The sequence below is a fragment of the Methanoculleus sp. 10 genome (genome assembly GCF_913757945.1).
Lineage (GTDB): Archaea > Halobacteriota > Methanomicrobia > Methanomicrobiales > Methanoculleaceae > Methanoculleus.
This window is the reverse complement of sequence record NZ_CAJYDP010000008.1, coordinates 108,915-165,898: the sequence shown is the minus strand read 5'-3', so window position 1 is coordinate 165,898 and position 56,984 is coordinate 108,915. Positions and strand designations below refer to the sequence as shown.

General features: G+C 64.5%; 54 protein-coding genes (1 of these 54 only partly in view). 28 read left to right on the top strand and 26 right to left on the bottom strand.

Features of this window, described 5'->3' with window-relative positions:
* Positions 1-140: 140 nt before the first annotated feature.
* From QZ408_RS10900 to QZ408_RS10890, 3 genes are all read left to right on the top strand, one after another.
* On the top strand, positions 141-965 hold the full coding sequence (locus QZ408_RS10900; RefSeq protein WP_292491511.1) for an SDR family NAD(P)-dependent oxidoreductase: 825 nt from the start codon (positions 141-143) through the stop codon (positions 963-965).
* A gap of 81 nt (positions 966-1,046) precedes the next feature.
* Positions 1,047-1,220, top strand: coding sequence for a hypothetical protein (locus tag QZ408_RS10895; protein WP_292491510.1), 174 nt, complete (start codon positions 1,047-1,049; stop codon positions 1,218-1,220).
* Positions 1,221-1,335: 115 nt separating this feature from the next.
* Positions 1,336-3,258, top strand: coding sequence for a PAS domain S-box protein (locus QZ408_RS10890; RefSeq protein ID WP_292491508.1), 1,923 nt, complete (start codon positions 1,336-1,338; stop codon positions 3,256-3,258).
* A 751-nt stretch (positions 3,259-4,009) separates the two neighbouring features.
* Here the strand turns inward: QZ408_RS10890 and QZ408_RS10885 are convergent.
* Positions 4,010-8,236 carry a HEAT repeat domain-containing protein gene (locus tag QZ408_RS10885; protein ID WP_292491506.1) on the bottom strand — a complete coding sequence of 1,409 codons (4,227 nt, stop codon included), beginning with the start codon at positions 8,234-8,236 and terminating at the stop codon, positions 4,010-4,012.
* A gap of 188 nt (positions 8,237-8,424) precedes the next feature.
* Positions 8,425-9,027, bottom strand: coding sequence for a helix-turn-helix domain-containing protein (locus QZ408_RS10880; protein WP_292491504.1), 603 nt, complete (start codon positions 9,025-9,027; stop codon positions 8,425-8,427).
* A gap of 319 nt (positions 9,028-9,346) precedes the next feature.
* Here QZ408_RS10880 and QZ408_RS10875 point away from each other — a divergent pair, with 319 nt between their 5' ends.
* From QZ408_RS10875 to QZ408_RS10865, 3 genes are read left to right on the top strand one after another with little or no spacing between them, the layout of a single operon-like run.
* Positions 9,347-9,847, top strand: a complete 501-nt coding sequence (locus tag QZ408_RS10875; RefSeq protein ID WP_292491502.1) for a hypothetical protein — start codon at positions 9,347-9,349, stop codon at positions 9,845-9,847.
* Positions 9,844-10,851 (top strand): hypothetical protein, encoded by a 1,008-nt coding sequence (locus QZ408_RS10870; RefSeq protein ID WP_292491500.1) that lies wholly within the window; start codon positions 9,844-9,846, stop codon positions 10,849-10,851. The genes QZ408_RS10875 and QZ408_RS10870 overlap by 4 nt, the downstream gene beginning before the upstream one ends.
* Entirely contained in the window at positions 10,815-11,510 is a 696-nt protein-coding gene (locus tag QZ408_RS10865) for an HAD family hydrolase (protein ID WP_292491498.1), read from the top strand. Before QZ408_RS10870 ends, QZ408_RS10865 begins: the two co-directional genes overlap by 37 nt.
* Positions 11,511-11,514: 4 nt before the next feature.
* On the opposite strand, the gene QZ408_RS10860 is transcribed toward QZ408_RS10865, so the two are convergent.
* Complete coding sequence (locus QZ408_RS10860) at positions 11,515-12,372, bottom strand: methanogenesis marker 8 protein (RefSeq protein ID WP_292491496.1); 858 nt, start codon at positions 12,370-12,372, stop codon at positions 11,515-11,517.
* Between the two features lie 124 nt (positions 12,373-12,496).
* Between QZ408_RS10860 and QZ408_RS10855 the strand changes: the two genes are divergently transcribed.
* Both QZ408_RS10855 and QZ408_RS10850 read left to right on the top strand, forming a co-directional pair.
* The gene (locus QZ408_RS10855; protein ID WP_292491494.1) at positions 12,497-12,655 is read left to right on the top strand and encodes a hypothetical protein; all 159 of its coding nucleotides are present in this window, start codon (positions 12,497-12,499) and stop codon (positions 12,653-12,655) included.
* An 11-nt stretch (positions 12,656-12,666) separates the two neighbouring features.
* Positions 12,667-13,416, top strand: a complete 750-nt coding sequence (locus QZ408_RS10850) for a heparan-alpha-glucosaminide N-acetyltransferase (RefSeq protein WP_292491492.1) — start codon at positions 12,667-12,669, stop codon at positions 13,414-13,416.
* Positions 13,417-13,474: 58 nt separating this feature from the next.
* On the opposite strand, the gene ade is transcribed toward QZ408_RS10850, so the two are convergent.
* Positions 13,475-15,130 carry an adenine deaminase gene (gene ade / locus QZ408_RS10845; RefSeq protein ID WP_292491555.1) on the bottom strand — a complete coding sequence of 552 codons (1,656 nt, stop codon included), beginning with the start codon at positions 15,128-15,130 and terminating at the stop codon, positions 13,475-13,477.
* Positions 15,130-15,486, bottom strand: a complete 357-nt coding sequence (locus QZ408_RS10840) for a hypothetical protein (protein ID WP_292491490.1) — start codon at positions 15,484-15,486, stop codon at positions 15,130-15,132. The genes ade and QZ408_RS10840 overlap by 1 nt, the downstream gene beginning before the upstream one ends.
* Positions 15,487-15,851: 365 nt before the next feature.
* On the opposite strand from QZ408_RS10840, the gene QZ408_RS10835 reads away from it, so the two are divergent.
* From QZ408_RS10835 to QZ408_RS10815, 5 genes are all read left to right on the top strand, one after another.
* A complete protein-coding gene (locus QZ408_RS10835; protein ID WP_292491489.1) occupies positions 15,852-16,574 on the top strand; it encodes a M48 family metalloprotease in 723 nt (240 codons plus the stop codon).
* 163 nt (positions 16,575-16,737) lie between these two features.
* A complete protein-coding gene (locus tag QZ408_RS10830; RefSeq protein WP_292491487.1) occupies positions 16,738-17,619 on the top strand; it encodes an AAA family ATPase in 882 nt (293 codons plus the stop codon).
* Positions 17,619-20,849 carry a methyl-accepting chemotaxis protein gene (locus QZ408_RS10825; protein ID WP_292491485.1) on the top strand — a complete coding sequence of 1,077 codons (3,231 nt, stop codon included), beginning with the start codon at positions 17,619-17,621 and terminating at the stop codon, positions 20,847-20,849. Before QZ408_RS10830 ends, QZ408_RS10825 begins: the two co-directional genes overlap by 1 nt.
* 10 nt (positions 20,850-20,859) lie before the next feature.
* Complete coding sequence (locus tag QZ408_RS10820; protein WP_292491482.1) at positions 20,860-21,339, top strand: chemotaxis protein CheW; 480 nt, start codon at positions 20,860-20,862, stop codon at positions 21,337-21,339.
* Positions 21,340-21,367: 28 nt separating this feature from the next.
* Positions 21,368-22,162 carry a protein-glutamate O-methyltransferase CheR gene (locus QZ408_RS10815; RefSeq protein ID WP_292491481.1) on the top strand — a complete coding sequence of 265 codons (795 nt, stop codon included), beginning with the start codon at positions 21,368-21,370 and terminating at the stop codon, positions 22,160-22,162.
* A 239-nt stretch (positions 22,163-22,401) separates the two neighbouring features.
* On the opposite strand, the gene QZ408_RS10810 is transcribed toward QZ408_RS10815, so the two are convergent.
* Complete coding sequence (locus QZ408_RS10810; RefSeq protein WP_292491480.1) at positions 22,402-22,662, bottom strand: hypothetical protein; 261 nt, start codon at positions 22,660-22,662, stop codon at positions 22,402-22,404.
* Between the two features lie 528 nt (positions 22,663-23,190).
* On the opposite strand from QZ408_RS10810, the gene QZ408_RS10805 reads away from it, so the two are divergent.
* Positions 23,191-23,436, top strand: coding sequence for a hypothetical protein (locus QZ408_RS10805; RefSeq protein ID WP_292491479.1), 246 nt, complete (start codon positions 23,191-23,193; stop codon positions 23,434-23,436).
* A gap of 2 nt (positions 23,437-23,438) precedes the next feature.
* Here the strand turns inward: QZ408_RS10805 and QZ408_RS10800 are convergent, their stop codons facing one another.
* Positions 23,439-23,624, bottom strand: coding sequence for a hypothetical protein (locus QZ408_RS10800; protein ID WP_292491478.1), 186 nt, complete (start codon positions 23,622-23,624; stop codon positions 23,439-23,441).
* 29 nt (positions 23,625-23,653) lie between these two features.
* Positions 23,654-23,905 carry a hypothetical protein gene (locus QZ408_RS10795; protein WP_214077252.1) on the bottom strand — a complete coding sequence of 84 codons (252 nt, stop codon included), beginning with the start codon at positions 23,903-23,905 and terminating at the stop codon, positions 23,654-23,656.
* A 106-nt stretch (positions 23,906-24,011) separates the two neighbouring features.
* Here QZ408_RS10795 and QZ408_RS10790 point away from each other — a divergent pair, with 106 nt between their 5' ends.
* On the top strand, positions 24,012-24,251 hold the full coding sequence (locus tag QZ408_RS10790) for a hypothetical protein (RefSeq protein ID WP_292491477.1): 240 nt from the start codon (positions 24,012-24,014) through the stop codon (positions 24,249-24,251).
* Between the two features lie 22 nt (positions 24,252-24,273).
* Here the strand turns inward: QZ408_RS10790 and QZ408_RS10785 are convergent, their stop codons facing one another.
* The 8 genes from QZ408_RS10785 to QZ408_RS10750 all read right to left on the bottom strand — a co-directional run bounded on the left by QZ408_RS10785 (position 24,274) and on the right by QZ408_RS10750 (position 33,106).
* Positions 24,274-24,852, bottom strand: coding sequence for a hypothetical protein (locus QZ408_RS10785; protein WP_292491476.1), 579 nt, complete (start codon positions 24,850-24,852; stop codon positions 24,274-24,276).
* 831 nt (positions 24,853-25,683) lie between these two features.
* Positions 25,684-27,519 (bottom strand): DHH family phosphoesterase, encoded by a 1,836-nt coding sequence (locus tag QZ408_RS10780; protein WP_292491475.1) that lies wholly within the window; start codon positions 27,517-27,519, stop codon positions 25,684-25,686.
* Positions 27,520-27,533: 14 nt separating this feature from the next.
* The gene (locus QZ408_RS10775; RefSeq protein WP_292491473.1) at positions 27,534-28,736 is read right to left on the bottom strand and encodes a potassium channel family protein; all 1,203 of its coding nucleotides are present in this window, start codon (positions 28,734-28,736) and stop codon (positions 27,534-27,536) included.
* Between the two features lie 35 nt (positions 28,737-28,771).
* Complete coding sequence (locus QZ408_RS10770) at positions 28,772-29,974, bottom strand: magnesium transporter (RefSeq protein WP_292491471.1); 1,203 nt, start codon at positions 29,972-29,974, stop codon at positions 28,772-28,774.
* Positions 29,975-29,995: 21 nt separating this feature from the next.
* A complete protein-coding gene (gene rnz / locus QZ408_RS10765) occupies positions 29,996-30,949 on the bottom strand; it encodes a ribonuclease Z (protein ID WP_292491469.1) in 954 nt (317 codons plus the stop codon).
* Positions 30,937-31,710 (bottom strand): sugar phosphate isomerase/epimerase family protein, encoded by a 774-nt coding sequence (locus QZ408_RS10760; RefSeq protein ID WP_292491468.1) that lies wholly within the window; start codon positions 31,708-31,710, stop codon positions 30,937-30,939. Before QZ408_RS10760 ends, rnz begins: the two co-directional genes overlap by 13 nt.
* Positions 31,707-32,255 (bottom strand): dephospho-CoA kinase, encoded by a 549-nt coding sequence (locus tag QZ408_RS10755; RefSeq protein ID WP_292491467.1) that lies wholly within the window; start codon positions 32,253-32,255, stop codon positions 31,707-31,709. The genes QZ408_RS10760 and QZ408_RS10755 overlap by 4 nt, the downstream gene beginning before the upstream one ends.
* 140 nt (positions 32,256-32,395) lie before the next feature.
* Entirely contained in the window at positions 32,396-33,106 is a 711-nt protein-coding gene (locus tag QZ408_RS10750; protein ID WP_292491465.1) for an anaerobic ribonucleoside-triphosphate reductase activating protein, read from the bottom strand.
* Between the two features lie 177 nt (positions 33,107-33,283).
* On the opposite strand from QZ408_RS10750, the gene thiC reads away from it, so the two are divergent.
* From thiC to fbp, 6 genes are all read left to right on the top strand, one after another.
* Positions 33,284-34,558, top strand: coding sequence for a phosphomethylpyrimidine synthase ThiC (gene thiC, locus QZ408_RS10745; RefSeq protein ID WP_292491464.1), 1,275 nt, complete (start codon positions 33,284-33,286; stop codon positions 34,556-34,558).
* 322 nt (positions 34,559-34,880) lie between these two features.
* Complete coding sequence (locus QZ408_RS10740) at positions 34,881-35,297, top strand: carboxymuconolactone decarboxylase family protein (RefSeq protein ID WP_292491463.1); 417 nt, start codon at positions 34,881-34,883, stop codon at positions 35,295-35,297.
* A gap of 64 nt (positions 35,298-35,361) precedes the next feature.
* On the top strand, positions 35,362-35,952 hold the full coding sequence (locus QZ408_RS10735) for a 5-formyltetrahydrofolate cyclo-ligase (protein WP_292491462.1): 591 nt from the start codon (positions 35,362-35,364) through the stop codon (positions 35,950-35,952).
* A 47-nt stretch (positions 35,953-35,999) separates the two neighbouring features.
* Positions 36,000-38,423: a CDC48 family AAA ATPase gene (locus QZ408_RS10730; protein WP_292491461.1), complete on the top strand. Its 2,424-nt coding sequence runs from the start codon at positions 36,000-36,002 to the stop codon at positions 38,421-38,423.
* An 84-nt stretch (positions 38,424-38,507) separates the two neighbouring features.
* A complete protein-coding gene (locus QZ408_RS10725) occupies positions 38,508-38,960 on the top strand; it encodes an Hsp20/alpha crystallin family protein (RefSeq protein ID WP_292491460.1) in 453 nt (150 codons plus the stop codon).
* 387 nt (positions 38,961-39,347) lie between these two features.
* The gene (gene fbp, locus QZ408_RS10720) at positions 39,348-40,445 is read left to right on the top strand and encodes a fructose-1,6-bisphosphate aldolase/phosphatase (RefSeq protein WP_292491459.1); all 1,098 of its coding nucleotides are present in this window, start codon (positions 39,348-39,350) and stop codon (positions 40,443-40,445) included.
* Between the two features lie 310 nt (positions 40,446-40,755).
* Here fbp and QZ408_RS10715 read toward each other — a convergent pair whose 3' ends face one another.
* A complete protein-coding gene (locus tag QZ408_RS10715; protein ID WP_292491458.1) occupies positions 40,756-41,076 on the bottom strand; it encodes a hypothetical protein in 321 nt (106 codons plus the stop codon).
* Between the two features lie 100 nt (positions 41,077-41,176).
* Entirely contained in the window at positions 41,177-42,346 is a 1,170-nt protein-coding gene (locus QZ408_RS10710; protein WP_292491457.1) for a redox-regulated ATPase YchF, read from the bottom strand.
* A 248-nt stretch (positions 42,347-42,594) separates the two neighbouring features.
* Here QZ408_RS10710 and QZ408_RS10705 point away from each other — a divergent pair, with 248 nt between their 5' ends.
* Together QZ408_RS10705 and QZ408_RS10700 are read left to right on the top strand one after the other, a co-directional pair.
* A complete protein-coding gene (locus QZ408_RS10705) occupies positions 42,595-43,185 on the top strand; it encodes a pyruvate kinase alpha/beta domain-containing protein (RefSeq protein ID WP_292491455.1) in 591 nt (196 codons plus the stop codon).
* A 2-nt stretch (positions 43,186-43,187) separates the two neighbouring features.
* On the top strand, positions 43,188-44,015 hold the full coding sequence (locus QZ408_RS10700) for a hypothetical protein (protein WP_292491454.1): 828 nt from the start codon (positions 43,188-43,190) through the stop codon (positions 44,013-44,015).
* A gap of 126 nt (positions 44,016-44,141) precedes the next feature.
* Here QZ408_RS10700 and QZ408_RS10695 read toward each other — a convergent pair whose 3' ends face one another.
* Complete coding sequence (locus QZ408_RS10695; RefSeq protein WP_292491453.1) at positions 44,142-45,338, bottom strand: DUF92 domain-containing protein; 1,197 nt, start codon at positions 45,336-45,338, stop codon at positions 44,142-44,144.
* A 183-nt stretch (positions 45,339-45,521) separates the two neighbouring features.
* On the opposite strand from QZ408_RS10695, the gene QZ408_RS10690 reads away from it, so the two are divergent.
* Positions 45,522-48,113, top strand: a complete 2,592-nt coding sequence (locus QZ408_RS10690) for a valine--tRNA ligase (RefSeq protein ID WP_292491452.1) — start codon at positions 45,522-45,524, stop codon at positions 48,111-48,113.
* On the opposite strand, the gene tmk is transcribed toward QZ408_RS10690, so the two are convergent.
* Entirely contained in the window at positions 48,070-48,687 is a 618-nt protein-coding gene (gene tmk, locus QZ408_RS10685) for a dTMP kinase (RefSeq protein WP_292491451.1), read from the bottom strand. The genes QZ408_RS10690 and tmk overlap by 44 nt on opposite strands.
* Entirely contained in the window at positions 48,681-49,361 is a 681-nt protein-coding gene (locus QZ408_RS10680) for a HisA/HisF-related TIM barrel protein (RefSeq protein ID WP_292491449.1), read from the bottom strand. Before QZ408_RS10680 ends, tmk begins: the two co-directional genes overlap by 7 nt.
* A 44-nt stretch (positions 49,362-49,405) precedes the next feature.
* Here QZ408_RS10680 and QZ408_RS10675 point away from each other — a divergent pair, with 44 nt between their 5' ends.
* The 4 genes from QZ408_RS10675 to QZ408_RS10660 are packed head-to-tail and all read left to right on the top strand — an operon-like array spanning position 49,406 to position 52,633.
* Positions 49,406-50,095 carry a (5-formylfuran-3-yl)methyl phosphate synthase gene (locus tag QZ408_RS10675; protein ID WP_292491448.1) on the top strand — a complete coding sequence of 230 codons (690 nt, stop codon included), beginning with the start codon at positions 49,406-49,408 and terminating at the stop codon, positions 50,093-50,095.
* A gap of 3 nt (positions 50,096-50,098) precedes the next feature.
* On the top strand, positions 50,099-51,565 hold the full coding sequence (gene guaB / locus QZ408_RS10670) for an IMP dehydrogenase (RefSeq protein WP_292491446.1): 1,467 nt from the start codon (positions 50,099-50,101) through the stop codon (positions 51,563-51,565).
* A gap of 35 nt (positions 51,566-51,600) precedes the next feature.
* Complete coding sequence (locus tag QZ408_RS10665) at positions 51,601-52,224, top strand: ArsR family transcriptional regulator (protein ID WP_292491445.1); 624 nt, start codon at positions 51,601-51,603, stop codon at positions 52,222-52,224.
* Complete coding sequence (locus tag QZ408_RS10660) at positions 52,214-52,633, top strand: hypothetical protein (RefSeq protein ID WP_292491444.1); 420 nt, start codon at positions 52,214-52,216, stop codon at positions 52,631-52,633. Before QZ408_RS10665 ends, QZ408_RS10660 begins: the two co-directional genes overlap by 11 nt.
* 1,020 nt (positions 52,634-53,653) lie before the next feature.
* Here the strand turns inward: QZ408_RS10660 and QZ408_RS10655 are convergent.
* The 5 genes from QZ408_RS10655 to QZ408_RS10635 all read right to left on the bottom strand — a co-directional run.
* Positions 53,654-53,995, bottom strand: a complete 342-nt coding sequence (locus QZ408_RS10655; protein ID WP_292491443.1) for an Lrp/AsnC family transcriptional regulator — start codon at positions 53,993-53,995, stop codon at positions 53,654-53,656.
* A 5-nt stretch (positions 53,996-54,000) separates the two neighbouring features.
* Entirely contained in the window at positions 54,001-54,237 is a 237-nt protein-coding gene (locus QZ408_RS10650) for an LSM domain-containing protein (RefSeq protein WP_292491441.1), read from the bottom strand.
* A 119-nt stretch (positions 54,238-54,356) separates the two neighbouring features.
* Entirely contained in the window at positions 54,357-54,482 is a 126-nt protein-coding gene (locus QZ408_RS10645) for a hypothetical protein (RefSeq protein WP_292491438.1), read from the bottom strand.
* A 1,010-nt stretch (positions 54,483-55,492) separates the two neighbouring features.
* Complete coding sequence (locus QZ408_RS10640; protein WP_292491436.1) at positions 55,493-56,620, bottom strand: helix-turn-helix domain-containing protein; 1,128 nt, start codon at positions 56,618-56,620, stop codon at positions 55,493-55,495.
* Positions 56,604-56,984: the final stretch of a homoserine dehydrogenase gene (locus QZ408_RS10635; RefSeq protein WP_292491554.1), read on the bottom strand. 606 nt of this gene lie beyond the right edge of the window; 381 of the gene's 987 nt are visible here — the last part of the coding sequence; the start codon falls outside the window, past its right edge; its stop codon occupies positions 56,604-56,606. Before QZ408_RS10635 ends, QZ408_RS10640 begins: the two co-directional genes overlap by 17 nt.

Below are 56,984 nucleotides of genomic sequence, written 5' to 3'. Positions count from 1 at the left end.
CCTTCTATCCCGAAAAGAGGACGGTGGTGCAGGGCACAGGCCCCGTACCCGCCCACTGCCGTTTCCGGCGTGGATGGTGCACCGGCTCGCCGCCCCGGCACACAACATTCAAATAGCAATGGTGCGCACCCGGGCCGCGTATGGCGAAGAAGACCATCCTGATCACGGGCTCGACGGACGGTATCGGGAAGGCGACGGGACGCCTCCTGGCCGGGCAGGGTCACCGCGTCCTGCTCCACGGCAGGAACCGGGCGAAAGGGCGTGCCGTCCTCGAGGAACTGGAGACGGTCGCCGGTTCCGAACAGCCGGCTCTCTTCATCGCGGATCTCTCGATGCAGGACCGGGTCCAGGACCTTGCAGAGGAGGTCGCCGGGGCATGCGACCGGCTCGACGTGCTCATCAACAACGCCGGGGTCTTCATGCCGGAGCGGCGCGTTGCCCCCGGCGGGATCGAGACGACGTTCGCCGTGAACTACCTTGCAGTGCTCCTGCTCACCCACGACCTCCTCCCGCTCCTGTCGAAGAGCGCCCCGGCGCGGGTCGTCAACGTCGCGTCGATCGCCCACCGGAGCGTGCGGGCGGTCGACTGGGAGAACCTCCCGGGTTTTGAGGACTACGACGCCTACGACGCCTACGCAACGTCAAAACTCGGAGTCGTCGCCTTCACCGCCCGGCTTGCCCGCACCCTCGACGGGACGGGGGTGACGGCGAACTCTCTCCACCCGGGGGTGATCGATACCAAACTCCTCCGCGCCTATACCGGCGGGCGGGACGGCGGCGCACCACCGGAGCAGGGGGCGGCGGTGGAGGTGCATCTCGCCACCTCCCCGGATGCCGGGAAGGTGAGCGGCAGGTACTTCGAGGCGACCCGGTGGACCCGGCCGTCGTCACTTGCTCTCGACGCGGATGTGCAGGAACGGTTCTGGGAGATGGGGCTCGATCTTGCCGGGGTGGAGTGGCGGTGATCCAGGGGAAAGCATATGCCGGATGGAGAAGAGCAGTAACCCGCCCGGTCCCGGGCAACCGGGCGCGCAGAGGGAGATCATATGAAACGTGACAGGAAAGGCGAGGGGAAAGAAGAGACGAAAGAGTACTGGTGCGAGATATGCGGAGCGGCCTGCGACGAGATCACCGAAGAGACGTTCCCGGACCTGAGAAAAGCCCGGACGCTCTGCCCGGAGTGCAGGAAGTCCTACGAGGAGGCCTGCCGGCTGCGGTGACGGGGCGGGAGGCCCCGGCATACGCCCGCCCCCGGACCGGGATGCGCTGATTGGTAAAAGTACTTATCCTTCAGCGGAAGAGATCCTCAAGTCGAACCGCAGGACCGTTTCATCCATGACTCCGGCGATACCCCCGGGTAGGCGTAAGGCCCTGCCATCTGCTCTGGCGCAGGGTGACGGGATCCTCATCGTCGACGCCGACCTGACGATCATCCAGGCCAACGCGCAGTTACAGGCCCTCTTCTGCGCGACACAGGAAGAGCTCCTCGGAGCGGATGCTCCCGGGGCCATCCGGAGGTATCTTGGGCCGCTGCTCACAGAGGGCGAGTCTCCCGGAGAGGTCGTCGCCCTTCTCCGGGATGGATCGTGCCCTTCGCCGGTCACGCTCGATGTCCGGGTTCCCGGGACCGGCGCCCGGAGGGTATCCATCTCAGTCAGCACGGTCGACGCCGTCACGCCCGCGCTCCGGCTCCTTGTCTTCCATGACACCGGGGAGGGGGGCGCCGGCCTCACCCGGTACGCCCCCGGGGAGGCACCCCTGGCCGCCTTTGCCCGGGACCGCGACCTCCCCTCCACCCGGGCCGGCAACCCGGAGGATCCCGGCCTCCCCCCGGTTCCCAACGCCAGGAGCACGGATTCCGACCTCTTCTGCCCGGAGGACGCCACCTGCCTGCGGCAGACGATCGAGGCGCTCGCGAGGAGCGAACGGCACCTCGCCACCCTGATGAGCAACCTCCCGGGTATGGCCTACCGGTGCAGGCCCGACCCCGGGCGGACGATGGAGTTCGTGAGCGAGGGGGCGCTCAGTCTCACCGGCTACACCCCTGAGGAGATCGTCGGCAACCGGCGGATCGCCTACGGCGACCTCATCCACCCCGGCGACCGCCGGAGGGTCCGGGAAGAGGTGGTTTCCGGGCTCGCGGAGGGGAGGCCCTTCCAGTTGGTCTACCGCCTGATCGCCGCGTCCGGCGCGGAGAGATGGGTCCGGGAGCAGGGTCGGGGCACTCCCGGCTCCGGGGGCGGGGCCGCCACGGCGGTCGAGGGGTACATCACCGATATCACCGACCGGGTGCAGGCCGAAGAGGACCTCGCGGAGAGCGAAGACCGGTTCCGGAGCATCTTCTCCACGAGCCACGCGGTCATGCTGATCGTCGACCCGGAGACCAGCGCCATCGTCGATGCGAACCCGGCGGCGAGCGCCTACTACGGCTACCCGCTCGAGACCCTCACCGCGATGCGGATCGCCGATATCAACGCCCTCGGGGAGGAAGAGCTGCTCCGGGATATGCAGAAGGCGGTGACCAGCGAAGAACAGCATTTCTCGTTCCTGCACCGGCTGGCGGACGGCCGGTGCCGTGATGTGGACGTCTTCAGCGGCTGCGTCGTCATCCGCGGGCGGGTGCTCCTGCACTCCATCATCCACGATGTCACCGGGCGGCGGCGGGCAGAGGAGCAGTTCCGGGCGCTCCTCGACGCCACGCCCGATGCGGCCATGCTCATCGATCACGACGGGACCCTCCTCGCCCTGAACGAGGTGATGGCGGCACGATTCGAAAAGACCGTCGGGGAAATCCTCGGGACATGCGCCTACGACCTCCTCCCACCGGAACTGGCGGTGAAACGACGGGAGCTTACAGCACAGGCCCTCATCGCGGGGAGCCCTCTCCGGCACGTCGACGAGCGTGATGGGCGGATCCTCGAAAACGTCCTCTTCCCGGTCCCGGGCGGCCGGGAGGACGGACGGAGGGTGGCGGTCATATCCCACGACATCACCCGCGAGCGGGAACTCGAACGGGTCCGGCAGGAGGCGTTCGACCGGATCAGGCAGAACATCGAACAGTTCGCGATCCTCGGCGACCACATCCGGCAGCCGCTTCAGGTGATCCTCGGCACAGCGTGCCTGCTTGAGGACGAGCAGGCAATCCAGAGGATCCAGCAGGAGGTTGGGCGGATCAACGGGTACATCCGGCAGCTCGACCAGGGCTGGATCGATTCGAGGAAGATCCAGGAGTACCTCCGGCGGTACGAGTGGATGTAGTGCATCGATTCCAGATGAACAGACCCTATCTGGCCTTCGTTCCATCCCAGACGGAGCGCTCCCTTCGCCCCCACCCCGCCCGCGCTGCGCTCCTCCTCCCGCCCCTCCGCAAGAATAGTGCTGGCAGCGGTTTCCCGGGGAGGAGAGAGCCAGAATCCGATTTTCCAGGCTTGTCCCGGCACTGGACCGTGGTGGCTATCGCCACGGGGGAGGGGACCGGGGGGAGACCCCTCCCGGGCAAAATGGTACCTGAAAGTTCCTCTCCGGCAAATCCCCACCCCGCCCGGCCTTCGGCCTCCTCCCCGCCCTCTGGGGGGGCAGTGCATGGCGATATCCAGTGGAAAGCCGTGCCAGGGAATGGTGCTGGCGGCGGTTTCCCGGAGGGGCGGGCAGAGAAGGACCTGCTACTGCCGGTTCGATCCCGGGGTCCCCCGTGCAGTAGTGGACCGTGGGGGTATCGCCACGGGGAGTGGGGACCGGGAGAGGGTCTCCCCCCCGCAGGTGGGTCCCCGCACGTTCCTCCTCAGCCCCCGCCCCCGGAGGGGGGCAGTACGTGGCGATACCGGGGAAAAGCCGTCTCCCGGGATGCAACCCCCCCGGATAGTGTGAAAAAAGATCGATATCTCCTCCGTTGAGCGTGCCGGTAATTGAGAATCGTTGCAGGAGTGATACCCGGCCTGCTCATTCCGGAAAGTCACATCCCGGTTCACCGCCGGTAACCCGGAATCGATGCATCAGGCACTCCGGTCCGCTACCGGCTCTCTCCGGTCCGCCCTCGGATCTTCTCCACCGCGCCCTCCGCCGCCTTCCGGACGTACCAGTCCTCATCGCTGAAGATGCCCCTGAGAGGCTCGATCGCCCGTGCGTCCCCGATCTCGGCGAGCACGTCCGCCGCCCGTTTCCTGACGTCGCCGTCCCGGTCCCCGAGGGCGGATATGACCGCCCCCATGGCCGGGGCCCCTATCGCAACAAGCGCCGCGGCGGCCTCCCGCCGGATGCTGTAGAAGTCGTCATGGAGGAGGGCCATGAGGGCGGGGACCGCGCGGGGGTCGCGCACCTCGCCGAGGGCCTTTGCCGCCCGCCGCCGGACGCTGTCGTCGCGGTCGTCGAGCACCTGCACCAGCGGCTCGACCGCGAGCGGGCCCGTCCGGGCAAGATCGCTCCACCGTTCCTTCGCGATCAGGTAGAGGGGCGTCTCCTCCCCCGGGCCCGGCGACCAGCCCAGGCGGTCGAGGGCGTCCGCGGCCCCGGCACGGATGCGGAAGTGCCCGGCGGCAAGTGCGCCGGGGAGCAGCCTCCCCGCCGGCTCGCCGATCAGGACGAGGGCCGCCACCGCACCTTTCCGGGCCGCATCGTCCCCCTTCTCAAGGACGCAGAGGAGGGGATCGACCGCCGCCTCGCCCATCATGCCGAGCGCCCGCACGACAACACGCCCCACGCGCCAGTCCTCGTGCAGGAGCGTATCCGTGAGCGGCCCGATGGCGGCCGGGTTCCCGATCTTGCCAAGCGTTGCGGCCGCTCCCATCTTGATGCCCGGGGAGCCTCCGCGAAGAGCCCGGACCAGCGGTTCGACGGCGGGGTTCCCGATGCCGACGAGCGCCCGCGCCGCGCCCAGGCGGGTATGCCAGTCGCGGTCCTGGAGGGCATCGATGAGCGGATCGACCGCCGCTTCCCCGACCATCTTGAGCGCCTCGACCGCCTTCCTCCGCCCATCCTCCTGCCCGTCACGGAGCTCGCCAAGCAGCCTCATGACCGCAGGCGCTCCGATCATGCCGAGCGCCCGCGCCGCACCCATCTGGATCGCGGTGTCGGGGTCGTTGAGCGTCCGGATCAGCGGTTCGACCGCGTCGGCCCCAAACTCCGCTACAGAGGCCCACTGCTCTTTTGCGATCAGGTAGCCGACAGTCTCCCGTTCGGTCTCCGGCACCCAGCCGACCCTGCCGAGGGCCTCCGCGGCACCCAGCCGGACACGGTAACGCTCATCGAGGAGCGCCCCCGTGAGAGCGGCGACGGCCGGCCTGCCGATCCGGATGAGCGTATCGACGGCCTCCAGCCGGACGGCGTCGTCTGGATGCCCCAGTGCCTCGATGAGCGGCCCGATGACCGCGTCACCGAGACCGATGAGCACGGCCCCGGCCCTCTGCCGGATCAGGGCATCGTCGTCCCCGAGCGCCCCGACCAGCGCGCCGATGGAGGACTCCTCCATCGCCCCGAGAACCTCCGCCGCAGCCTGCCCGGCACCGGGGTCCCCGAGAGCCCGGACGAGCGGGCCGGCGGCAGGACTCCCGATCCGGACCAGCACAGCGGCGGCCGGCCGGCGGAGCGTCTCCTCGCCCAGGGCCCGGATCAGGGGGTCGACGGCCGCCTCCCCGATCCGGACCAGCGTCTCGCCTGCGGTCCCCCGGCGGGCCTCGTCGCCGAGCAGGCGGACCAGGGGAGGAGCCGCAACGGCCCCGAGGCGGAGAAGCGATTCCGCCGCCCCCGCCCGCACCCCCGGATCCAGATCGCCGAGCCGCGCCGCCAGGGGGTCGACCGCAGGGGCACCGAGAGCCGCGACCTCCGGCCACTGCTGCAGCGCGATCAGGTACGCGGCCTGTTCTTCCACCCCGGCGGGGGCCCGGCCGAGCCTCCTGAGGACCATCGCGGCCCCCATCCGGGTCCGGCCGTTCTCATCGCCGAGCGCTTCGACAAGCGGCTCCCGCGCGGCGTCACCGATCCCGGTGAGCGCAGCCTCCGCCCCCGCGTGCCCGTCGCCGTCTTCGCCAAGGAGGGGAATGAGAGCGTCTATCGCGGGCGCACCGATGCCGACCAGGGCGTCGACGGCCTTCCGGTGGAGGCGGTCGCCGCCGCTCCTGACGAGTTCGACGATGGCCGGGACCGCCTCGTGTGCACCGAGCCTGCCCAGGACCTCGACGGCGTTCTCCCGGACGGTGCCGCTCCCCCCTTCGAGCAGGGCGAGAACCGGGGCGACGGCCGGTCTCCCGATGGCAACGAGCGCGTCCGTTGCCGCCGGGGCGACGGCGCCATCGCCAAGGGCGTCTACGAGCGGCCTTACAGCCGCGGGGAGACCGATCTCGCCGAGTGTCGCCGCAGCCTCGCCGCGTATACGGTCGTCGTCGCCGTTGAGCGTCCGGACCAGGGGAACGACCGCCGGCGCGCCCATCAGGGCAAGTTCTATCCACTGTTCCCGGGCGATGAGGTACCAGGCCCGCTCGGTGTCGTTCCAGGGCTCCCAGCCCATCCCGTCAAGGATGTCGGCGGCATGACCACGGACCCGGGACCGGCCGGCCGCCAGCGCCTGGATCAGGGGCGGGGCCGCCGCCTCCCCGAGCGCACCGAGGACTTCCCGGAGCGCCTCGAGCGCCCCCCCGTCCGCATCGTCCAGGGCCTGAACGCACGCTTCCGCCGCCGGCTCCCCGATCCTGAGCAGGGCGGCCGCCGCCGTGCCGCAGAGAGAGGGGTCGGAGAGCAGCCGGATGAGTGAACCGACCGCAGGGAGACCGATCTCCGCGAGCGCCATGGCCACGAGCCGCCGGATCTCGTCGTCCGCATCGGGCAGGAGATCGACCAGGGGGCCGACCGCGGCCTCCCCGATCTCTCCGAGGGTCCGGGCGGCATTCCACCGGGCCTCCCCGTCCGGCGACTTCAGGACGGCGATGAGGGGGCCGACCGCGGCCCCGCCGTACTCCGCGACATCAAGCCACGCCTCGCCGGCGATGAGGTACCGGATCGCCCCGGGATCGTCGGGCGGTTTCCACCCGAGTTCCCGGAGGATCCTTGCGGCAGAACGCCGGGTGTTCCCATCGGGGGCATCAAGCGCCCCGACAAGAGAGGGGATCGCCGCATCGCCGATCTCCCGGAGCGCATAGAGGGCGCCGAACTGCACCTCGCCGTCGTCGTCGCCGAGCGCCGCGATGAGGGGCGGCACGGCGGGCCCCCCTATCCGCACGAGCGTGGCGGCAGCCCCGGTCTGCACCGCGTCGTCCCCGAGCGCCGCGATCAGCGCCGGGACTGCATCGTCGCCGATCGCGGCGAGGGCCTCCGCGACGCACCACCGCCGTTCGTCATCCGCGCGGGCGAGGGCCTCTATCAGGGGAGCCACGGCAGCAGCCCCGCGCCCTGCGATGGTATCGAGGGCGCGCCCGCGGACTTCGGCGTCCAGACCGCCGAGGTCGTCGATGAGCGACTCCAGCGGACGATCCCCGCCGGGGGTCTCTCCACCGGGGTCCGGTTCGTCCTCCGCCAGGCAGGCGTCATACCCAGGGGTCTCCAGCGAGAGTTCATCGTCTCCGTCGTCGAACCCGAGCAGTCTCATGAGTTCCGCATCGGTGAGGGGCTCGGAGCGCCGGGCGGACGGGTCGTCCGGGGGGAGTTCCGGGAGTCCACCCGTCCCGCCGGAGGGAAGATCGTCGTCGGGGTCCTGCCGGAGAGAGAGGTCCGGCGAGAGGGGATCGTCGAACCAGAAGAAGTCCTCCGGGGTCTCCCCGGCGGCATTCGTTTCGCCCGGGGAGGCAGGGTCATCGAACCGCCGGAGATTCCCGGGGATTCCCTCAAGCCTCACAGGGACGCCTGTTCCGTCCCCGGCCCCGGAGTGTTCACCCCGGGGTGATTCGGGGGGTACTCCCGGGTCCGGGCCGTCCTCCCCGTCGTCCTCTTCATCCCGCCGCCCTATCCAGCGCCTGAAGAAAGAACGTGCATCCCGGCCGAATACGCCCAACAACCCCACGACGGGAGAGAGGGTCTCAACCTCCGGAACCGCCCCCGCCCGGACGCCTGCCGGCGTGCAGAAGAGGAGGGCGAGAAGAGCAACCCCGGCGATCACGCACAGAAGGACGCACAGCCGCCGCCTGCAGCCTCTGCCGGGCCCGGGCGCGCACCCGCCCGCACGGCCTGCCCGTTCTGCCTCACCGTCACCGAATCCGGTTGCAGGATCGATGGAAGAAGCGTTCGGGAGTTCTCGTGGGGCCCCGGTGCACATAAGGAGAACTATACGTCTAGAAATTAAATAGGTTTGTTTTCAGTGCTCCGTCAAGAAGGCAACTTTTAAATATTACCTTGCTCACGAGGCCGGCGTCGGCCCTCCTTCCCCCCGCATCCGTGGTGCCCGGGTTATACCTGTACCGGGCGGGCCGCCCGCCCGGCGATCAGGGGAATACCGGCGCCGGTTCAGAAACCTTCGTCCATGATCCGTTCGAGTTCCGATCGCTTGATCCGCCACGATCCTCCGCACTTGACCGCCGGGATCCGCTCTTCCCGGATGAACTCCCGGATCCGGCCGGGAGTGAAGTTCAGGGTCGAGGCGACGTCGTCGACGGTGAGCATCCGGTCGCCTGCGCTGTGGTGGCCGCACCCGATCGTCTCCCAGTCCTCATCCGGCAGCATGATGGTGATGACCGGCTCGCCGTCATCTCCGGGGGAGACCGCAGCTTTGAAGGTGAGAGTGGGGACGAGGCCGTTGAGGTAGAGGCTCGCCTGGAACTCAAACTCCTCTGCGGTCGTCGTAAGGGCTTTATCCCTGAACGCATGGAGGGTGTCCCAGAGGTTCTCCGTAACGGTCTCCTGTGGGATGTTCGGGAACGGGACCATGCTCTGCGCAACCCGTGCCGAGACCGCGAGAGGGAAGGTGATGCCGATATCCCTGCCCATCTGGGTGATCTCGATCAGGTCCCCGTCATCGATAGCATCCTGACGCGTCTTCCTCTGTTGCTCCGGGTCCGCCAGCCCCCAGGTCTCGGCCGGTGTCCGCAACCTCCCTCTTCTCATCTCCATGGAACATAACCCTCCGGGGTGTCTTCACCTCGTCTATACCACTATGAGGAGACCCATCATAAAAAATTTACCAAATTTTTTGCGACATTTTGCGATTTCTTTCGCATTAAAGGCTTATCTGGAGCATCCCGGGAGCAAAATGCCGCAAAAATCCGGCCGGATGCCGGGCACAGCCCCCGGGGAGACGGATAAACAGAAAAGAGAGCAAAAAGGATGAAGTACGTGACCCGGAATGCCTGCCGTAAAATCCTATCCTGGAAGAAGGCTCCCGGCAAAGCCTATATAGCAAGCAGGGCGAGTCTTCTGCAGTGATCCCCCGATGATGCCCGCCCCCGGCGATGTCTACATAACACTTCTCGGGCGCTCGACATGGGCGCTCGTCAACGCGTACCATGCAGTCCTGCGGGAGAAGGGGCTGCGCCCCGAACGGGTCGCTATCGTCACCGAAGAACCTTACGCGGCGAACGCATCGACCGCGGCCGAGGCGATCCGGATAGTCTCAGAGGGGTACGGGATCTCTCCAGCGATCGGGGTGGAGGTTCTGCCTGAAGCGGACTTTGTACAGGCCGGCCGGACGATCCGGTCGCTTGCCGGGGATTTCATCCGGCAGGGGTTCCGCGTGGCGATCGATATCACCTCCGGGAGGAAGGTCACGGTCGCCGGGGCGCTCATCGCGGTCTCGCTTGCGGGGCTGGACATCCGGCACATCTACTACCTCGCCATGAAGAGCACCGACGACGTCGCAAAGCCGTATATGATGATCCCGCACCAGATCCAGGAGATCCGGGACATCATGGAGGATGCAGGGGCGCTTTCGTGAACGACGTGGTCATCAGGGAGGCCGAGTTGCAGGTCCTCCTCAACAGCCTCGGCGAGGTCCGGGTCTCGTACCCGCTCTACGAGGGGGACCTCCTTGTCGCGCGCCCCGAAGGGACCGGCTTTCGGCTTGAACTGCCCGCCACCCGGGAAACCTTCCAGGGCTGGCTCGCCGGGTACGGGCCGATTGCCGGCGAGCTCCCCACCTACGCCGACTTCCTGGAGTGCATGTTTGCAAGCGGGATCGTCCGGTATGTGAACCAGGCCGCCTTTGATGCGATGCGCACCTCCTACGGGCAGCTGAAGAAGACGGTCTTCTTCGGCCTGGATACGAACCTCTTCTACCACGGTTTCGCATCGAACAACCCCGGGATCAATCACGCCTCCTACCTGATCGTCGATACCGTCCGCGACGAGATCGCGTATGCCATCAACCGCAAGTACCCGGCGAAGATGATCGCGGAGATGATAGCGCATGCGCCCGGTTGCCGGGAGTTCATCGGGGAGCTCGAGAACAAGCGGATGAAACGGTCCCGGAAAGCGGCATACCTCGCGCTGAAAGAGTACCGCACCATCCGCGACCGGGCGACGGAGATAGCCTCACCAGGCCCGCACACGCACCTCCCGGAGGAGAACGACCGTAACATCGTCAGGGCGCTAAGGAAGTTCGAGGAGGAGCGGTACGCTCTCCCGGTCCTCCTGACCGCCGACATCTACATGGCGGACCTCTGCATGACCGAGGGGCTCGAGTACTTCTACTTTGACCGCCCATACATGCTTGAGGCAACAACCTGCACGGCGCCGGCGTTCCGGCGGCTGCTCTTCAACCTCGCCGCGGTCTTCGGGTTCATAGGCTGCAACGGCACCACGATCTTCGGGGAGTACGGCGGGAAGGGCAACGATCTCGACGAACTGAAGGTGCGCTTCCGGGACGATGAGGTCTGTCGTGAAAATTCACGGGAACTCTGGATATGCAGGCAACTTTCGGCACTCGGCATAACAAGGTAGAGGCGGTCATCTGCGACATGGACAACACCCTCTTTGACCTCGTCGGAGCGAAGCGGGAGGCGTGCCGGTGTGTGGTCGACTACCTCGGGACCGGCGACCCTGAAGCGCTTTTCTCGCGGTTTCTCAGCGGCGCCTACGGGTTTGAGGACCACAGGAACATACGCGACTACCTTGAGAGTCTCGGGGTGTACGATCCGGGGACGTTCGAGGTCTGCTGCCGCACCTACGAGGACGTGAAACTCGATATGGTCGAGACCTACCCGGGCGTCGAAGAGACGCTCCGGTGCCTTGCGGACGCCGGTATCGGGCTTGCGGTCGCCACCGACGCGGAGTTGTTCCAGGCACGCCGGAGGCTCGGGAAGACCGGGCTCATCGATCTCTTCGAGGTCGTGGTGACCCCTGAGATCTCGGGAAAACGAAAGCCGGAGCCCGACTCTCTCCTCTACGCCCTCCGGCGGCTCGATACGGCCCCGGCGGAGGCGATGATGGTGGGCGACAGCCCGGTCCGCGATATCGCCCCGGGGAGGCGCCTTGGGATGGTGACCGCGTTTGCCGCCTACGGGGACTGGCGCAGGAGCGGCCCGGCGGAGGTCGGGGCCGATATCGTCCTTGCGAACTTCTCCGAGCTCGCGGGCCACCTTGGCATCCCGGGCCGGTAAGGCGTCAGCAGAGCGGCGAGGGAGACTGCGAACCCGGCACCGGGAGACGCGCTCCGTGGACGATGAGCTGCTGGTCGGTTTCAGCGACCTTCCCGAGGATGACTGCTTTTCCCGCCCGGGTCATCGCAAAGACCGGTATCGACGTCCCTGCCTGCAGGAGCGCGGTCTTCGCCGCCTCTTCCCGGATATGCTTTGAAGCGCAGGCGGTGACCAGATCGGCCGCGCCGGCCATCAGGGCCGCATCCTCCCGCGATATCCCGGTCGTGTGGACGGCGACGATCACGGCATCCGGGAACCGCTCCCGGATAGCCGCCGCTTCGGCGGCAACTGCGGTGGTCACGGCGATCCGGCGGTGGCCGAGCGTTGCCGCGAGGGCGACGCCGGCGGCCTGGTCGATGGCGGCGGTCTCCGGGTCGAGGACCACACCACCGTTCTCTTCGATCCGCGCGATCACCGCGGGGATGGGGCTCGTCTTCACGAGGCCGGACATCCGGCCGCCGATCCCCTGGATGAGGGCGGGGCTCCGGGCGACCAGCGTTCCGGCCCCATCGGAGACGATCACCGCGGCATCGAGGTCTCCCCGCCGGACGGCACTGCTCAGGAGTTCTGAGGCCCCGAAGATGACGAAGTCCGGCCCGGCAAGGACTTCGCGCTCCGGCGTGCACATCCCGAAGGACCGGATGCGCGCTTCGATGTTTCGCCGTACCGCGTCCGGCGTCATCTCCTCGACCGGGCAGGCGAACCGCCGTGCCAGCGGGCAGTCGTTTATCTGCGGCGTCCCGACCTCGACCACCCGGCCGTTCCGGATGACGACCCGGCACCTGCCGGCGGCTTCTACGATGTGTTCGTCACGGTCGCTCATACCTGAGGTTGGGCGTGGACGGGGAATAATAGTGCTTCTCCCGGGCCCACGGGTAAATACTTATCCGGTAGTCCTTCCATGAGCATGTAGACTATGGTGTGGCAGGAAGATGGGGTGAGAGAGCGTGGGCCGGATATGTAGCCCGTTCATCGTCCTTGAGTGCAGCAGGGGGTGCGGTTTCTCCCGGATTTACAACGAACCGACCGCGGAGCAGAGCGCCGAGATCGCCGGGACGAAGACCTGCCCCGCCTGCGGCGCTCCCGTCCGGAGAAGGTTCTTCTGACGACGGGAGCCGTGCGGGGGGAGCGCTACTGGGAGATCGACGTCGCCCGGGGGACCGCCGTCGTGACGATGATCATCTTTCACTCCGCTTTCGACCTCAACTTCTTCGGCGTCCTGCCACTCTCTGTCTCCGGCGGGTTTCTCCGTATGCTCGCCTACCTGACCGCATCGACGTTCATCTTCATCGTCGGGGTCTCCTTTACCATCAGCTACGCCCGGGCCGCCCGGCGCCTCACCCGGCGCGACCTTGCGCTCAAGTATGTCCGGCGCGGCCTCTCGATATTCGGCTACGGTCTCATCATCACCGCCGTCACCTGGCTCTTCCTTCCGTCCACCTACGTCGTCTTCGGCATCCTGCACTTCATCGGGGTTGCAATCCTTCTCGCGCCGCTGTTTGCGCGGCTCAAACCAACGGATCTCATCCTCGCGAGCATCGCCTGCATCCTCGCCGGCTACGCCACAAACGCCGTCCCAGGCCCGTGGCCTCTCCTCTGGCTCGGGATCCACCCGGAATCCTTCGCGAGCCTCGATTACGTGCCGCTCCTCCCCTGGTTCGGCCTCGTCCTCGCCGGCATGGCCTTCGGGGCGCTCTACTACCCGGAAGGGCGGCGGGGATTTGCACTCAGGACGGCGGAACCGGCGTTTGCCCGGCCGTTCTCGCTCCTCGGCCGGCACTCGCTCTTCATCTACTTCCTGCACCAACCCCTCATCCTCCTCCTGATCGCGGTGCTGGCGCCGGGCGCCGTGCCGGTGTTCGGGTAAGGGGCGGAGCGGGCGTATGGGTGCAGCGGGGACCGGGGACTGCCCCGGCGAGCCCTCCTCACCCCAAAAAGAGCGCAACGTCCTCAAAGGCCCGGACGTCAAAGACCCCCCGCTCCGTGACCCGGATATCGGGGATGACGGTCAGGGCGAGGAACGAGAGGTACATGAAGGAGTTTTCGATCGCTCCGAGCCGCCGGGCGTGCTCCTCGAGGGCCGCGAGGCTTCGCGCGACCTCCTCGTAGGGGAGGGCCGACATCAGCCCGGCGCACTCGAGGGGGAGTGCGGTCACCTCGTCCCCAAAGACCACCGCAAGCCCGCCCCCGAGCCGGACCACCTCGCCGACGGCGCGGACGATATCGGTGTCGGCAACCCCGACGGCGACGATGTTGTGAGAGTCGTGGGAGACCGAGCCGGCGATCGCCCCTTCCCGGAGCCCGAAACCGTGGACGAGCCCAACGCCGGAGCCTCCCCCCCGGTAGCGGTCGGTGACGACCGCCTTGAGGATGTCGCGGCTGATATCCGGGACCCCGGCGGCGTCCACCGGGCAGCGCAGGTCACGGGTCACGATCTGACCGGGCACGAGCCCGATCACCCGCGCCTCGCCCCGGCCGGCGACCCGGATCTCACGCGGTTCCGGCACGCGGGCCTGCAGGGGGGCCGCGGGACAGGCTGGCGGGCGGTAGCCGGCGTCGACCGCCTCGACGCCGCGCTTGAACGTCCGCAGGACGCGGAACCGGTCGGGGTCGTCGACGACGCAGAAGTCGGCGAGCCTCCCGGGAGCGAGAGCGCCCCGGTCATGGAGCCCGAACCGGTCGGCGGCGGAGAGCGTCGCCATGCGGAGCGCCAGCTCGATCCGGAGCCCACACGCGACCGCTTTCCTGATGCAGTCGTCGATATGCCCCTTTGTGGCGAGCATGTCGGCGTGCCGGTCGTCGGTTGCAAAACAGCACCGCGGCGCCGTGCAGGCGTCCACGAGCGGCAGGAGAACCTCGAGGTTCTGCTCCGTCGAGCCTTCCCGGATCATGATGTACATCCCCCGGAGGAGTTTCTCCCGTGCCTCCGCAAGCGTCGTGCACTCGTGATCGCTTCCCGCCCCCGCGTAGATGTAGGCGTTTAAGTCCTTCCCGGAGAGGAGCGGCGCGTGGCCATCCACAACCTCAAAGAGGTCCATCTTTGCCCGGAGATCCTCGTCCCCGGCAAGGACGCCGGGGACGTTCATCACCTCGGCAAGCCCGATGACCTCTTCCCGCCCCCGGAACCGGGCGAGGTCGGCGGCGGCAAGCCGGGCGCCGCCCAGGTCGAGAGATGTTGCCGGGACACACGAGGGGAGCATCACCAGGATGTCGAGCGGCGTCCGCGCCCCTTCGGCAAGCATATACTCGATTCCGGGCGCTCCACAGACGTTTGCTATCTCGTGGGGGTCGGCAACCACGGTCGTCGTGCCGTGTCGAAGGACGAGCCGGGCATACTCCGCCGGCGCGAGAAGGGAGCTCTCGATGTGGACGTGGGCGTCGATCAGCCCGGGAACAACGTAGGTCCCCGCGAGGTCGTACTCCCGCTTCCCCTCGTAATCGCCGAGACCGACAACGCAACCGTCCCTGACCGCGAAGTCCGTGCGCTCCCAGGCGCACGCGAACGGGTTGAAGACATCGCCGCCGGAGAAGACGGCGTCCGCCGGCTCAAGCCCTCGCGCCGCGGCAAGTCCCGCCGGGATCAGGGTGCGACCTCCAGGTCGCGGATGACGGATGTCCTCCGCTCGCCGTCGACGAATATGGTCAGGAAGAGCCTGTAAGAACCGGGCTGCAGGTCGACCGGGACCGTGTACTCGTTCTCCCCCCCATCGAGGTTGATGTACCGCGCTTCAGAGAGGACCTCGTGCTGTTCAAGCGCGCCCACCTCCATGATCGTCACCTGGAGCACGGCGTTCTCAACGGGCCTGTCGGTGTTCTCTACGCGGACCTGCAGGGCGTCGCCGCTATAGGTCACCTCCCCAAACGCTGTGGAGAGGCACCCGGCAGCCCCGGTGAGGACGGCAAGGGCAAGTATCAGGAAACCCACATATCTGGACATTCGCCTGGAGAACCGGAGGATCGCATGCCGTGCCCGCGCGGCGCGGGCCGTACAAACCCCCGGTGCTGCAGATTCACCTCCACTCAACTCATTCACCATTTTGGCTGCTATTATTAAAACGTTATGAAAAAAACGGACATTGCATAGGTTCCCAATCCGGCGCCGTTCCGAACAGGAGCCGGGGGCCTGCGGCATCCCGGTCCGGGAGAGACCGCCATCGCCGGCCGGGTGCGGCACCCCGCTCCCGGCGGCCCGGAACGCTCCACAGCCAGGGATTGCCCCGGAAATGAGATGAAACCGGCAATGGGCGGCTCCGCGGGTTATGGAATTATTTAATATAATATATTGAATATAATATGTCTCGAATGGATGAGACCGACGACACATCCCGCCTCCACCGGATATTCCGCGAGCTCCAGGGGAAGGGGCTGATCGGCCGCGAGAGAAGGCTGGTGCAGTGCCCCGTCACGCTCTCCGTGCGAGGCTGCCCGGCGCTCAACTGCATCCGCTACCGGCGGGCCTTCTACGAAACACACCTCTCCGGGGCGAGCAACGACACCCTGCGATTCGTGCTGCTCCACGAAGAAGGACACATCAGGAAAGGCTCCTCTCTCCTCTCCGCCCTCCCGGCCCTTCCCGTCCTCCCGTATCTCATGCTGCTCCACCACCCCGCCAGCGATTCGCTGCTGCCGGAAGTCCTCGCGTCCCTGCAGGCAGGAGGTCTCCCCGTTGTAAGGCTAGCCTCTGCCGCTCTCCTCATCGTGGCCGTCTTCTTCGCCTACCGGACATACCACCGCTGCATGTGCGACGAGGAGTTCGTGGCCGACCGGTATGCCGCAGAAGCGATGAAACGCTGCTACCGGGTCGGGGACCCGGGTGTCCTTCTCCAGAACCTCCTCTCCGGGCTCCGCGCCGGGACATCGGCCGCGCCGGCCCCACACCGCAAGAGATACGGCGGCCTCTCGCGGACGATCCCCCGGTTCCTCCGCTCCGGGCCAGACTACCTGCCGTCCATCGCCGAGCGCGTGCAGAGGATCCGGGCCGGGGAGCCCGCCGACCGCCGCACGGCAACCGGGCTCTCCCCCTGACCGCCCGCGCCCCGGGCACCCCACGAGAACAGCAATCGGCATTTACGGGCCTGATTTTTCCCTCCAGGATTTCCGAATGCGTTAAATGCCGCGTTCTTCTCTCATATCCGCAATACTATAGAAATAGGTTTAATAATGCATATTGCCAAGAGGGTATTGAGGGGTGCTGGATATCACAATTGTAGCGTTCGCCCACCACAAAGGTGGCACGGGAAAGACGACGTCGTGCCTCAACGTTGCGGGCTATCTCCAGAAGAGCGGGAAGAGTGTTCTGGTGGTCGACTGCGACCCGCAGGCCAACGCCACCGCGGGACTTGGGGTCGACCCCGATACCCTCGAACTGAGCATGTATGACCTCTTCATGAGCGCGTTTGAAGGCTTTCCCGACGTCGTGATCAACGATATCATCGTCCCCACGGCATCCGGGATCGATCTCGCCCCCGCAACACTGGACCTCGTGGGGGTTGAACCCTACCTCTACAGCATCGAGGACAGGGCGGGACTGCTCAGGGAGGCGCTCGCCCGGGTGAAGGGCACCTACGACTTCATCCTGATCGATACGCCCCCGAGCATGGGCCAGTTCGTCATCAACGGTCTCATCGCTGCAGACCACACCATCGTCACCCTCGACCCCGGCACCTTCGCCCTGAAAGGCATGGAGGCCCTGTCGACGGTCTTTCGCGACATCAGGGAGATGCTCGGGGAGAACGTCACCGCAGAGTTTGCCATCCTGACCCGCTGGAAGGGTCAGGACGACCGGGCGGCCGGAACGGGCGGCCTTGCCCTCTTCCTGAAGCGGATCTTCTCACCCGGCCCCTCCGCCGAGGAGGAGAAGGAGAGGGAGCGGTTGAAGACGTTTGAGACTGAGGTCAGAAAAGCGTTCAAACAGGTGTTCGTAGTCCCTTACTCACCTGCAATCTACGAGACGCAGCAGAGGGGATTGCCAATCTCCCACTACGCGCCCGAGAGCGACGCCGGAAGGGAATACCGGGCAATAACAGCTGCGCTCCTTGAACTGGACGAAAAGTATGGAAAGGAAGTGTAATGATGATCGATAAACCTGGAAGAAAAGCACTATTCACCGGGCCGGTTGTCCCGGGTACGACAGGACAGGAACGGGGGCCGGTGGTACTGCCCGGGGCGATCGAGGCTGCACTCCGCTCGGGGATCGGCGGCGACGACTCCGCGAGGATCGACCTTGCCGGCGTTCCGGAGGAGTTCCGGCCCCTGGCCGCCTCGATCAATGCGCTGCTCGCGAAGAAGGAGGAGGAGAAGCAGGACCTCCAGAACCGCCTGGAGGCGGCGGGAGCCCTCCGGCAGCGGTCCGAGACGATCATCCAGGAAAACCCGATACCCATCCTTGTCGTCGACCCGCAGTTTCGGATCACGGTCGCAAACGCGGCGTATGCCGAGATGAGCGGGATACCGAAGGGCCAGGTGCTCGGCAGGAGCCTGAGAGACTTCAAGATACTATCGCAGGAGGGTTCGGGCCTCCGGCAGGCGGTTCAGGAGAAGAAGCGGGCGTATGCCGAAGTTGTCGTCGAACTTCCCTCGGGCATCCATACGCTTGAGCAGTACGGTATCCCTCTCCTCGACGAGGAGGGCGCCGTCGAGAGCATTCTCATCGTCTACAACGATATCACCCGGCAGCGGGAGGGTGAGGAAGAGATCCGGAGCCAGATGGAGAATATTGCCGAACTGCAGCGGCAGTCCGATACGATCATCCAGAAGAACCCGATGCCCATGCTGGTCGTCGATACCGCGATGAAGATCCTCACGGCCAACGAGGCATACCTCCGGATGACCGGCATCGACCGGTCGCGTATCGCCTCGATGACGCTACGGGACTTCAAGGTTCTCACCCAGAAAGGAGAGGGTATCGGTAAGGTGCTCACCGAGAAGGTACGGGTTCAGGGCGAAGTGACGGTCGAGTTCCCTGCCGGCACCTATATTCTTGAGCAGTACGGGATCCCGCTCCTCAACGATAAGAACGAACTGACGGGCATCCTGAACGTCTATAACGACGTCACCGAGAAGCGGAAGGAGGAGGAAGAGATCCGGAGGATACAGCATCGCATCGAGACAATGATCAAACAGAACCCGCTTGCGATCGCAACCCTCCGGGCCGATAAGAGCCGGATCGACATCAACGACGAGTATGCCCGGATGTGGCGGGGGACCCGGGAAGAGACCCTCGCAAAGAAACTCTACGACTACGACATCACCATCCTCAACGGCGAGCACTTCTACGCCTGCTATGAGACGAAGAGACTCGCACGGACCGACGTCATGGTCAAGTGGCCCGACGGCGTGAAGAAGTACCTCACCCTGAACGCCATCCCCATCCTCGACGCGAAAGGCGAGATCGAGATGGCCTTCTACGTCTGGAACGACTGGACAGATCTTCAGGAGAAGGAAGAGGAGGTCGAGAAGACCAGGCACCGGGTGGATGCGATGATCAAGCAGAATCCGCTCGCGATCGCGACCCTCCGGGCCGACAAGAGCCGGATCGACATCAACGACGAGTATGCCCGGATGTGGCGGGGGACCCGGGAAGAGACCCTTGCAAAGAAACTCTACGACTATGATATCACCATCCTCAACGGTGAGCACTTCTACGCCTGCTACGAGACGAAGAGACTCGCACGAACCGATGTCATGGTCAAATGGCCCGATGGCGTGAAGAAGTATCTCACCCTGAACGCCATCCCGATCCTCGATGCGAAGGGCGAGATCGAGATGGCCTTCTACGTCTGGAACGACTGGACCGACCAACAGACGAAGATGGAGGAGATCCAGGAACTCCAGGAACGGGCCGACGTAATGATCCAGGAGAACCCGATGCCCATTATCCTCTGGAACCCGGACATGACCCTGCGGATGGTAAACAAGATGTTCCTGAAACTCACGGGGTATGCCGAGGATCAGGCGTCGCGGCTCACCGCTCGCGACTTCAAATACGTCTCCCAGTCGGGGCAGGGGGCTCTGGACGCCGCCCGGACCCGGCAGGCAAACCGCGGCGAGGCCACGCTGGAGTTCCCGACCGGCACTTATACCGTCGAGCGCTACAACATTCCGCTGCTCGACCGTGCGGGCAACGTGAACTCCGTGCTCACCGTCTACAACGACGTCACCGAGCAGCGGGAGAGAGAAGACCAGATCAGGGCCCTGATGGAGACCGCGAAGCGGGAGGGCGAGAAGCTCGCAAAGAGCGCCGAAGGGCTCGGAACCGCCCTCGCCGCGATGGCAAAGGGCGACCTGACGGCGTTTGTGGAGGCGGGGGCGGACGACCCCCTCCAGAAGGTGAAGAACGACTACAACGCCTCGCTGACCGCCATCCGCTCGCTCCTCGCGGAGGTGGCAAGATCGGCCCATCAGGTCGAACTGACCACAAAAGAGGTCAGCAAGAGCTCTGATGAGATCATCCGGGCCACGGAACAGGTCGCCGTCTCGACGCAGCGGTCGTCGGAGGATGCACGGCGCCAGCTTGATAAGATCGAGGAGATCGGGAAGGATATCAACGATCTCTCGGCGTCCATCGAGGAGATCGCAAGCACGTCGCAAGAGGTCATGGAGCATGCCTCGAAGGCGTCGAAGGAGGGCAACGAAGCCGCCTCCCTCGGCGAAGTCGCGACGAAGAAGATGCTCCTCGTCGAGGGGATCTCCAAACAGACTGTGGACGAGATCAGCACCCTCAACAACCAGATGCGGGAGATCAACAACATCGTGAAGTTGATCACCGATATAGCGAACCAGACCAACCTGTTAGCGCTCAACGCAGCGATCGAGGCTGCCCGCGCCGGGGAGCATGGCCGCGGATTCGCCGTGGTCGCCGGCGAGATCAGGAACCTTGCCGGCGAATCCAAGCGGGCGAGCCAGGATATCGAGGACCTGATCCGGACGATCCAGGCGAGCACCGAGAAGACCGCAGGATCCATGAAGGCGTCTCACCAGGAGATCCAGGCAGGCATCGAGAGCGTCAACAAGGTCATCGGGGGCCTGAGCCGGATCGTCAACGGGGTGGAGGTCGTCGCCCACGGCATCACCGAGATCACGAAGGCCACCGAGGACCAGGCCGGCTCCACGAACAACGTCATGCAGAAGATGGACGAGTCCACCCACATGACGAAGGAGAACCTGGACCGCACCGAGGATATGGCGGCGCTTGCGGAGGAGGTCAGCGCATCGACAGAGGAGGTCGGGAGCGCAGCGCACGAACTGGCAGGTATGGCCGAACAGCTCCAGAAGGTCATGAAGCAGTTCAAACTGAACTGAGGGGGAGACGATGGCAGCATCCGTAGACGTTGTGGAGTTCCAGCTCGGGGAGGAGCACTACGCACTCGACATCCAGATAGCGCGGGAGATCGTGGAGATGATGCCGATCACTCCTCTTCCCCGTGCGCCCCGATACCTTGCGGGCATCATCAACCTGCGGGGCGAGATCACGAACATCATCGACCTCAGGGATCTCCTCGGGCTCCCGGGCTCGGAGAGGGTGGAGAACCAGAAGATCGTCGTGCTGATGCCGGACGTGGCGGGCGGGTCGAACGTGGGGATCATCGTCGACGATGTTCACAGTGTCGTCTCGATTCGCGATGAGCAGATCGAGCGCATCAACGACGGTATCACGTCGTCGATCAGCAGCTACGTCAAGGCGATCATCAAGATGGGGAGCGACGGCGGCGGGAAAGCAAAGACCCTCATCATCTGGCTCGACGTCCAGAAAGTGATCGGCGATCTCGGGCACTACCAGAGCGCGCCGTAGGCGATACCCGGCAAGAGGAGATCACCGCATGGATGCATTTGCGTCGCTCCAGAGAAGTATCGAGAAACTGGTCCGGATCAAGTGTTCAAACTACAAGGAGGACTATATCAAGCGGCGCATCCTCTCGCGGATGCGCCTGACGAACACCACGGACTACGAGGCCTACCACAGGTACCTCCTTGCAAACCCGCAGGAGATCGATCTGCTCAGGAGCGCCCTCACCATCAATGTCACGAAGTTCTTCCGGGATCCCGAAGTCTTCGAGGTAGTGCGGCGGGAGGTGCTGCCGGATCTTGCGGGCCGCGGGAGATCGATCCGGATCTGGTGTGCCGGCTGCTCCTCGGGGGAAGAACCCTACTCGATCGCCATCCTTGCACACGAACTGACGGCGTTCCGTCCCGATGTCAGCATAACGGTATACGCGACCGACATCGACGCCGTGGTGCTGCAGAAAGCCATGGCCGGCGTATACGACGCAAAGGCGCTTGAAAATGTGGACGAAAAGAGAATCCGCAAGCACTTCATCAGCCGCGACGACGGCACGTTTGAGGTCCGCCCCCACATCAGGGACCTCGTTAAGTTCCGGCAGCACGACCTGATGTCGGGTATCCCGATCGCCCGGTACCTCGACGCCGTCACCTGCCGCAACGTCACCATCTACTTCACCGAGAAGCAGAAGAACGAGCTTGCACGCCTTTTTCACTCCGCACTCGGCGTTGACGGCTATTATATCATGGGAAAGACGGAGTACCTGGCAAGAGAGGTCGAGCACCTCTTTGTGCCCTACAACGTCGCGCAGAAGATACTGCGCAAGGCCGCATAGCGCCCCGCGGTAGCAGGTGAACGAGAGGCACACCCCGGACACCGCCCCCGATCCTCGCGGGGCAGGCTGGGGAATGCCAGAGAGGAACGTATGGGTACTCACCTGCGGGGGGGAACCCCCCCCGGCCCCTCCCCCGTGGCGATATCCACCACAGTCCACTGCACGGGGAGATCCCGGAGAAGAACGTATGAGTATCCCCCTACGAAGGCGCGGGCGGAGGCGCCGATCGGTCCCGGGCCTTACCAGCGGCGGCCGAAAGAGTCCGTTTCCGTCCTGGTCTCGCCGGGCTTCGACATCCGGCGCATGAAGGCCTTGCGGGCCTGGTGGCGCTTCAACTCCGAGAGCAGCAGGAAGAGGTTTACGCCGACGACGATGAGAGTCAGCATGAGGCTGATCCAGCGCCGGCCGTCGTCCTGGGTTGTGATGCAGATGGCTACAAGGAGCACGACAAACGAGAGCAGATAAAATATCACCCATGTGCGCACCTCAGTGACTTCCATGCTCTCATCTGGACGGTGGCACCGTCTCTGTATTAACCATTCCGTTTTGCAGTACCGGCTGAGCTGGGGAGTTACGTGAAACCGGGACGATCCGGCACCGGTCCGGCGCCCTGCGGCCGTGCACGGGCGGCGCTACGGACTCAAATACGAAGGCCTTTTACCTTGCACATCCCTCTACACCTGTGGATAAAGGCGACGCCCTCAGCATCCTTGCCGCCCTGATCATCGTCTCCGCGATGGCACTGGTCTTCCGTCCGCCCGTAGCGGAGGCCGGGCCGGAGGTCCCGGAGATCCTCGCGCCGGAGAGTTCCCCGACTCCTGCCGCCACGACTCCCCCCATCCCGGCGTCGCCCGCATCCCAACCAGGCCAGGATCTCTTATGCGACCAAAATCCAGGATTACCCTCTCTGGCACCTCCCGGACAACCTGACGTCCCGCGGGGGGTCCGATCCGCCGTGGAAGGAGACCGGCGTCGTCCCGTTCGCGTACGTCGAAGAGGCGAGGGGAGGCATCACCAGGACATTCCACGTGCCGTACGCGATCTGGAGGCTGAACTGCAGCGTCTCTGCAACGGTCAGGCCCGAGGCGGCACACTTCCGGATGGCGCTCGTGGAACGGGAGAGTGGGACCATCGTAGAAGGGGCCGACCTGCGCTACCCGGGCAGTATCGTAAAGAACGTCGAGAGAGGGAACAGGGACTTTTACCTCATCGTCGGCGTGGATGAGATCGACTCCTACCGCATCACGCTTGAGACGCTCCCGGAATTCCTCTGACGTCAGATCTTTTCGACGGTGATCCTGACACGATCTCCGGCCCGCACACCATGCCCCTTCGGGACGTCGATGTTGAACCAGAGCACGTCCGGATTCTCATAACTCTTGTCCTGGGACATGAGGCAGTCTTTCTGATCGTTGATGGTTGCCACAAACTCGACGGGTGCTTCGAACTCGATGATCTTCATGCCATAGGATAAAGCGTTCCAGGATAAAACTATGATGCACGGGGAGTAACGCGCCACGTAGTACTGTTCGAGTAACTCCAGCGCCTGATATCCAGCTCGTCGCAGATCTCCGAGAGGATGGCAAGGTTGATGCCGACCTCTTTTGGGGAGAGGCCCAGATCGGTCGCGATGTACTTTGACTTAAAGTAGGATTTGCCCGCTTTTAGCCCTGATTTGAGGTGGTACAGGATCTTTCGCTGGGTATCGCTATATCTCTCTTTAATACGGTCCTTTGTCGACATCCACTCTTTCCCTCGTGAGCAAGTGCTTTTAGTGCAGAGCAATATATAAATCTGTCCATTTTGGCCCCTGGAATTTCAGGATGAGTATACAACTATTTGTATACAAATGGGCATCACCGTGCTGATCGGTGGAACGGGGAGCTTCTTCTGCTGCCACGGCGCAGGGCGCGGGGCCACCATCCTCACCATTTCACCCGGCACGGGGCCGGAGAACGGCGCCGGGAGCAGCGCCGGTGTCGTTGACGGCCGGTCGCCTCCGGTCGTAATCCCCATCGCGCCGTGCGCGAGCGTGCTCGCGCCGGAATCCTCCCGCAACCGCCGTCATCGGCCCCGCCCGCCCGGGTGACGCCGGGGCCGGATCTGATCCGCTACTTCCGGTTCCTCCGGAGAACGATAAGAAGCCCGGCGACTGCAAGAGCCGCGATAACGCCGGTGAACGAGAGGGGGGCCGACGCCGTCGGGCTGGAGTCCACCTGTGCCGCCTGCAACGGTGTGAACGTCGGCAGCTCGGCCGTGGACGTCTCTGCCGGCGTCACTTCCGTCGTCACCGCATCCGTCGCGACCACGATGGGAGGCCCCGTCTCCACGGCGGTCTCGTTGGCCGTCACGGTGGTCTCGTTGGCCGTCACGGTGGTCGTGTCGTCGGTCGCGTTGCTGGCCGTCACACCAGTCGTGTCGTTGATCGTATCACCGGTCGTGTTGCTGATTATCCCCGCCAGGGTCTCTTCAGGGGTCAGAGTCTCTTCAGGGGTCAGAGTCTCTTCAGGGGTCAGAGTCTCTTCAGGGGTCAGAGTCTCTTCGGGGGTCCCGCCGGGTGTCGGAGGAAGAGTCCAGGTCAGAGGAGTCGCAGGCGCCGCATTCTGGGCAGTCACGGGGAGCACAAAGGCTACCGCCGCCACAAGCAGCACAACCAGGAGTCCTCTCCACATCCATCTATCTCCTGCCATGAGGACACCCATATGATATAACCTTATTTTTATATTTCGGTCTTTTTTAAAACCACGCCGGCGGCAAATCCCCGGCCCTGCACCATGAGGCAGCCGGAGAGTGTTCCGAAACATTGATCCCAAACAAACAGGCCATATCTGGCTTTCATCCCATCCCACCCATAGCGCTCCCTCCATCCCCCGCCCGCGCTTTACACCGGTGGCATACCCATACGCTTCTCCGGCATCCCTCGCCCCACCCGGCCTTCGGCCTCCCCCCCCCTCCCGGGGGCGAGGGGCAATCATGGCGATACCCGGTGGGAAGCCGTGCCCGGGGAGCGGCGCTGACATCGGTTTCCCGGAGGGCGGGGAGAGCAAGCCGGACCCAGTTCCAGGCTCATCCAGGCTCATCCCTGGACCGTGGTGGATCGACCGTGGGGGCCGGGGGGGACCGGGAGGGGTCTTCCCCTCCCCGCCGGTGGGAACTCATACGTTCCTGTCTGGCAACCTCCGCAGGCGGGCTACTCATACGTACCTCTCCGGCACCTCCACCCCGCCCGGCCTTCGGCCCCCGTCCCCGGAGGGGGGCAGCGCGTGGGAATACCCGGGAAAAACCGTCCCCGGGGATGCAAACTCCCGGACAGTGCGAAACACGATCGATGATCTCCTCTGTTGAGAGTGCCGGCAATTGAGAATCGTTGCATCAGGGCGCAGGTCGCGCGAAGAGAAGAGTTACAGTATAACACCTGACAGGGGCCGTGGCCGGCATCGCGGAGGCCCTTCTCGCGCCGGTTCCCCGGAGGCGATCCGGCCGTCTCCCGCACCACCTCGCGAGGCGGGAAAGAAGTAGCGTCAGATTGGTGCTTCACCAATCTTCTGGATCAGGCTCTCGATCACCACGTCGCGCATACCCTCCACGAACTTGATGCTCCCGACGACAAGGTGGCCGCCGCCGCTCACCCCGCCGCCGGTGATCTCGGTGTGGAGTTCGCGCACCATCCTGGGTATGTTCATCATGACGCCCCGGGAGCGCAGGACGGCAAAGTCCGGCCCGAACCCGAGCGTGACGACCGGTTCTCCCGGGTGCTCCCGGACCAGCCGGTCATGCACCTCCCCCGACGTCTTGCCCGGCGGTGGGAACGTGAACCGGTGGGCGAAGATCTCCACGTCGAGCATGAAGAGATGGGCGCCATTCGGGAGCATCCGGCTCTCGACATGGGGCATGATGGCCTCCATCTGCTCCTCGATCGCCTTGTTCGCCTCTTCAACGAGCAGGTCGACGAACTTCTCGTGGCGCTCCGGGTTCCCGCCGAGGTTCAGGATGTCCTTGATGACCTCCCTCCCGTCGCTGAACCTGAGCCAGAACTGCTCGTAGTCGAGCGCCAGCGCGATATCGCGGCAGTCGTCCTCCGAGTACTCAGGTGCGGCGAGAGCGAGATACCGGGCACGCTCCGGCGCCTCGCTCCGGTCGCCGACCCCCGCGATCGCCGGCAGGTGCCGGATCTGGTTCTCGATCGCCGGGTTGACCAGGCGGGCAATCTCGGTTCCCAGCATCCCGGCCGTGATCCCGTAATCGCCGCCCACGTGGTAGGGGTTGACGTGCCCGATCAGGTAGTCGTCCACGATCGCGTCAGGGTGGTGGTGGTCCACGACCAGCACCGGGAGACCATAGATCCGGGTGACCTTCAGCGACGGCATATCCTCCTCGGTCGACCCGTTGTCCATCAGGAGGATCATCGGCATCTTCTGCCCGTAGCGGGCGTTGTCCTTGAGGGCAAAGTCAAGATCCCGCGTGACGTCTTCGATCTCGTAGAACGGCGCCTTGGATGGAGACCGCTTGAAGAGGAAATACTCCGCGTCGAAGTCCCCGCCGCTCTCCCGGAGCAGCGCGGTCACCGCCTGCTCGATCGCGACGGCAGCGCATATCCCGTCCGCATCCGCATGGTGCCGGAGGATGATCGGCCGCGCGGTCAGGACCGCCTTCCTGATCTCCTTCGCCACCCGGCGCATCTGCGGCTTGAGCGCGCGAAGGACATCGCTCTCCACGAGGAACGGGAGATCGACCGGTTCCGCGCGGAGATCGAGCGCCGCTTCGATCCGCTCCCTGACCCGCGCCGCATCCTCCGGTTCCAGGACCGCCATGGACCCGACCTCGATCTGGAGCTGGTTGTTGCGCTGCATCACCTCACCCGTGAGGCCGACGATATCCCCGAGTTCGACCTCCGGGTAGGCACGGACACCCGCCTCGATGAACGCGGCCGCGTTCGCGGTGCCGGACTCATCCACGACCGTGAAGATCGTCGGCCCCGACGTCTGCTTGATCTGGGCGACCTCGCCCTCAATCAGGACCGTCCTGCCGATCTTTTTGCCGATATCGGCAAGGAGCACGCTCGTCGTCTTCTTGGTCACGTTCTGGGTCTGGTAGACCGTCGGCGTGACCTCCTCAAGGTCGATGTTGCCGTTGCTCCGGATCTGGAGGACGTGAACGATGATAGGGTCGCGCTCGCTATGCTGCACCTTCACGTTGCTCTTATGGACGAGCCCTTTGACCCGGTCGTTTAACTGGACGAAGACCCCGAACGGGGCGAATCCCTGCACCCGTCCAAGATAGGTCTTTCCTTCTTCCACCTCGTCGAGATCGCAGTTTGATCCGAGGCGGTAGACAATCGTATCTTCTGTATCAGTCATGGTAGTTCACCTGGTTATTCTTCGGGCACCCCGACGGCATACCCCGCAAGTTCATGCAACCGGCACTCACCGTCACGTCTGCCCTTTGCAATGATAATGTCACCGTTTTCCAGCCGGACCCCCTTCCCCGGCCGATAGACCCACCGGTCGCCGTGCTTGATGGCGAGGACAACCATCCCCGTCACCGTCCCAAGCGACGCCTCCTTGAGAGTCCTCCCCACAAGCGGCGACGATTCCGCCACGGGCATCCGGGTGATGATCTCGTCCGACTCCCGGACGATCTTCTTAAAGACTGGCGGGATCTCGATGTCGCGCAGGAGGACGTCGGCGATGGAGTGGGCGGAGTCGCTGATCGCCTGTGTAAACGCGGACATGTACAGGAGCCCCCGGAGATAGCGCACATCATCGATCTTTCGTGCCGCTTCAAGGATCCAGAGGTCCAGGTCGTAGCGCATATCATCAAGCGTCGAATCGAGGGCGACCACCTCGTGCGCCACCTCCTTGTTGTTGAAGAGCAGCGAAGTGTACGCGAGCCCTACGGAGAGCTCCGAGAGGTTCTTCATCTCGATGATCAGCCCGACCGCCCGGTCGAGGTCGTCGACCTCGCCGGCCGGCGGGGGTTCGACCCGGGGACGCTCCGCCGTCCCCGCCATCAGGGAGAGGATATCCGCCCCGGCCTCCGGACCCCGGGATATCAGGATATCCCCTATCTCCACCCGGGTGGTCTTGTCGGGATCGTAGATCCAGCCCTTTCCGCGCCGGATGGCGATCACCTGCATGCCCGTCGTGCTCTGGACTTTGAGGGCGCCGAGCGTGCGGCCGGCAAGTTCGCTGCTCTGGCTGACGATCACCCGCGTGACGATCTCTTCAGCCTCGGGAAAGACGCGCTTGAGTTTTGCCGGGAACCGGACGTCTTTCAGGATGAGTTTGGCTATGTCTGACGCCGAGTTTGCAATCCTCTCCGCCGCCTCGGCCACCTGGAGCATGCCGCTCATCGCCTCAGCCTCCTCGAGGCGTCTCGCGCCGAGAACACTCTGGATCCTGGCCTGATAGACCAGTTTGTTCATGCTCTCCTCGAGATTGATCACTTCGAGGGCTATCTCTTTACTGTCAAAGAGTATCGCAGAGTACGAGAGATCAACCATCAGCTCAGAGATGTCCTTCATCTCGATCAGGACGTCTTTGAAGCTGATCGGCTGGTATTCACGTTCCATCATGGGTCTGTCAACCGTTCTTCTCATATATCCTTTCACTACAACAGCAGGTTTATCACTGATACAAGCGTGGCTGCACCGATCAGGTCAATCAGGCTTGTGATGACAGGGATGCCGAAGTTGTCGGGATCGAGGCCGTACCGGAATGAAAGGCTCGCGGTGGCGTATGCCGCGCCGTTCACCAGGGTCATGACGATCAGACCCGCGACGAGGCTGATAGTGACCAGTATTCCAAGGCCGGGGCTGTTTAGCCCCATAAGCACCGCCGCACCGTGCGCTATGAGCGCCAGCAGTGGAAGCAGTATCAACGTATAGAGATAGGAAATGATAAAATGATGCACGACGCCGCGCCCGGGGAGGGGTGAGGGGGCAAGTTCGCCGGTGTGCATCCCGGTCGAGAGGCGCGACCCGAGAATACCGCCTATCGAACCGAGGCCGCCCATAAACGGCGGTATCAGGATGAGAAACGCCGCAAACGTCACCAGATCGTCAAGGTTGAGCGAATAGGTCAGCCCGGCCAGCGTACCGAGGACGCTGAGCGGGATGAGGAGGAAGAGGTTCTCCCGGACGATCGTCCCGATCCCTGCCGGCCGGCGCCGGGTGTAGAGCATGGCGGCGCCGGCCGCGGCGATCACGGCAGCCCCGAGCGCCAGGCGCGCCCAGGGAGGGAGCTGCACGACGAAGACCGCGGAGAGCACGAGGATCGGGAGCGTGACGACGTCCCCAGATGTGGTGACGGTCGGGGCGGCGATCATGTCGAGGTCGAGGCCGTAACGGTAGCTCGCAAGCGCAATGACCACGGTGATCCCCATCACCACGAGCCCCGAGACGATCCCGCTCGTGACCGAGATCAGCACGAGGTCGGTGATGCTCACCGTCGGGAGGCCGGACAGGAGGCTTGCCGCGTAGGCGAAGATGCCAAGGATGAATGCTATGAGGACGGTTATGATAAACGAGGCCCGAATGTTGTCGCCGAGGACGGATCCCTCCTCAAAGTCGATGGAGAAGACCCCAAGGTGCATCGACGACGAGAGACGGGATGCGAGGACCCCGGCGATGTTGCCCCGCATATCGATGATCGACGGCAGGAGCACCATCAGGCCGGGTATCAGCGCGAGGACTTCACGGGCGGAGCCGAGGTAGATGCCCGCAACGCTCGACGCGGCGGCGCTGACGAGCAGGGCACCAAGACCGGTCAGGACCAGACGGCGGCGGCTCTGGCTGCATAGACCCTGCTCCATCACCATCACCGTCCATTGTCATCAACTCCGAAAAGGGATCTCCAGCACCGCAAGATCGGCCGGGAGGATCACGTCTCCCTCATATTGTCGCTTTGCATCGCGTATATGGTTTGCTGTACTCGCATAGCGGGAACTGATGTGTACCAGGGCAAGCATGCGGGCGCCTAAAGCCGCCGCCGCTTCACCGGCCTCGCCGGCGGTGGAGTGCAGGACCTCCCGGGCGCGGTCGCTTTCCTGGTCATCGAACGTGGCGTCGTGGATCAGGAGGTCAGCGTCCCGGACCATCGCGGCGACCCCGGGCTGGTCCTGGATGGGCCGCGTGTCTCCGGTGTAGACGACCTTCCTCCCCGGGCGCGGTTCACCCAGCACGTCGCCGGGCCGGACCTCGGTCTCGACACCGCCGCGGACGACGCGGATCGTCTCCCCGCGCTGGAGCCGCCCGAAGAGCGGGCCCGGCGGGACGCCGAGGGCGATCGCCCGCTCGCGGTTAAACCTCCCGGGCCGCTCGTCCTCCTCCAGAACGTAGCCGAGCCCGGGAATGCCATGGAGTGTCGCAAACGCCCTGACGGTGTAGCCGTCGAAGGGCACGACCGAACCGTGCTCAAGGACATGACCGGTGACGGAGTAACCCCGGGTATGGCCACTGATCTTCTGCACGAGGTCGACAAATTCGCTGACCCAGGGCGGGCCGTAGATCGGGAGCGGGTCGGTCCGCCCCATGAACCCGAGCGTCTCAACGAGCCCGAAGACGCCGAGGAAGTGGTCGGCGTGCCAGTGGGTGACGAAGACGGCGTCCACGGTAAACCCGGTCCGCGCACGCATCATCTGCTGCTGGGCGCCCTCCCCGCAGTCGAAGAGCAGGGTATCGGAGCCCCGCCTGATGAGGAGCGAGGAGGGGTTCCTTTGCGGCGACGGGAGCGCTCCCGCCGTGCCGAGGAAGTGGACGTGCAGGGTCTCGCCGGCTATACAAACCACTTCCTGAAGGTTGCAAGGCTCCGTTTGGCCTCCTCAAGCGTCCGGCCCTCGATCACGGCCGGGCCGGAGTAGTCCCGGGCGATAGCGCGCCCGACCTTCTCCCAGACGATCGTCCCGTCGCCGAGCGCGAGGTGCTCGTCAGACTGCCCGTGGTTGTCGTGGATGTGGAGATGATTGACCTTGCCGACATGCGCAAGGAACGCGTTGACCAGGCCGTTGGTATTCGCGTGCCCGACGTCGAGCGTGACTCCTATCCCGGGGATTCCCTCCGTGAGGCCGAGGATCTCCTCAGGGTAGCGGCAGAGGAAGTCTTTAATGCTGATCATGTTCTCGACGCACGCAAGCACGCCGTGGTCCTCTGCATATTTCCCGATCTCGACGAGTGCGGTCTTCTGCATCTCCCAGACCTTCTCGGGGACGAGTTTTCCTACGGGGGAGACAAACCCGGGGTGGATCGTCACCCGATCAGTCAGGTCGGCCGCATGAAGGATGCAGCAGCAGGTCTGGCGGATGGATTCACGCCAGATGGGGTAGTTCAGCGACGCGAGGTTTAAGTCGCTGTAGGGGGCGTGAACGGTCACGAGAAGGCCGGTACTCGCGAGGTTCTCCTGGATGGCGGCAAAGTTCCCGGGGTTGTCCAGGCGGTACTTCCCGTCGGCGACGATCTCCCACCCGGCGTACCCGATCTCCTCAAGGCCGAAGATCCAGTCGCGTGACTCCCAGACTTTCGATGAGGAGGAGAAGTACGGGGTAAGGCTCATGGCAGCCCTCCCAGGCGGCAAAGCAGGCCCCGGACCTCGGCAGCAAACTCTTCCAGCGTGCCCTCGTTCGTGATCCGGTAGTCCGCCTGCGCGAGAGCCCGCAGAAGCCCCCACCCGAGTTCCCGCTCGTCACGGGCCCGGAGTTCTCCGGCGGTGAGGGAGTCGTCCGACCGGCCCCGGTTCGCAAGCCTCCGATAGCGCGTCTCAAACGACGAGGCGATCGCAATAAGCGTGAAGTCGGGGAAGTGCCTCCGGAACGTCGCCACCTCGTAGTCTCCCCTGATGCCGTCCACGAGGACCACCGGGGCGGCCGTTGCCTCGATGACCGGGATGGTGATCCGGGCGACGGCGTCCATACCAAGGTCCGCGCGCAACTTCCCCGAGATTGCGCCGAGGTTCGCATCCGTCAGGGGAAGCCCGGCCTCCTTCACCTTCTCCCGTATCGCGTCTCCCATGACCACGACCGGGATCCCGAGGTCCCGGGCGATCCTCGACACCTCTCCCTTCCCGCTTGCCGGCATACCGACGATTCCAATGACCTTCATCAGGGATTCTCCGTCTTATTGTGCTATATCGAGAACAGCCGTGCCGGTGATCCGGACTCCTGACGCCGATGGTGCAGGTTGTGGCGGCCGCCACAAATATCTCCATGAATCTTGCGTTCCCGACGATATTATGCTTAACGTTACGGGGAGGGGCCCTGTCCGGGGTCGTACCCGACCTCACCGTCCTCCCTTGTCCGTATCCGGACCTTCCGCCCGAGCGGCGCTGCCGCCGCTTCGAGTTCCTGCCGGGTCAGGGGGACAAACCCCTCTGCCACCCCCTGCTGGAGGACGAGGGCGAGCCCGCAGGCAGCCTCTGCGATTGCCGGGAGATCGCCCTCGCGGCCCCGGAAGAGGGTGACCACGATCTCACAGGTTCCGAGGCTGCCGTCGGCCTTCGCCCGCCTGCAGGCGGCGAGCGACCGCTTCACCCCGTCGACGGCAGCCACGCCCAGGAGGTCGTCGTAGTGCTCCCACGTGGTCTTGACGTCGAGGGCGATCATGTCCACCAGGCGCTCGCGGAGGAGTTCCTCGATCACCCGGGGGAACATGCCGTTCGTGTGCAGGCCGACGGAGAGCCCCATCCCGCAGGCGGCGGCGGCAAGGCGGATGAGCGCCGGCCCCTGCAGGGTCGGCTCCCCGCCGGAGAAGACGACGGCGCCGGCAACCGGGCGGGAACCCCGGATCATCGCGACGATCTCATCCAGGGGGCGAAGGTCCTCTCCGTTCTGGAGGGCGGCGTTATGGCAGTAGAAGCAGCGGGCGGGGCACCCGCGGAGGAAGACGGTGCAGGCCGCCCGTCCCCGCCAGTCGACGGTGCTGATGGGGACAAAACCCCCGAAATTGACGTACAAAGCAGTTCACCGGACGGTATACTGGTGCTCCTCGATCGCTTGTAAGCCTTGGCTTTCCGGCTACGAAACCGGGCCTGAATAAGAGTAAGTCAATCTTACTTGATGAGAAAACAACCATATCTTAGCCCAAATCCTAAAAACAAGCCTTTATCAACTATTTCTCCCAAATATACCGTCATGGGTCTCATAGAAGACGCCCGGCGCGGCGTCGTCACCGAGGAGATGCGGATCGTCGCAGCAGCAGAAGGCGTAACCGAGGATTTTGTCAGGCGCGGCGTGGCCGAGGGCCACATCGTCATTCCGGTATCCCCCTACCGGAAGGTCAAGATCTGCGGTATCGGCGAGGGGCTCCGCACGAAGGTCAACGCGAGCATCGGGACATCGTCGGACATCATCGACGTCGATATGGAGGTCGAGAAGGCGCGGCAGGCCGAGCGTGCCGGTGCCGATACGCTGATGGAGCTCTCCACCGGCGGCGATTTTGCAGCGATCCGGCGCCGGGTCGTCGGGGCGACCACCCTCTCGGTCGGGTCGGTCCCGCTCTACCAGGCGTTCATCGAGGCCGCCCGGAAGCACGGGGCGGTCGTCCACATGGAGGAGGACGACCTCTTCCGGATCACGGCGGAGCAGGCGAAGCTCGGGACCAACTTCATGGCGATCCACACCGGGATCAACTACGAGACGATGAAGCGCCTGCAGAACCAGGGGCGGCACGGCGGGCTTGTCTCCCGGGGCGGGGCATTCATGACCGCGTGGATGCTCCACAACGAGAAGGAGAACCCGCTCTACGCGGAGTTTGATTATCTGGTCGAGATCCTGAAAGAGCACGAGGTCACCCTCTCGTTCGGCAACGGTATGCGGGCGGGGGCGGTCCACGACGCGACCGACCGTGCCCAGATCCAGGAACTGCTCATCAACGCGGAGCTCGCCGACAAGGCGCACGCACAGGGTGTGCAGGCGATCATCGAGGGGCCGGGGCACATCCCGGTCGACGAGATCGAGACGAACGTCGTCCTGCAAAAACGGGTCACGAACCGGAAGCCGTTCTACATGCTCGGGCCGCTCGTCACCGATATCGCGCCCGGCTACGACGACCGGGTGGCCGCGATCGGGGCCGCGCTCTCATCCTCCTACGGCGCCGACTTCATCTGCTACGTGACGCCGGCGGAGCACCTGGCGCTCCCCACGCCCGAGGAGGTCTACGAGGGCGTCATCAGTTCAAGGATCGCCGCCCACGTCGGTGATATGATCAAACTCAAGAAGCGGGACGCCGACCTCGAGATGGGGCACGCCCGCCGCGACCTCGACTGGGAGCGGCAGTTTGCGGTCGCGATCAATCCCGAACGCGCCCGCGCGATCCGGGCCGAGCGGATGCCGGCCGACGCCGACGCCTGCACGATGTGCGGGGACTACTGTGCGTTGAAGATCGTTGGAAAGCACTTTAACTTCTGATAGAGATCTGGTAGAGCGGGAGGGTGCTCCTCCGGGATCTCCTTTTTTGGGCATTATTTTCCGGATAGCAAAGGGTGCTCGTTCTTCCGGGTGGTGGACGGCACGGGCTGCAGAGCTATCGTGCTTTCTTGCTCTTTGCACGCATCGGAACGGCCACTATGGGCAAGTCCCGGTACAGTGGACCGTGGGGGTATCGCCCCTGTCTCCACCCTACAGATATGCCTGTAGCCCCATTTGAGCCTGCCTCGGCCTCCTCCCGCCCGGACCAAAAACCGCACCATTATCCTCCTCCCCGCCCACATTCCCATAAGAGGATAGCCAGATGAAACCCGATAACGAAGAACTTATCAACGATTTTCTCGCCCACGCAGACGACCTCGGCGACGACATCACTGAAGACGTAAAGGAGATGCTCGGCACCGTGCCGTTCATCTTCACCATCCTCCGGGACCGGCCGGACACGTTCGCGCTCTCCGCCATCGCCGATTACCGGATCTCCCGGCCCGCCTCCCTCGACCCGAAGACCGCTGAACTGATCGCCGTTGCGGCCGCCGCGGGAGCAGGGGCGGACAGCTGCCTGAAAGTGCATATGGAGGCCGCCCTGAAGGAAGGCGCATCCCGCGACGAGATCCTCGACACACTCCTGATCGCCGCTATGATCGGGAAGACCCGGGTCCTCGCATCCTCCCTGCGCCGGTTCAGGGAGGTCTGCGATGCGGAGCAGGCTTCAAAGAAGTAGGTTGCACGGTCCCCATCCCCGAGCGTGCATATTTTATGGTTTGATTGAGCCAAAACTTCCTACAATGAGCCAGACAAAAGCGGCCCTCCGCCAGCAGTCAAAGGAAACCCGATCTCTCCTCTCCCCTGCAGAGATCGCCGAGAACAGCCGTATCATCAGGCAAAGGCTCCTCGACCTCCTCAACGGGTTTGATACCGTCATGGTCTACGCCGCAAAAACCCCGGAGGTCGAGACGAAAGACCTGATCGCGGACTTAAATCGCCGGGGCGTGCGGGTCGTCGTGCCCATCATCGAGCGGGAGACCGCGAGCCTCCGCCTCTCCTACCTGCCGGACCCCGCGGTCCTTCGCCCGAGCACGTTCAACGTGCCCGAACCGATCGGCCACGAACTCCCGGCCCGGCCGGCGGACATCGAGGCCGTCGTCATACCGATGCTCGCCTTCGATGCCGCAGGAAACCGGCTCGGCTACGGTGCCGGGTACTACGACCGCTTCCTCTGCCGCTACCCGCACCTGCAGAGGATCGGCATCGCATTCTCCTGCCAGAGGACGGAGAGCATCCCTGCCGACGAAAACGACGTGAAGATGGATTGCATCGTTACAGAAACGGGGATTACCCGGTACAACAGGAGGGGAATCACAGAAAACTATAAATAGCTGACATCACTTACCTATGGTAAACCTAAAAGGAGGAGATTGTTCACATGGCTAACACCGAATCCGTTGAGGTGACCATCAAGGAGGCGGCTCATGAAGACGCCGGCCGGGGGATCGCCAGACTGAGCATCGACACCATGAAGGCGCTCGGCCTTGTCAGCGGCGACGTCATCGAGGTTGAGGGGCGCCAGAAGGCAGCGACGCTCATATGGCCGGGATTCCCGCAGGACACCGGCAAGGCGGTCCTGCGCATCGACGGCAGCACCCGGAGCAACGTCGGAGCCGGGATCGACGACAAAGTCCGGATCAGGAAGACCGAGGCCGGATACGCAAAGAAAGTGACCATCCAGCCGACCCAGCCCATCCGCCTCGTGGGCGGCGAGCAGTATCTGGGAAGACTCCTCCGCGGCCGACCGGTCACGGAAGGGCAGCACGTCCGGGTCAGCATCCTCGGGAACCCGCTCACGTTCGTCATCGCGAAGGTGGCCCCGAAAGGCATCGCCATCGTCACAGAAGGCACCGAGATCGAGCTCAAGGAGACCCCATACGAGCCCGAGAAGGGAAGGCGCGAGGCGGCGACCGACGTCCACTACGAGGACATCGGCGGCCTTGACCGGGAACTGCAGCTTGTCCGGGAGATGATCGAGCTCCCGCTCCGGCACCCCGAACTCTTCGAGCGTCTCGGTATCGAGCCTCCGAAAGGCGTCCTGCTCTACGGCCCGCCGGGGACGGGGAAGACGCTGATCGCAAAAGCGGTGGCAAACGAGGTGGACGCCCACTTCATCACGCTCTCGGGTCCCGAGATCATGAGCAAGTATTACGGTGAGTCCGAAGAGCGCCTGCGGGAGGTCTTTGAGGAGGCGCAGGAGAACGCGCCTTCGATCGTCTTCATCGACGAGATCGACTCGATCGCGCCTAAACGCGAGGAGGTGAAGGGCGAGGTCGAGCGCCGGGTCGTCGCCCAGCTCCTTGCCCTGATGGACGGGTTGAAGACCCGTGGCCAGGTGGTGGTGATCGCCGCAACGAACCTCCCGGATATGATCGACCCCGCCCTCCGGCGCGGCGGCCGGTTCGACCGCGAGATCGAGATCGGCATCCCGGACACCAAGGGAAGACAGCAGATCTTCCAGATCCACACGCGCGGCATGCCGCTTGCCGAGGACGTGAACCTCGACGACTACGCCCGCTCCACGCACGGTTTCGTCGGCGCGGATATCGCGCTGCTCGCAAAAGAGGCAGCGATGCACGCGCTCCGCCGGATCATACCCCAGATCAAGATCGAGGAGGAGATCCCCGCCGAGATCATCGACGAGCTCCGCGTTACAAACGAGGACTTCCTCGAAGCGCACAAGCACGTCGAGCCGAGCGCGATGCGGGAGGTGCTCGTAGAGATTCCCGACGTCAAATGGGAGGACGTCGGAGGTCTCGATGACGTCAAGGCCGAACTTGCGGAGGCCGTTGAGTGGCCGCTCAAATATCCGGAGATATTCGCCTCTCTCGACACCGAACCCCCCCGCGGGATCCTGCTCTTCGGTCCACCCGGGACGGGGAAGACCCTCCTTGCAAAGGCGGTCGCAAACGAGAGCGAAAGCAATTTCATCTCCGTTAAGGGGCCGGAACTCCTCTCGAAATGGGTCGGAGAGTCGGAACGCGGCGTTCGTCAGGTATTCAGGAAAGCGAGGCAAGCTGCGCCTTCGATTATCTTTTTCGACGAGATTGATGCGCTCATGCCAAAGCGCGGAGCTTATATAGGATCATCGCACGTAACTGAAAGTGTGGTAAGCCAGATCCTGACAGAGCTCGACGGCCTCGAGGAACTGAACAATGTCGTGGTTCTCGGCGCTACCAACCGCCCGGACATGTTGGACGAGGCGCTGCTCCGCCCCGGCAGGCTGGACCGGATCATCTACGTCCCGCCGCCCGACCGGGAGGGCAGAAAGAAGATCTTCGAGGTGTACCTCAGGAACCGGGAGATCCTCGCAAACGACGTCAACATCGACGAACTGGTCGACAGGACCGAGGGTTACGTCGGCGCCGACATCGAGGCGCTGGTCCGTGAAGCAAAGATCTCCGCCATGCGCGAGTTCATCTCTGCGATGGGCAAAAAGAGCGAGGACGAACGGAAGAAGGCGATCGGCAACGTGAGGATCACCAGAAAGCACTTCGAGGACGCCCTCTCCCGCGTGAGAGGCACGCTCGATATCGACCGGCTCGAAGAGAACGAACGCCACTCCTGGCAGATCCTCTACAACCAGGAGCAGCGGTCGGCGCTCGAGGACGCCGTCTCGACCATCAACCGTGCCCGGATGCGGGAGACGGGGAAGATCGAGCAGGAAGTCAAGGACCTCACGCAGGCCCTGAAAGATGGGGTCTACGCGCGGAAGAAAGACTTCGGCGAGATCAAGCGCCTCACCAAGGAGTTGAAGACCAGGATCGAACGCCCGCTGCCGCAGACGGCGATGGCGTTCTGACGGGAGCGCCCTGCACCCATGAGGCGCTCCCTCCCCGGGGGCCGGATGCCCCCATCGGCAGGGACAGAAAACAACGTGATGCACATGAGTGACAGCCCAGCAGACATCTTCCAGCAACTCAACGAGCTGATGAAACGCCTCATGGAACAGGGGCTCAAAGAGCAGGGAGATCAGAACAGGCCGTTTGCCTACGGGTTCAAGATCGTCCTCCACGATGCCGGCAGAACCGAAACCCCGGCAGAGGAGGCGGAGCCGGTAGCACAGCCCGAAAAAGCATCTTCCGAGGGAACCATCGAGCCGATAGCAGAGATGTACACGACCGACGACGAGGTGACGGTGGCAATCGATCTCCCGGGTTTCGAGAAGGAGAATATTCACCTGTCACTCATCAACGGTACGCTGACGATCATCGCCGGCAACAGCCAGCTGACCTCGGTGGGGGTCCCGGCCGTGGATGCCGGCTCGATGCAGTCGAACTACAAGCACGGTGTCCTGGAGGTCAGGTTCTCGCGGGGCAAATCGATCAGGATCGACTGACCGGCGAGCCGCCCGCCGGGAGGCAGCGGGGATATGCCGGGAGGCCGCACTCCCACCTTCTTCCGGCCGCATCCGGGCAATCCCTCCCGGGTGCGACGCGCACCCGCCACCGGGCCTCCCGGCGCGGGCACCCAAAACCCCGCTCACGGCGATACCCAAATTGCTCATAGGCCCTATTTGGGCGGCATAACCGGTAAACAGCATCTAAACGGCCCCGCACCCGCCGCCGGGCACGCCTGCCACGACGGATCGGTTCGCGGAGGATAGAGACGATCCCTAAAATCGGTTGCCGTAGCCAACCCTTTTTCTAGGCAACAACACCTACATATACACGAATACCTATCTAGTAGTCGTAAGGGCTACGCCTTTCCAGGTAATGGTGATTGAATGGTTAAGACCACCGTGTCCGTGATTAAAGCAGATATCGGCAGTTTTCCGGGGCACTCCCGCACCCACCCGAAGCTCCTCGAGGTGGCCGCCCGGAGGCTCAAAGAGGCAGAGGGCAGCACCATCATCGACTCGTACGTCACCCACTGTGGTGATGACCTCGAGTTGATCATGACGCACACAAAGGGCGAGGACAACGAAGAGATCCACAAACTGGCGTGGGACATCTTCATGGAATGTGCCGGGATCGCGAAAGAGATGAAACTCTACGGTGCCGGCCAGGACCTGCTCGGAGATGCGTTCAGCGGCAACGTCAAAGGGATGGGGCCCGGTGTCGCTGAGATGGAGTTTGAAGAGCGGGGTTCCGATCCGGTCCTGGTCTTCATGGCCGATAAGACCGAGCCCGGGGCGTGGAACTACTTCCTCTACAGGATCTTCGCCGACCCCTTCAGCACGTCCGGCCTCGTCATCGACCCGTCGATGCACCAGGGGTTCACCTTCGAGGTCCACGACGTCATGGAGAAGCGCAGGATCCTCTTCAACACGCCCGAAGAGTCCTACAGCCTCCTCGCCTACATCGGAGCGCCGAGCCGCTACGTGATCAAGTACGTCCGGAAGAAGGACGGCACGGTTGCGGCATCCACGAGCACCCAGCGGCTGAACCTGATGGCCGGCCGCTATGTGGGGAAGGACGACCCGGTTATGGTCGTCAGGGCGCAGAGCGGATTCCCGGCGGTCGGCGAGGTCATCGACCCCTTCAGGACGCCCATTCTTGTGGCCGGGTGGATGCGCGGCTCGCACCACGGGCCGTTCATGCCGGTGGGCGTCTGTGACGCGAACTGCACCGCATTCGACGGGCCGCCCCGGGTCATCTGCCTCGGGTTCCAGGTCAGCAACGGCAAACTGATCGGGCCTGCAGATATGTTCGACGACCCGGCGTTTGACCGCGTCCGCGACCGGTGCTGCGAGCTCTCCGATGTGCTCCGGGCTCACGGGCCGTTCGAACCGCACCGCCTCTCGCTTGAGGAGATGGAGTACACCACCCTCCCGGGCGTCGAGAAGCAGTTCAAGGACCGCTGGGAAGATCTTCCCGAATAACCCTTTTTCTGTTTTGCAGACTCCGGAAGGGGTCCTGCCACCCGCCTCCGTCGCGGGCGGGGGGTACCCCCGGCTGTGTGACGAGCCGTCCATACGTCCGTTCGGCGATGCAGTCGCGCGCGTCACGAGCTGCACACCGTTGCCTCTCGCAAAGACCTGTGTGGTCGTTGGCGGTCCGCTTCAGGTCCCGATGCCGCCAGAATGCACCGAGCCGGCGCACCATGCCCGCCGGGCCCCTCTGGTGTCCGCGCGAGAGAGACGGTCCCGCCTCTCGTCATGAGGGTTCATCCGCCGATCCGGGGCTGAAAGGTCAGAGCGAGTCGAGGCTGACCGCGCTGAACTCGTCGGTGACCGCGTTGATGTCTTTTACGCCGAACGCGGTCTGGACCGTGGCAAGTTCGAGGTCGCGCGCCGCGTCGCACATATAATCGATGATATCGACCGAGAGCTCGCGTCTCTGTTTGGACTTGCGGAGCTGGTCGACGAGAAACGCCATCCTCTCGGGAGACTCCATGCGGAGCTTGGCGAGGCTCACGACGCACATATAGATCCGGGTCAGGTTCCTGTCCGTCCCGGTGATGGTATCGAAGAAGTTCCGGAGGACCTGCGCCTGGTAGACCTCGCCACTCATGGTGATCGGATATTCCTCAATTCGATATTAAAATCTGCCGGTTTATATTCTCCCGCGAGGACACGGATGAGGGGGCCTGCCCCTCTCCCCGGCGCCGGGTTCACTTCCGGACGCTGACGATCTTGATGATGTCGCCGGTCTTCAGTTCGAGGGTATCCTTGACCCGCATCCCGGTCTTCGCGTCGATGGCGTAGAGGAACCCCTCGCCGATATCGGTATGGACCTGGTAGGCGAGGTCGCGGGGGGTCGACCCGCGCTTCATGAGGAAGGCATCGGGGAGCACCCGGCCCTTGCCGTCGGTGAGTTTATGCTCGTCCTCGACCGGGAAGACGACGATCATATCAAGGAGGTTGAAGACCGCGGCATCCAGCGCCTGCTGGACGCCGGTGCCGTCGAACCTCTGCATGAACTCTGCCACCTTTGCGAGCCCGGCCCGCTGCGCGGCGCTGAGGCTTGTCTCCGGGTTTGCCGTGAAACTCCGGTCCCCGGGGAGGTAACGGATGAACTTCCCCTCCGCGGCCATCCGGAGCGCGAGTTCCCCGGCAGCGCTCGCGAAGACGACGTCGTGCTTCGCGAGCCGGTCCAGGCACTCCTTCGGCGCCAGGTCGGCTTTGTTCCCGACGATCAGCATCGGCTTGCTGATCGCCATCAGTTCCCGGCAGAACCGGATGAGGCCCTCCTCCCCGGCAGTCCTGAGGTCGACACCCGCCCCCTCCGTGGCGTCGCGGACGTGCTCGAGCGTCACCCCGAGGCCGGCAAAGGTATCGGCGATCGCGGCGGCGAGGGAGAAGTCCCGCGCCTGGGCCTGCCGCTGGAGTTTCGCCCAGTTGCGCGAGAGAATGCCGTACATCCACATCGAGAACTCGTACTGGAGGAACTCGATGTCCTTTACGGGGTCGCGCGATCCGATACCGACCGGGTTCCCCTCGGCGTCCGTCCCGCCGCTGGCATCGACGATCTGGAGGATCGCATCCGCCTGCCGGAGGTTGTCGAGGAACTGGTTCCCAAGCCCCCTCCCCTTGTGCGCCTCGGGCACGAGGCCCGCCACGTCGATCAGCCCGATGGGGACGAACCGGACCCCGTCGAGGCAGTTCCCGCACGGGACGTGCATCTCCCGGCAGGGGCAGGCGGTCCTGACGTATGCGACGCCGTGGTTGGCGTCGATCGTCGTGAACGGATAGTTGGCGATCTCTACCTGGGCCAGGGTCGCCGCCCTGAAAAACGTCGATTTGCCGCAGTTGGGTTTTCCTGCAATGGCCAGTGTGATCATGAGCAACTCCTATCTATATTGCACCGTTCGGCTTGAGAGTAGTGTTGGGTTATGCACCATTTATCTTCTTCTTTCACGGATTGTGCGGCCCGGATTGTGCCGTTCGGGAGATTGCAGCCGACAGCCCCGCCGGGCCGATGCTCGTCCGCTCTCCCCACCGCGATCCCGCACACCGCCCCATCTCCCCGAAAATCATCCTCCGGGGCCGGGACGGGGGATTCAATAAGGAGCGGGAACAACATGACTGCATGGGCTTCGTAACCAGAAATACCTACTACTTCGATGCCCCCGGTGCACAGAACACTGCCGACGCCGCCCGGTTCGCCGTCGAGAGGGCGCGGGAGCTCGGCGTCAGGAAGATCGTCGTCGCGAGCACCAGCGGCCGGACGGCGCTGGCCTTCCAGGATGCCGTGAAGGAGACGGACCTTCGCCTGATCGTCGTCACCCACGTGGTCGGTTTCTCAAGACCGGGCGAATGGGAGTTTTCCGGGGAGGCGGCGGAGACCCTCCGGGCAGCGGGTGTAGCGATCGTCACCGGCACGCACGCGCTCTCCGGGCTTGAACGCGCGATCTCCCGCTCCCCGAGACTCGGCGGGAGTTCGCGCACCGAGGCGGTCGCCGAGGCGCTGCGGCGCGTCGTTGCGGTCGGCCTGAAGGTCGCGGTGGAGTGTGTCCTCATCGCGGCAGACCAGGGCGTGGTCGGCGTCGACGAAGAGGTGATCGCGGTGGGCGGCACCATAAGCGGCGCCGATACCGTCTGCGTCATCCGCCCGGCGCATACCGCATCGTTCTTCGACCTGCAGGTCCGCGAGATCGTCGCCATGCCGAGAGTCCGGTGAAGATGACGCTCGACTCGCTCTCCAGCGCCGCCGGACTCCTCCGGCAGCACCCCATCCTCTGGTCGGTCGGCATCGTCATGGGCGCCCTCGGGGTCATCGACCTCGTCGTCCCCGTGTACGGCGGGACCTTCTACGCCGAGCCCCTGGCACTCCTGCAGGTCCTCGTGATGCCGTTTTTAGCCGGCGGGGTCTACGGCACGATCAGGGAGGACTCGTTCTCCGCCGGGGAGTTCCTGCAGTCCGGCCGCACCTACTACTTCCGGATACTCCTGCCCGCGCTGCTCATCTTCTTTGCAGCCGTCCTGACGGTCTTCCTGCTCGCGGTCCCGCTCGCGCTTCTTGGCGCCGGTGCCGCCTCGGGTATGGCGCCGCTCCTCTTCGGGGTGCTCGTCTCGATCGTCTTCTTCACGTTCTTCTACGACACCGTGGCGGTCTTTGAAGAGACGAACGTCTTTGAGTCGATCCGGCGGAGCATCGAGTTCGTCATGAACAACCTCGGCAGCGTCCTCATCTTCTACCTGGTAAACATCGTCGTCCTCGTGGGCATCGGCTTTGCCGGCCTCGTCGCCATCTCCGCCCTGCTTGTCGACAAACTCGAACCGCTCACCCGCATGAGCCCCCCCGAACTCCAGGCGGTGACGCCGCAGGACCTCCTCGGGCTTATCGGGACCGAGGGGATATGGATCATCGCGGCCGTCTATGCGGTCGTGATCGTGCTCTTCTCGGCCTTCCTCTACGCTTACAAGGCGAGTTTCTTCCGGAACCACGCCGAAGGCATCCGCATACAGCAGGGAGAGTACGACGAGAAGGGCCGGTGGTATAAGTACTGACGGGTGCCTCACGGGGGCACCCACGTGGTTTGGGGCGGTCGGGATCGAGAGCCCGGCCCGGTTCTCTAACATCGGTTGCGTGCCGCAGCACCACCGGAGAATTGCCGGGAGCGCGCCTTCGGCGGCTCATACCAGGAGATAGATCAGCATCCCCGAAACCCCGCCAAAGAACGTGGCGGTGAGGTTCGTGCCCGAGTTCCCGATTCTGCCGCTGTTTTCGAGCGTTGCGCCAACCAGGCTGTCGACGTTCGTGCCGACAAAGCCGGCGACGACCGTGACGACGGCCATCCTGGGGTCGGCGACGCCCATCACCCAGGCGGCGGCGGCGACGATGGCGGATGCGGCGACGGCCGCAACCTCGCCCCGCAGGGTCACCCCCCCGTTCGTCCCCCGGGGCACCGGCCGGAGCGTCGTGATCAGGTAGGGCGTCTTCCCCGTGACCCCGATCTCGCTTGCGGCGGTATCGGCGGCGGCGGAGGCGACGCTCCCCATGAAGAGCGCCGCAAACGCCGGGTTCCCGGTTACGCCGTAGAGTATGGCGGCGCCCGTTGCCACGAGGCCGTTTGCAAAGACGTTGAAGTAGCCGCGCACACCCGCGTGCTCCTGGGCGACCCCGAGCCTCTCCTTATCGGCGTAGCGGTACCGGGTCGCCCCGGCGCCGATGATGAAGAAGGTGAGCATGATCAGGAACCACCGCACGTCCGCAAAGACGATGAGGATGATCCCGATCATGGCACCCGAGAAGAGGCCGCTGACGTCGGCCACCCGGAACCGGTAAGAGGTGTAGCCGAACCCGAACGCTATCACGGCCGCGGCGACGAGGATGGTCAGGTCGACCTGGAAGTTGATCTCCTCAAAGAGGAACATGGTCATCGCGACACCGAGCGCCTCGATCATCAGGGCATCGTCCCGGTTCCGGAGGACCGCCCGGAGCAGCACCGCGGCGACAACCCCCATCACGACGACGAGCGGAGCGCTGTACCGGAGGTAGAGCATCACCGCAAGCGATACGCCGATGGCGGCAGCCAGGTGGTAGAGGTAGGACGCCGGTCTCCCTCCCGTGAGCCGGAAGGCGAGCTCGCCGATGACGACGATGCCGAGCGTGCAGGTGAAGACGAACGTCGAGAGCCACCCAAGCCCGTAGAGTGCGGCGAGCGCGATGATCGAGAGCGAGACGTACCGGGTGTCCCGGATGAGGAAGAGGACGAGCGAGAACGGGATGAGGAGGAGGGTGAGCAGCCATGCCGGCTGGAGCAGGGGGGCAAGGCCTATAAAGGCGAGGGTGAGCACCGATGCCAGGACCAACCCCAGCGGCTTTGTCATTCGTATACCTTTGGCGGTGCAGGGAAAAAGCCTTTAGGGTCGAACGTCCGCCCTCTTCCCTCTCCCGGGAGGTGAAAGCCCTGACGGGAGCGGCGGGCCCGGATAGGGCACGGCGCACCCGGCGACGCCAAACCTCCGTCGAACAATATATTTCACAGGAACGAGAGAGATCATACGCTGAAAATGTCGCCGTCACACCAACTACCAAAAAACTACGATATCGAAGAAGTGGAGAGGCGCTGGCAGAATACCTGGCGGGATGAGGAGAACTATTTCGATCCCGATTCAACGAAACCCCGGTTCATCATCGATACGCCGCCGCCGTACCCCACCGGCAACTTCCATATCGGGAACGCCTTAAACTGGTTCTACATCGACTTTGTCGCGCGATACAAGCGTATGCGCGGCTTCAACGTCATGTTCCCGCAGGGGTGGGATTGCCACGGCCTCCCCACCGAGGTGAAGGTCGAGGAAACCTACGGGATCACCAAAAACGACGTACCGCGGGATAAGTTCCGGGAGATGTGCCGCGACCTCACGCTTTCGAACATCGAGAAGATGCGGGCGACCATGCGACGACTCGGGTTCTCCACCGACTGGAGCCACGAGTACGTCACCATGCTCCCGGAGTACTACAAAAAGACCCAGGCATCGTTCCTGCAGATGCTCAAAGCCGGCGACATCTACCAGAGCGAGCATCCGGTGAACTTCTGCACCCGGTGCGAGACGGCCATCGCGTTCGCCGAGGTCAACTACGCCCCCCGCACGACCACGCTCAACTACTTCGACTTCGACGGCATCGAGATCGCCACCACCCGGCCCGAACTCCTCGCGGCCTGCGTCGCTGTGGCGGTCCACCCCGACGACGAGCGGTATCGCGGTATGAAGGGGAAGACGCTCGCGGTCCCCATCTTCGGGCACCGTGTGCCGGTCATCGAGGACGTCGCGGTCGATCCGGGCTTCGGCAGCGGCGCGGTGATGATCTGTACGTTCGGGGACAAGACGGACGTCTACTGGTGGAAGCAGCACGATCTGGACCTTCGGAAGGCAATCGACCGGCAGGGCGTCATGACCGCTGTAGCGGGCCCCTACGCCGGGATGTCGTCGGATGCCTGCAGGCAGGCGATCCTCCGGGATATGGACGAGGCGGGGATCCTGAAGCGCCAGGAAGAGCTCGAGCAGCGGGTGGGAACCTGCTGGCGGTGCAAGACCCCGATCGAGATCCTCTCGGAGCGCCAGTGGTTTGTCCGGGTCCACCAGGACGAGATCCTTGAAGCGGCCCGGAAGATCACCTGGCTGCCGGGGCATATGTTCACCCGGCTCGAGAACTGGGCGGAGTCGATGGAGTGGGACTGGTGCATATCCCGGCAGCGGATCTTCGCGACGCCGATCCCGGTCTGGTTCTGCGACACCTGCGGCGAGATGATCCTTCCGGCCGTGGAGGACCTCCCGGTCGACCCGACGGCCGACACGCCCAGAGCCCCCTGCCCGCGGTGCGGCGGCACCCGGTTCACCGGCGAGAAGGATGTGCTCGACACCTGGATGGACTCGTCGATATCGGCGCTCCATGTCACCGGGTGGGACGGGAGCGGCAGACCGCCGCTCTTCCCGGCGCAGCTGCGCCCCCAGGGGCACGACATCATACGGACATGGGCGTTCTACACGATCCTCCGGTCAAAAGCCCTGGTCGGCAGCCATCCCTGGGACCAGATCCTCGTCAACGGCATGGTGCTCGGGGACGACGGGTTCAAGATGAGCAAGAGCAGGAACAACATCATCTCCCCCGAGGAGGTCGCCGGGAAGTACGGGGCGGACGCGCTCAGGCAGTGGGGTGCCGGAGGCGCGGCGATCGGCTCAGACATCATGTTCAACTGGAACGACGTCATCGCCGCATCAAGGTTCCAGACCAAACTCTGGAACATCTTCAGGTTCGTCATGGGGCACCTGGAACGGGAGACCGATCCGGCGGCGCCGGTGACGGAACTCATCGACCGGTGGCTCCTCGTCCGGCTCTCCGATACCGTTCTGGAAGCCACCGCCGCGATGGAAGGCTACCAGTTCGACCGGGCGCTCAGGGCGATCCGGGAGTTTGCCTGGAACACCCTCGCCGATGACTACATCGAGATCGCAAAGGGCCGCCTGTACGCGGAGGAGGACGGCAGGGCGAGCGCCGCGAGCGCACTCCGGACGACCATGGACGTCCTCTGCCGCCTCCTCGCCCCGATCATACCGCACTTCGCCGAGGAGTGCTACCATACCCTGACCGGAAGGAGCGTGCACAAAGAGGCCTGGCCCGACTTTGCCTACGCTGACGACGAAGCGCGGCGCCACGGCGACCTCCTCGTGAAGACGGTCGCCGAACTCCGGCGCTACAAGCACGACCGGGGCATGGCCCTGAACGCGCCGCTCGGCCACGTGACGGTCTACGCGCCGGAGCCGGTCGACGACGCCGGCGACGCTGGTCGTGCGCTCGCCGCCGACGCCCGGTGGTGCACCGGCACCCCCCGGCTCGAAGAGGTCGCAGACGGCGTGGACTTCAATATGGCAATCATCGGCCCGGCGCTCAGGAAGCAGGCCCGTGGGTTCATGGAGGCCGTCCGGGCGCTCCCGCCGGAGCTGCTCAAAAACCCGCCCGCGACCGTCACCGTCGATGGTGCGGAGATCCCGGTGCCGCCCGGCTCCTTCACGCCGAAGGTCGCCTACCGGGTGGCAGGCGAAGAGGTGGATGTCCTCACGCTCGGGGACGTTGTCGTGACGATCGGACATTCGTCCTGATCTCGTCGGCGATGAACCGGGCGACCTCCTCTTTTCCGAGCAGCGCGTCGACGACGACAAACCGTGCGGGGTCGGACGCCGCAAGGTCCAGATAGTTCTCCTGCACACGCGCGAGGATCCCGGCGTTCTCGAAATACTCCCTCTTCTTTTCAGGGTCAAGCCTCGCGACGGCGTCCTCGACCGGCAGGACCAGCAGGAACGTCCGGTCCGGCCGGATCGACCACCCATCGTGGATCCGGCGGAGCCAGAGGAGCGGGTCGGGGAGGACGCCGTCGAGGACGACGGGCTGGTAGGCGAACCGGGAGTCGGAGTAGCGGTCGGAGACGACGAGCCGACCGGCATCGAGCGCGGGCCGGATCACCGTATCGATGTGCGCGGCGTGGTCGGCGCAGAAGAGCAGCGCCTCGGTGATCGGGTCCATCCGCTCGGCGACCGCCCGGCGCACGGACTCCCCCACCCAGGTCGCCCCGGGCTCGCGGGTGAAGAGGGGGTCGAGGTCGGCAATCAGCTCCCGGAGGCGGGCGAGAAGCGTGCTCTTGCCGCTCCCGTCGATCCCCTCGATGGTGATCAGCACGGGTGCCCCCTCCGGACCCATTCGAGCGGCACCGTGCCGTGGTGGACGGCGGTCGCAACGATCGCCCCATCGAACCCGGCGTCGGCGAGGAGGTGGATGTCGTCCGTCCCGGCGACGCCGCCCCCGTAGAGGAGGCGACCAGGATAGCACGCCCGCATCCCCTCGAGGTCTTCCCGGACGAGGCCCCGCTCTGTCCCCACGGCGCCGATGTTGAGGATGATGCACCCCTCAAACGAGAGCCCCGACGCACGGCGGAGCACCTCTTCCGGCCGGATGCCCCAGGGGAGAACCCGGCCTCCTTTGACGTCGATGCTGAGGTAGCCGGCCCGGTAGGCCGCGAGGTCTTCAAACGCTCTCGCCGCCGTCTCGGTGCCGACGACCGGCGTCACCCCGGTGACCGCCGTGCAGTCGGCAGGCGACCGGACGCCCCGGTCGAGGTAGCACCGTTCGACCAGGGCGGCGCAGCGCCGGACGAGATCGTCCTGCGGGGTTTGGCCCTGGATGCTCTCGAGGTCCGCGATGTAGAGATACCGGGGCCGGAGGGCGGAGACGTAGGCCTCCGGCTCGGCCGACGGGGCAAGCCCCCATGTCAGGGGATGGTAGCCGGCGCGGTCGCCCGATCTTCCGTGCACAACAAGACCTCCCGCCAGATCGACTGCAAGAATCAGTTCCATGTCCTCAACGCAATCACTATTAGGGTGAAGGATCATTAATTTCTATGCAATTACTCGTCAGTCCGAGCAGCATTGAGGAGGCAAGAAGCTCGCTTTCCGCTGACATTATCGATGTAAAGAAACCCTCCGAGGGCTCCCTTGGGGCGAATTTTCCCTGGATCATCCGGGAGATCAAGACCCTCGCCGGCAACAAGCCTGTCAGTGCTGCAATCGGAGACAATGAGTATAAGCCAGGGACTGCGGCTCTCTCGGCCTACGGCGCCGCCCACGCAGGTGCTGATTTTATCAAGGTCGGCCTGATGTTCGACGGCACCGACCGTGCCCGCGAGGTCATCGGGGCGGTGACCACGGCGGTGAAGCAGGAGTTTCCCGGGAAACACGTCGTCATCGCCGCCTACGCCGATTTTCAGAGGATGGGCACGATCTCCCCGTTCGCCATCAGTCCGCTGGTCGCGGATGCCGGGGCAGACGCCGCCATGATCGACACCGGCATAAAGGATGGGAAGAGCCTCTTTGAGTTCATGGATGAGGAGGCGCTGACCCGGTTCACCGAACAGAACCGGGATCTCGGGCTGCAGACGGCCCTTGCCGGTTCGCTGAAGTTCGAGGATCTGGATGCCTTAAAGCGCATCAATCCCGAGATCATCGGCGTCCGGGGGATGGTCTGCGGGGGCGATCGATCCGCCACGATCAGGGCCGAGCTGGTCGAAAAAGCAATGATGATGCTCAGGTGACGTATGTATATCGAGAAGATGCAGATGGAGACAACGTTTACGTTTGACGATGTGCTGCTTGAGCCCGCCGAATCCTGGGTCGAGCCCGACGAGGCCGACGTCAGGTCGCGGTTCTCGCGCAACATCTCCCTGAATATCCCCCTCGTGAGCGCCGCCATGGATACGGTGACCGAGTCGGGGATGGCGATAACGATGGCCCGGGAGGGTGGCATCGGGGTCATCCACCGGAATATGCCGCCGGACCGCGAGGTCGCGGAGGTCCGGATCGTCAAACAGGCCGAGGACCTCATCGAGCGCGAGGTCGTGGCGGTCGGCCCGGATTCCACGGTCACCGATGTGGAACGGGTCATGAAGCAGTACGGTATCGGGGGTGTGCCCGTCGTCGAGGAGGGCAGGGTGATCGGGATCGTCAGCCGCAGGGATATCAGGGCGATCCTGCCGAAGCGCGGCGAGGCGAAGATCACGGAGTACATGACGAGGAAACTGATCACGGCGTCCGAAGACGTCACGGCCGAGAGTGCGCTTGAGACCATGTATGCAAACAAGGTCGAACGTCTTCCGGTCGTGGACGGAGAGGGATGCCTCGTCGGCATCATCACGATGCGGGACATCCTCGAGAAACGGCAGTATCCCCGCGCGAACCGCGATGCGAACGGGAAACTCAGGGTCGCCGCCGCGGTGGGGCCCTTCGACTTCAACCGGGCCATGCTGCTTGTCGAGGCGGGCGTCGACGCCCTGGTGGTGGACTGCGCTCACGGCCACAACATGAACGTCGTAAACGCGGTCAGGGAGATCAAGGCGAGCGTCGCCGTCGATGTCGTGGCGGGAAACATCGCGACAAAGCAGGCGGCGAGAGCCCTGGTCGACTCCGTCGACGGGCTGAAGGTGGGCATCGGGCCGGGCTCCATCTGCACAACGAGGATCGTCGCGGGTGTGGGCGTGCCGCAGGTCTCTGCGATAGCAAACGTCGCCGAGGTGGCGCACGGGGCCGGCGTGCCGGTGATCGCCGACGGGGGTATCCGCTACTCGGGGGATATCGCGAAGGCGATCGCCGCGGGCGCGGACAGCATCATGGCGGGCAGCCTCTTTGCCGGCACCGACGAAGCGCCGGGGAGGATTACGACGATCAAGGGCCGGCGTTACAAGCAGTACCGGGGGATGGGATCACTCGGTGTCATGAGCGGCGGGGAGTCAAGCGACCGCTACTTCCAGAAGAAGGAGATCGGGAGGACCAAGTTCGTCCCCGAGGGTGTCGAGGGGGTCACCCCCTACGTCGGCCGGGTCTCGGACGTCATCTACCAGCTCGTCGGCGGCCTGAAGTCCGCGATGGGCTACACGGGGTCAAAGACGATAGGTGACCTGAAGAAGAACGGCAGGTTCCTCAGGATCACGCCCGCCGGCTACGGCGAGAGCCACCCGCACAATATCATGATCACCGACGAGGCGCCGAACTACCGCCTCCTTGAATAATCTTTTTATATTCAAATCACTAACGATTAGTAAACATGCTTGAGGGGGATGAGGTTTCCCGTCTCCTTGATATCCTGGGAAACCGGAACAGGCGGCGAATAATAGAACTGCTGAGGCAGAAACCGTGTTTTGTGACCGAGATCTCCGAGCGCCTGGTGCTCAGTCCGAAAGCGGTGATAGAACACCTGCAGATGATGGAGCGCGAGGAACTCCTCATCTCGTGCCAGGACGAGCGCAGGCGAAAGTATTACTACCTCTCGCATGACATCAATGTCATCGTAAACCTGCAGAAGCAGGACGGAATTACGCTTCCCTCCGTTGAAGAGGACCAGAGAGCAAGGTTTACGAGGAACCTCTCGGCGCTCAGGAGGATGATCCTGGCTCGCGACGAGCTCCTGGACAACCTCGAACAACTGGAGCGGGAGATCGAATCGAGGTTCGCCGAGGTCGTGCGCATGAGGGGGGGGTTCACCACCGACGACGGGGATCTGGAGATCGTCCTCGCCCTCTCCCACGCCGACCTGACGCTCGCGGAACTCGAGGAAGTGAGCAGCCTGTCCACGGATGAGCTGAAACAGAGACTGGGCAGCCTCATGTATATGGGGGTTGTCGAGCGGATCAACGATCGATACCAGATACGTGGTACACATGGCGAGTAACCCATACGACGAGATGTTTAAGAATATCGCGCGGCTGATGGAGAAGATCCTGGGCGAGATGCCTCTCCAGGACCCGAAGATCATCGGGTTCACCATCATCAGCGGGGTTCCCGAGGGGGCGCCCTACCTCGACCCGTCCGGGGACGGGGATGAAGAGGCCGGGTTTGAGGTGGTCGAGGGGGACGACTGCATCTACATCACCGCAGCGGTGGACGCCCGGGCACAGGGCGCCCCCTACGTCACGTTCCAGAGGGAGTCCGTGACCCTCTGCACCGGGGGCGACGAGGAGACGGTCATCGATCTCGACTGCGAGATCGACGTCCCGCACAGTTTCTACAACGTGCAGCACGGCGTCATCGATGCCGTCTGCCGTAAGAAGAGCACCCCGGGCGAGAGAGTCCGGCCCTGAACCAGCAGGCCGGATGCGCGGCCCGGCCTCTTCTCTTTTATACCCGGCGAGACGGTTTCGCGCGACGCCAGAACCGGGGCTGGCAACACCGAAAGACCGGTCTTCATGAAGGAACGTCGATAGTGCATCGATTCGCAGCTGCCAGCACTATCAACAGAGGAGAGTATTGATCTTTTTTCTCGCTGCCCGGGAACTTGCATTCCCGGGGATGGCTTTTCCCGGATATACGCCGGGGCGGGGCTTTCAGGGAGGAACGTACGGGGCACCCCGCCGGGGGGGGGAAACCTCCATACAGGGGAAACCACCCCCGGGGAGGGTTCCCCCTCCCGGCCCCCACCCCCGTGGCGATACCCACCACGGTCCAGTGCACGGGGAGATCCAGGGCAAAGAGCCGGATTTTGGCTAACTCCTGAACCTCATCCCCCCTCCGGGAAACCGGCATCAGCACCATCCCTGGCACGGCCTTCCCCGGGTATCGCCATGACTGCCCCGCCCCCGGGAGGGGCGGGAGAGGAGCGCGCAGCACGGGCGGGGTAGGGGGTGCCAGAGAAGCGTATGGGTATGCCACCCGGGTGAAGCGCGGGCGGGGTGCGGGGTGCCGGAGAGGGACATACGAGTATCCGTCAGAGAGGAACATACGGGTACCCACCCGTGGGGCGACACCCCACCGTCCACCGTCCGGGGAGATCCCGGGGTCGAACCGGGTCAGGACTCGCACTCCCCTCCCCAGGAAACCAGCGCGAAGACCGCTCCCGGGGCACGGCTCACCCCGGCTATACGCCCGGGCACTGTCCCCGCTCCTACTGAGGAGGGGGAGGAGGCTGAAGGCGGTCAGGTGGGAGGACGGAGAGGAGCACTATGGGTGGGATGGGATGAAGGCCAGATATGGTCTGTTCGTCTGGAATCGGTGCAACAGCCTGGCTCCTCCGTGGCCAGACTCAAAACGCCAGCGAAGTACCGGGGCGTCAAGCCCGGAGAACATCAAAAAGGAGACGGGGCGAGGCCTCCCGCCGGAGCGGGTCACCCCTGGTACTCGTCAAGAGCCAGCTGGTACATCCAGTCAAGGAGGAGCGCGCACTCTTCCGGGATGCATTCCTGGTCGCAGCCGATGCACGGGAGGATCTCCCCTCCTGCAAGGATGACGCAGGGGTCGATCGCCCGTTTCTTCGCCCGCAAAAGGTACGTCTTGATGCCGTCGCTGCGGAACTCGACGCGCTCGATCAACCCGGCATCCAGCAGCCGCTTCACGATCCTTGAGCACTTCCTGCTGTCAATCTCGAGGAGTTTCCAGAGCTCGCTCTGGAGGACCCCCTGGCGATGGGATTGGATAACCTTGAGTGCTTCTTCCTCCTGGTCGGACATGGCTATCAGAGCAGGGGTGCAATGGTCAGGATATTATTGCCTCGTATGACGACGGTCCCGAGGGTGCGGCCCCTCTGATCACCGGTATACTCGGTGGTCTCGTCCATATGCAGGTTCAGGTGTTCGTCCACCGCAACGAGCCGACCCTGGAGTTTCCTGCCGTCATCTTTGATCTCAACGACGATTTTCGAGTCAACGAGTGAAAAAACCTTCTTTACGGGGAGTACAATGCCGTTAACCATCTGTTCTTATATGGTTATATTCACGCATTAAAGTTTCTGCCGGGTGGCCGGCCCCCCGATCGCCGCCGTACGGAGTTTCGGGTGTACCCCCTCCGCAGTACTTCACTCATTTTTGACGTTCAACATCGAGCAATGCAGCCTCGTGCGACGACGTAACATGGAGTGAGCAGCACCCGGACACCGGACTTCGCGGCTTCGCGGCTCTTCGCGAGAGGCCGTATTGCTATCCGCATCAAGTAGCTCACGCGAAGTCGCGGAAGTTCGCGAAGCTCGGTAGATGGGTTGCAACTCCCCATCAAGGCTTCGCGCCCTTCGTGTGAGGCTCTATTGTTATCCCCATCCACTGGTGCAACGATTCTCAATTGCCGGCACTCTCAACAGAGGAGATCCTCGATCGTGTTACACACTGACCGGCGGTTTGCATCCCGGGAGACGGCTTGTCCCGGGTATCCCCACACACTGCCCCCCCTCCGGGGGGCGGGGGCTTTGAGGAGGAACGCATGGGCACCCGCCTGCGGAAGGGGAAACCCCTCCCCGGTCCCCTCCCCATGGCGATAGCCACCACGGTCCACTGCACGGGGAGATCCGGAAGATGAGCCGGACACGGCTTCCCACCGGGTATCGCCATGACTGCCCTCGCCCCGGGAGGGGCGGGGAGGAGGCCGAAGGCCGGGCGGAGTGGGGGTGCCGGAGAAGAACGTATGAGTTCACACCTGCGGGAAGGGGAAACCCCTCCCGGCCCCTCCCCATGGCGATATCCCCACGGTCTACTCCACGGGGAGATCCGGAGGAGAACCGGATAGGGCTTTGTCGCCACGCACTGCCCCGTCCCGGGTGGGGGCGGGCGGACGGGGGGGGGGTGCCGGAAAAGCGTATGGGTATGCCACCTGGGCGCAGCGCGGGCGGGGTGGGGGACAGAGGGGAGCGCTCTGTGGCGGATGGGGCAAAGGCCAGATATGGTCTGTTCATCTGGAATCGATGCACCAGCTCGCGCGTTGCCGCGGAAGTTCGGGAAGGGGCGTCGATGGTTTGACCTCCTGAGGACTGTCTCAAACAGGTGAGCGAAGGACTGCCTCCGGCACGCGATCGGTCGGCTCTTCAGGGATGTGAAGGTCTCTTCCGCCCCGCCCGGGACACCGGCATGCCGCGCCTCCTGAAGGCCGCTGATGCCTTCGCGTGAGGCCCCCCCGGCCCCGAGCACCGAAAATGAGGGTGCGCCCTATCCCTCCCGCAGATCGTCCGCACGCAAAAACAATCACGCCGGTGCTTCCGGGTCAGGAACGATCTCCCGCTCCGGGTCGAGCAGGACGTCGTGCGGGAGCCCGACGAGCGCGACGGCCGCGAGCGCCCCGATGACGCCCCGGCCCCCGTGGAGATGGGCCCCGAACCGTTCGGCGGTCGCCTCCGCCGCTCCCCGGGTGAGCACCGCCTCTCTCGCGCTCCTCCCGTAGGCCCGCAGATCGTCCGGTACCCGGAACCCCTGCCGGACGGCGATCCCCCACTCCGCCGACGCCGCTTCGTCGGCGACGAACCGCACGGCGGACTCCTCGACCCTTGAGACCAGGGCGGGCTCCACCGCAAGTTCGATGTAACTGCAGGAGTTCCCCGCGGTCCGGCCCTCGAGCCGCGGGTTGAGCATCGCCACCCGGTGGCCGATCGGCATGACGCCGTCCAGTTCTGCAAGGTGCTGGAGGAGGGCGAGGGCGAGGGCGAACGTCGCGCCCTCGGTCCCGGTATCGGTGTCGTCGATACCGATGGCGACGTAGGCAAGCGCCCGGGTGATCACCTCGCCCTCGACCACTGCCCCTTCGCGGCGGACGATGACCTCGCAGACGCCCTCGGCAAAGGACATCATATCGGTGAGCGAGTAGGCCGGGCCCCCGATACACCTGATGTGCTGGTGGATGTAGTCGCCCTCGTGAAAGACGCCGGCGATCCCGACCGCCGGCGCCGGGTCGAGCCCGACGGCGACGTCCCGCCGCCCGAGGACCGCCCGTTCCCGGAGCAGGGTCCCGTCCCGGCGGACCGATTGCAGGGCGCCGCCGGCACGGGCATGGTGGAACTCGCAGAATGCGGCGCACCCGCCGCTCATGCACTCGTGGTAGATCTCGACCTCGCCGCCGTCGACGGTGGTGAAGACCCGCCGGCAGGCGCTCTCCGGCATCACGCTGCTTGCCGCGTAGCGGGCGGCGTGCCGGCCCCGCTGCTCCTCCGTGAGGAGGACGCACCCCTCCTCGATGAGGCGGTTCACCCAGTCCTGAACGGTGCTCCGGGGGGTATCGAAGGCCTCCGCGATATCGGCCACCGTGAAAGAGCCTCTCTCGAGCGTCACCTGACGCATCAGCCGCAGGTACTGTTTTCTCCGTTCAAGAACCCTTGACATGCCTGCTCTGGATGTAGAGGAGATCACCGATCACGGCGCTGGCGGTCTCGGCGGAGCCCGCGCCTTTTCCGATGAACGTGAGGTCCCCGGCGAGGTCCGCCTCCACGGTGACGGCGTTGAGCGTTCCTTCGACGACGAGCGGATGGATTTTCGGGATGATCCGCGGCGATACCCGGAGCACCCCGGCACCCGGGATGATCTCGCCGATCAGCCGGATGGTGCAGTCCTGGTCCTCCGCAAGCTGCAGGGCCTCGGGCGAGAGGAGGGTGATCCCCGTCCTCTCCACGTCGTCGAGCGTCGTATGCAGGTCAAGGAGGGCGTTTGCGAGGATGACCAGTTTAACGCCTGCGTCGATCCCCTCGAC

Coding starts and splice junctions, on each gene's coding strand:
- QZ408_RS10900 (WP_292491511.1), top strand. CDS start 141: ATGGCGAAGAAGACCATCCTGATCACGGGCTCGACGGACGGTATCGGG.
- QZ408_RS10895 (WP_292491510.1), top strand. CDS start 1,047: ATGAAACGTGACAGGAAAGGCGAGGGGAAAGAAGAGACGAAAGAGTAC.
- QZ408_RS10890 (WP_292491508.1), top strand. CDS start 1,336: ATGACTCCGGCGATACCCCCGGGTAGGCGTAAGGCCCTGCCATCTGCT.
- QZ408_RS10885 (WP_292491506.1), bottom strand. CDS start 8,236: ATGTGCACCGGGGCCCCACGAGAACTCCCGAACGCTTCTTCCATCGAT.
- QZ408_RS10880 (WP_292491504.1), bottom strand. CDS start 9,027: ATGGAGATGAGAAGAGGGAGGTTGCGGACACCGGCCGAGACCTGGGGG.
- QZ408_RS10875 (WP_292491502.1), top strand. CDS start 9,347: ATGATGCCCGCCCCCGGCGATGTCTACATAACACTTCTCGGGCGCTCG.
- QZ408_RS10865 (WP_292491498.1), top strand. CDS start 10,815: ATGCAGGCAACTTTCGGCACTCGGCATAACAAGGTAGAGGCGGTCATC.
- QZ408_RS10860 (WP_292491496.1), bottom strand. CDS start 12,372: ATGAGCGACCGTGACGAACACATCGTAGAAGCCGCCGGCAGGTGCCGG.
- QZ408_RS10840 (WP_292491490.1), bottom strand. CDS start 15,486: ATGTCCAGATATGTGGGTTTCCTGATACTTGCCCTTGCCGTCCTCACC.
- QZ408_RS10835 (WP_292491489.1), top strand. CDS start 15,852: ATGGATGAGACCGACGACACATCCCGCCTCCACCGGATATTCCGCGAG.
- QZ408_RS10825 (WP_292491485.1), top strand. CDS start 17,619: ATGATGATCGATAAACCTGGAAGAAAAGCACTATTCACCGGGCCGGTT.
- QZ408_RS10820 (WP_292491482.1), top strand. CDS start 20,860: ATGGCAGCATCCGTAGACGTTGTGGAGTTCCAGCTCGGGGAGGAGCAC.
- QZ408_RS10815 (WP_292491481.1), top strand. CDS start 21,368: ATGGATGCATTTGCGTCGCTCCAGAGAAGTATCGAGAAACTGGTCCGG.
- QZ408_RS10810 (WP_292491480.1), bottom strand. CDS start 22,662: ATGGAAGTCACTGAGGTGCGCACATGGGTGATATTTTATCTGCTCTCG.
- QZ408_RS10800 (WP_292491478.1), bottom strand. CDS start 23,624: ATGAAGATCATCGAGTTCGAAGCACCCGTCGAGTTTGTGGCAACCATC.
- QZ408_RS10795 (WP_214077252.1), bottom strand. CDS start 23,905: ATGTCGACAAAGGACCGTATTAAAGAGAGATATAGCGATACCCAGCGA.
- QZ408_RS10790 (WP_292491477.1), top strand. CDS start 24,012: ATGGGCATCACCGTGCTGATCGGTGGAACGGGGAGCTTCTTCTGCTGC.
- QZ408_RS10785 (WP_292491476.1), bottom strand. CDS start 24,852: ATGGCAGGAGATAGATGGATGTGGAGAGGACTCCTGGTTGTGCTGCTT.
- QZ408_RS10780 (WP_292491475.1), bottom strand. CDS start 27,519: ATGACTGATACAGAAGATACGATTGTCTACCGCCTCGGATCAAACTGC.
- QZ408_RS10775 (WP_292491473.1), bottom strand. CDS start 28,736: ATGATGGAACGTGAATACCAGCCGATCAGCTTCAAAGACGTCCTGATC.
- QZ408_RS10770 (WP_292491471.1), bottom strand. CDS start 29,974: ATGGAGCAGGGTCTATGCAGCCAGAGCCGCCGCCGTCTGGTCCTGACC.
- QZ408_RS10760 (WP_292491468.1), bottom strand. CDS start 31,710: ATGAGCCTTACCCCGTACTTCTCCTCCTCATCGAAAGTCTGGGAGTCA.
- QZ408_RS10755 (WP_292491467.1), bottom strand. CDS start 32,255: ATGAAGGTCATTGGAATCGTCGGTATGCCGGCAAGCGGGAAGGGAGAG.
- thiC (WP_292491464.1), top strand. CDS start 33,284: ATGGGTCTCATAGAAGACGCCCGGCGCGGCGTCGTCACCGAGGAGATG.
- QZ408_RS10740 (WP_292491463.1), top strand. CDS start 34,881: ATGAAACCCGATAACGAAGAACTTATCAACGATTTTCTCGCCCACGCA.
- QZ408_RS10735 (WP_292491462.1), top strand. CDS start 35,362: ATGAGCCAGACAAAAGCGGCCCTCCGCCAGCAGTCAAAGGAAACCCGA.
- QZ408_RS10730 (WP_292491461.1), top strand. CDS start 36,000: ATGGCTAACACCGAATCCGTTGAGGTGACCATCAAGGAGGCGGCTCAT.
- QZ408_RS10725 (WP_292491460.1), top strand. CDS start 38,508: ATGAGTGACAGCCCAGCAGACATCTTCCAGCAACTCAACGAGCTGATG.
- fbp (WP_292491459.1), top strand. CDS start 39,348: ATGGTTAAGACCACCGTGTCCGTGATTAAAGCAGATATCGGCAGTTTT.
- QZ408_RS10715 (WP_292491458.1), bottom strand. CDS start 41,076: ATGAGTGGCGAGGTCTACCAGGCGCAGGTCCTCCGGAACTTCTTCGAT.
- QZ408_RS10710 (WP_292491457.1), bottom strand. CDS start 42,346: ATGATCACACTGGCCATTGCAGGAAAACCCAACTGCGGCAAATCGACG.
- QZ408_RS10705 (WP_292491455.1), top strand. CDS start 42,595: ATGGGCTTCGTAACCAGAAATACCTACTACTTCGATGCCCCCGGTGCA.
- QZ408_RS10700 (WP_292491454.1), top strand. CDS start 43,188: ATGACGCTCGACTCGCTCTCCAGCGCCGCCGGACTCCTCCGGCAGCAC.
- QZ408_RS10695 (WP_292491453.1), bottom strand. CDS start 45,338: ATGACAAAGCCGCTGGGGTTGGTCCTGGCATCGGTGCTCACCCTCGCC.
- QZ408_RS10690 (WP_292491452.1), top strand. CDS start 45,522: ATGTCGCCGTCACACCAACTACCAAAAAACTACGATATCGAAGAAGTG.
- QZ408_RS10680 (WP_292491449.1), bottom strand. CDS start 49,361: ATGGAACTGATTCTTGCAGTCGATCTGGCGGGAGGTCTTGTTGTGCAC.
- QZ408_RS10675 (WP_292491448.1), top strand. CDS start 49,406: ATGCAATTACTCGTCAGTCCGAGCAGCATTGAGGAGGCAAGAAGCTCG.
- guaB (WP_292491446.1), top strand. CDS start 50,099: ATGTATATCGAGAAGATGCAGATGGAGACAACGTTTACGTTTGACGAT.
- QZ408_RS10665 (WP_292491445.1), top strand. CDS start 51,601: ATGCTTGAGGGGGATGAGGTTTCCCGTCTCCTTGATATCCTGGGAAAC.
- QZ408_RS10660 (WP_292491444.1), top strand. CDS start 52,214: ATGGCGAGTAACCCATACGACGAGATGTTTAAGAATATCGCGCGGCTG.
- QZ408_RS10655 (WP_292491443.1), bottom strand. CDS start 53,995: ATGTCCGACCAGGAGGAAGAAGCACTCAAGGTTATCCAATCCCATCGC.
- QZ408_RS10650 (WP_292491441.1), bottom strand. CDS start 54,237: ATGGTTAACGGCATTGTACTCCCCGTAAAGAAGGTTTTTTCACTCGTT.
- QZ408_RS10640 (WP_292491436.1), bottom strand. CDS start 56,620: ATGTCAAGGGTTCTTGAACGGAGAAAACAGTACCTGCGGCTGATGCGT.